The organism is Rhodococcus sp. Q, assembly GCF_005503035.1.
Taxonomy (GTDB): Bacteria; Actinomycetota; Actinomycetes; order Mycobacteriales; family Mycobacteriaceae; genus Rhodococcus_G.
In genome coordinates, this window is the sequence record NZ_SCOY01000010.1 from 1 (window position 1) to 57671 (window position 57671).

The 57671-nt window shown below is 69.9% G+C and carries 50 protein-coding genes; 22 read left to right on the top strand and 28 right to left on the bottom strand.

Annotated features, from left to right (window positions below; translation table 11 throughout):
- A partial coding sequence (locus FFS72_RS12475; RefSeq protein ID WP_137874239.1) for a non-ribosomal peptide synthetase occupies window positions 1-9667 on the top strand: 9667 nt, incomplete at its 5' end.
- A gap of 124 nt (window positions 9668-9791) precedes the next feature.
- Entirely contained in the window at window positions 9792-9965 is a 174-nt protein-coding gene (locus FFS72_RS12480; RefSeq protein ID WP_137874240.1) for a CsbD family protein, read from the top strand.
- A 65-nt stretch (window positions 9966-10030) separates the two neighbouring features.
- Here the strand turns inward: FFS72_RS12480 and FFS72_RS12485 are convergent, their stop codons facing one another.
- Entirely contained in the window at window positions 10031-10492 is a 462-nt protein-coding gene (locus FFS72_RS12485; RefSeq protein WP_137874241.1) for an STAS domain-containing protein, read from the bottom strand.
- A 275-nt stretch (window positions 10493-10767) separates the two neighbouring features.
- On the opposite strand from FFS72_RS12485, the gene FFS72_RS12490 reads away from it, so the two are divergent.
- Window positions 10768-11217: an STAS domain-containing protein gene (locus FFS72_RS12490; protein WP_137874242.1), complete on the top strand. Its 450-nt coding sequence runs from the start codon at window positions 10768-10770 to the stop codon at window positions 11215-11217.
- Here FFS72_RS12490 and FFS72_RS12495 read toward each other — a convergent pair.
- From FFS72_RS12495 to FFS72_RS12515, 5 genes are all read right to left on the bottom strand, one after another.
- Window positions 11187-12173, bottom strand: coding sequence for a diiron oxygenase (locus FFS72_RS12495; RefSeq protein WP_137874334.1), 987 nt, complete (start codon window positions 12171-12173; stop codon window positions 11187-11189). The two genes, FFS72_RS12490 and FFS72_RS12495, sit on opposite strands and share 31 nt — an antisense overlap.
- A gap of 86 nt (window positions 12174-12259) precedes the next feature.
- On the bottom strand, window positions 12260-13051 hold the full coding sequence (locus FFS72_RS12500) for a prephenate dehydrogenase dimerization domain-containing protein (RefSeq protein ID WP_137874335.1): 792 nt from the start codon (window positions 13049-13051) through the stop codon (window positions 12260-12262).
- Between the two features lie 80 nt (window positions 13052-13131).
- Complete coding sequence (gene pabB / locus FFS72_RS12505) at window positions 13132-15204, bottom strand: aminodeoxychorismate synthase component I (protein ID WP_137874243.1); 2073 nt, start codon at window positions 15202-15204, stop codon at window positions 13132-13134.
- Between the two features lie 10 nt (window positions 15205-15214).
- Complete coding sequence (locus tag FFS72_RS12510; RefSeq protein ID WP_137874244.1) at window positions 15215-15544, bottom strand: chorismate mutase family protein; 330 nt, start codon at window positions 15542-15544, stop codon at window positions 15215-15217.
- 199 nt (window positions 15545-15743) lie between these two features.
- Window positions 15744-16499 (bottom strand): MBL fold metallo-hydrolase, encoded by a 756-nt coding sequence (locus FFS72_RS12515; protein WP_137874245.1) that lies wholly within the window; start codon window positions 16497-16499, stop codon window positions 15744-15746.
- A gap of 75 nt (window positions 16500-16574) precedes the next feature.
- Between FFS72_RS12515 and FFS72_RS12520 the strand changes: the two genes are divergently transcribed.
- Window positions 16575-18581 carry a phage holin family protein gene (locus tag FFS72_RS12520; RefSeq protein WP_137874246.1) on the top strand — a complete coding sequence of 669 codons (2007 nt, stop codon included), beginning with the start codon at window positions 16575-16577 and terminating at the stop codon, window positions 18579-18581.
- Window positions 18582-18620: 39 nt separating this feature from the next.
- Here the strand turns inward: FFS72_RS12520 and FFS72_RS12525 are convergent, their stop codons facing one another.
- A complete protein-coding gene (locus FFS72_RS12525) occupies window positions 18621-18821 on the bottom strand; it encodes a hypothetical protein (RefSeq protein ID WP_050064370.1) in 201 nt (66 codons plus the stop codon).
- Window positions 18822-19034: 213 nt separating this feature from the next.
- Here FFS72_RS12525 and FFS72_RS12530 point away from each other — a divergent pair, with 213 nt between their 5' ends.
- The 5 genes from FFS72_RS12530 (at window position 19035) to FFS72_RS12550 (ending at window position 25768) form a co-directional block, all read left to right on the top strand.
- Window positions 19035-19619, top strand: a complete 585-nt coding sequence (locus FFS72_RS12530; protein ID WP_137874247.1) for a DinB family protein — start codon at window positions 19035-19037, stop codon at window positions 19617-19619.
- Window positions 19620-19700: 81 nt separating this feature from the next.
- Window positions 19701-20942 (top strand): hypothetical protein, encoded by a 1242-nt coding sequence (locus tag FFS72_RS12535; RefSeq protein WP_137874248.1) that lies wholly within the window; start codon window positions 19701-19703, stop codon window positions 20940-20942.
- Between the two features lie 36 nt (window positions 20943-20978).
- Complete coding sequence (locus FFS72_RS12540; protein WP_137874249.1) at window positions 20979-21989, top strand: ATP-binding cassette domain-containing protein; 1011 nt, start codon at window positions 20979-20981, stop codon at window positions 21987-21989.
- Complete coding sequence (locus FFS72_RS12545) at window positions 21986-22789, top strand: ABC transporter permease (RefSeq protein WP_050064374.1); 804 nt, start codon at window positions 21986-21988, stop codon at window positions 22787-22789. The genes FFS72_RS12540 and FFS72_RS12545 overlap by 4 nt, the downstream gene beginning before the upstream one ends.
- A 264-nt stretch (window positions 22790-23053) precedes the next feature.
- On the top strand, window positions 23054-25768 hold the full coding sequence (locus tag FFS72_RS12550) for a helix-turn-helix transcriptional regulator (RefSeq protein ID WP_137874250.1): 2715 nt from the start codon (window positions 23054-23056) through the stop codon (window positions 25766-25768).
- 16 nt (window positions 25769-25784) lie between these two features.
- Here the strand turns inward: FFS72_RS12550 and FFS72_RS12555 are convergent, their stop codons facing one another.
- The 6 genes from FFS72_RS12555 to FFS72_RS12580 all read right to left on the bottom strand — a co-directional run bounded on the left by FFS72_RS12555 (window position 25785) and on the right by FFS72_RS12580 (window position 31269).
- The gene (locus FFS72_RS12555; RefSeq protein WP_137874251.1) at window positions 25785-26528 is read right to left on the bottom strand and encodes an anti-sigma factor; all 744 of its coding nucleotides are present in this window, start codon (window positions 26526-26528) and stop codon (window positions 25785-25787) included.
- Entirely contained in the window at window positions 26525-27094 is a 570-nt protein-coding gene (locus FFS72_RS12560) for a sigma-70 family RNA polymerase sigma factor (protein WP_137874252.1), read from the bottom strand. Before FFS72_RS12560 ends, FFS72_RS12555 begins: the two co-directional genes overlap by 4 nt.
- 89 nt (window positions 27095-27183) lie before the next feature.
- Entirely contained in the window at window positions 27184-27978 is a 795-nt protein-coding gene (locus FFS72_RS12565) for a DUF1295 domain-containing protein (RefSeq protein ID WP_137874253.1), read from the bottom strand.
- Complete coding sequence (locus FFS72_RS12570; protein WP_137874254.1) at window positions 27975-29243, bottom strand: class I SAM-dependent methyltransferase; 1269 nt, start codon at window positions 29241-29243, stop codon at window positions 27975-27977. Before FFS72_RS12570 ends, FFS72_RS12565 begins: the two co-directional genes overlap by 4 nt.
- Window positions 29240-29971 carry a DUF1365 domain-containing protein gene (locus tag FFS72_RS12575; protein WP_137874255.1) on the bottom strand — a complete coding sequence of 244 codons (732 nt, stop codon included), beginning with the start codon at window positions 29969-29971 and terminating at the stop codon, window positions 29240-29242. Before FFS72_RS12575 ends, FFS72_RS12570 begins: the two co-directional genes overlap by 4 nt.
- Window positions 29968-31269, bottom strand: coding sequence for an NAD(P)/FAD-dependent oxidoreductase (locus FFS72_RS12580; RefSeq protein ID WP_137874256.1), 1302 nt, complete (start codon window positions 31267-31269; stop codon window positions 29968-29970). The genes FFS72_RS12575 and FFS72_RS12580 overlap by 4 nt, the downstream gene beginning before the upstream one ends.
- Before the next feature lie 149 nt (window positions 31270-31418).
- On the opposite strand from FFS72_RS12580, the gene FFS72_RS12585 reads away from it, so the two are divergent.
- Window positions 31419-32012, top strand: coding sequence for a lipocalin family protein (locus tag FFS72_RS12585; RefSeq protein WP_171018653.1), 594 nt, complete (start codon window positions 31419-31421; stop codon window positions 32010-32012).
- A gap of 94 nt (window positions 32013-32106) precedes the next feature.
- Here FFS72_RS12585 and FFS72_RS12590 read toward each other — a convergent pair whose 3' ends face one another.
- The 8 genes from FFS72_RS12590 to ku all read right to left on the bottom strand — a co-directional run bounded on the left by FFS72_RS12590 (window position 32107) and on the right by ku (window position 42591).
- Window positions 32107-33570 (bottom strand): SDR family oxidoreductase, encoded by a 1464-nt coding sequence (locus FFS72_RS12590; protein WP_137874257.1) that lies wholly within the window; start codon window positions 33568-33570, stop codon window positions 32107-32109.
- Complete coding sequence (locus FFS72_RS12595) at window positions 33567-34931, bottom strand: TIGR01777 family oxidoreductase (protein WP_137874258.1); 1365 nt, start codon at window positions 34929-34931, stop codon at window positions 33567-33569. The genes FFS72_RS12590 and FFS72_RS12595 overlap by 4 nt, the downstream gene beginning before the upstream one ends.
- A 57-nt stretch (window positions 34932-34988) precedes the next feature.
- Window positions 34989-36656, bottom strand: coding sequence for an SLC13 family permease (locus FFS72_RS12600; RefSeq protein WP_137874259.1), 1668 nt, complete (start codon window positions 36654-36656; stop codon window positions 34989-34991).
- 54 nt (window positions 36657-36710) lie between these two features.
- On the bottom strand, window positions 36711-38066 hold the full coding sequence (locus FFS72_RS12605; protein ID WP_137874260.1) for a cryptochrome/photolyase family protein: 1356 nt from the start codon (window positions 38064-38066) through the stop codon (window positions 36711-36713).
- Entirely contained in the window at window positions 38059-39111 is a 1053-nt protein-coding gene (locus FFS72_RS12610; RefSeq protein ID WP_137874261.1) for an iron-containing redox enzyme family protein, read from the bottom strand. Before FFS72_RS12610 ends, FFS72_RS12605 begins: the two co-directional genes overlap by 8 nt.
- Window positions 39112-39145: 34 nt before the next feature.
- Window positions 39146-39415, bottom strand: a complete 270-nt coding sequence (locus FFS72_RS12615; RefSeq protein ID WP_137874262.1) for a DUF7218 family protein — start codon at window positions 39413-39415, stop codon at window positions 39146-39148.
- A 74-nt stretch (window positions 39416-39489) separates the two neighbouring features.
- Window positions 39490-41604 (bottom strand): catalase, encoded by a 2115-nt coding sequence (locus FFS72_RS12620; RefSeq protein WP_137874263.1) that lies wholly within the window; start codon window positions 41602-41604, stop codon window positions 39490-39492.
- Between the two features lie 96 nt (window positions 41605-41700).
- Window positions 41701-42591, bottom strand: a complete 891-nt coding sequence (gene ku / locus FFS72_RS12625) for a non-homologous end joining protein Ku (RefSeq protein ID WP_249353268.1) — start codon at window positions 42589-42591, stop codon at window positions 41701-41703.
- Window positions 42592-42792: 201 nt separating this feature from the next.
- On the opposite strand from ku, the gene FFS72_RS12630 reads away from it, so the two are divergent.
- The 5 genes from FFS72_RS12630 to FFS72_RS12650 all read left to right on the top strand — a co-directional run bounded on the left by FFS72_RS12630 (window position 42793) and on the right by FFS72_RS12650 (window position 46839).
- On the top strand, window positions 42793-43026 hold the full coding sequence (locus tag FFS72_RS12630) for a hypothetical protein (RefSeq protein ID WP_137874264.1): 234 nt from the start codon (window positions 42793-42795) through the stop codon (window positions 43024-43026).
- A 119-nt stretch (window positions 43027-43145) separates the two neighbouring features.
- Window positions 43146-43445: a hypothetical protein gene (locus FFS72_RS12635; protein ID WP_137874265.1), complete on the top strand. Its 300-nt coding sequence runs from the start codon at window positions 43146-43148 to the stop codon at window positions 43443-43445.
- 47 nt (window positions 43446-43492) lie between these two features.
- A complete protein-coding gene (locus tag FFS72_RS12640) occupies window positions 43493-43936 on the top strand; it encodes a helix-turn-helix transcriptional regulator (RefSeq protein WP_137874266.1) in 444 nt (147 codons plus the stop codon).
- 10 nt (window positions 43937-43946) lie between these two features.
- Window positions 43947-44357 (top strand): VOC family protein, encoded by a 411-nt coding sequence (locus tag FFS72_RS12645; protein WP_137874267.1) that lies wholly within the window; start codon window positions 43947-43949, stop codon window positions 44355-44357.
- Between the two features lie 91 nt (window positions 44358-44448).
- Entirely contained in the window at window positions 44449-46839 is a 2391-nt protein-coding gene (locus FFS72_RS12650; RefSeq protein ID WP_137874268.1) for an ATP-binding cassette domain-containing protein, read from the top strand.
- Here the strand turns inward: FFS72_RS12650 and FFS72_RS12655 are convergent.
- Window positions 46802-47062 (bottom strand): CDGSH iron-sulfur domain-containing protein, encoded by a 261-nt coding sequence (locus FFS72_RS12655; protein WP_349303992.1) that lies wholly within the window; start codon window positions 47060-47062, stop codon window positions 46802-46804. The two genes, FFS72_RS12650 and FFS72_RS12655, sit on opposite strands and share 38 nt — an antisense overlap.
- Window positions 47046-47735: a methyltransferase gene (locus FFS72_RS12660; protein WP_137874269.1), complete on the bottom strand. Its 690-nt coding sequence runs from the start codon at window positions 47733-47735 to the stop codon at window positions 47046-47048. The genes FFS72_RS12655 and FFS72_RS12660 overlap by 17 nt, the downstream gene beginning before the upstream one ends.
- Window positions 47736-47854: 119 nt before the next feature.
- On the opposite strand from FFS72_RS12660, the gene FFS72_RS12665 reads away from it, so the two are divergent.
- Together FFS72_RS12665 and FFS72_RS12670 are read left to right on the top strand one after the other, a co-directional pair.
- A complete protein-coding gene (locus tag FFS72_RS12665) occupies window positions 47855-48028 on the top strand; it encodes a hypothetical protein (RefSeq protein WP_249353269.1) in 174 nt (57 codons plus the stop codon).
- Between the two features lie 96 nt (window positions 48029-48124).
- On the top strand, window positions 48125-49093 hold the full coding sequence (locus tag FFS72_RS12670; RefSeq protein ID WP_137874271.1) for a TIGR03557 family F420-dependent LLM class oxidoreductase: 969 nt from the start codon (window positions 48125-48127) through the stop codon (window positions 49091-49093).
- Here the strand turns inward: FFS72_RS12670 and FFS72_RS12675 are convergent.
- Both FFS72_RS12675 and FFS72_RS12680 read right to left on the bottom strand, forming a co-directional pair.
- A complete protein-coding gene (locus tag FFS72_RS12675; RefSeq protein WP_137874272.1) occupies window positions 49083-50207 on the bottom strand; it encodes a carboxylate-amine ligase in 1125 nt (374 codons plus the stop codon). The genes FFS72_RS12670 and FFS72_RS12675 overlap by 11 nt on opposite strands.
- A 37-nt stretch (window positions 50208-50244) precedes the next feature.
- Complete coding sequence (locus FFS72_RS12680) at window positions 50245-50769, bottom strand: DUF6328 family protein (protein WP_249353270.1); 525 nt, start codon at window positions 50767-50769, stop codon at window positions 50245-50247.
- Between the two features lie 186 nt (window positions 50770-50955).
- On the opposite strand from FFS72_RS12680, the gene FFS72_RS12685 reads away from it, so the two are divergent.
- From FFS72_RS12685 to FFS72_RS12705, 5 genes are all read left to right on the top strand, one after another.
- Window positions 50956-51639 (top strand): PAS and ANTAR domain-containing protein, encoded by a 684-nt coding sequence (locus FFS72_RS12685; protein ID WP_137874273.1) that lies wholly within the window; start codon window positions 50956-50958, stop codon window positions 51637-51639.
- A gap of 178 nt (window positions 51640-51817) precedes the next feature.
- The gene (locus tag FFS72_RS12690; protein ID WP_137874274.1) at window positions 51818-52231 is read left to right on the top strand and encodes an ATP-binding protein; all 414 of its coding nucleotides are present in this window, start codon (window positions 51818-51820) and stop codon (window positions 52229-52231) included.
- Complete coding sequence (locus tag FFS72_RS12695) at window positions 52231-53001, top strand: SigB/SigF/SigG family RNA polymerase sigma factor (RefSeq protein ID WP_249353271.1); 771 nt, start codon at window positions 52231-52233, stop codon at window positions 52999-53001. The genes FFS72_RS12690 and FFS72_RS12695 overlap by 1 nt, the downstream gene beginning before the upstream one ends.
- Before the next feature lie 24 nt (window positions 53002-53025).
- A complete protein-coding gene (locus tag FFS72_RS12700; protein ID WP_137874276.1) occupies window positions 53026-53907 on the top strand; it encodes a universal stress protein in 882 nt (293 codons plus the stop codon).
- Window positions 53908-53959: 52 nt separating this feature from the next.
- Complete coding sequence (locus FFS72_RS12705) at window positions 53960-54613, top strand: PaaI family thioesterase (RefSeq protein ID WP_137874277.1); 654 nt, start codon at window positions 53960-53962, stop codon at window positions 54611-54613.
- 829 nt (window positions 54614-55442) lie between these two features.
- Here the strand turns inward: FFS72_RS12705 and FFS72_RS12710 are convergent.
- The 3 genes from FFS72_RS12710 to FFS72_RS12720 all read right to left on the bottom strand — a co-directional run bounded on the left by FFS72_RS12710 (window position 55443) and on the right by FFS72_RS12720 (window position 57469).
- Entirely contained in the window at window positions 55443-56462 is a 1020-nt protein-coding gene (locus tag FFS72_RS12710) for a hypothetical protein (protein WP_137874278.1), read from the bottom strand.
- A gap of 97 nt (window positions 56463-56559) precedes the next feature.
- Window positions 56560-56877 carry a hypothetical protein gene (locus FFS72_RS12715; protein ID WP_137874279.1) on the bottom strand — a complete coding sequence of 106 codons (318 nt, stop codon included), beginning with the start codon at window positions 56875-56877 and terminating at the stop codon, window positions 56560-56562.
- Window positions 56852-57469 (bottom strand): hypothetical protein, encoded by a 618-nt coding sequence (locus FFS72_RS12720; protein WP_137874280.1) that lies wholly within the window; start codon window positions 57467-57469, stop codon window positions 56852-56854. The genes FFS72_RS12715 and FFS72_RS12720 overlap by 26 nt, the downstream gene beginning before the upstream one ends.
- Window positions 57470-57671 lie beyond the last annotated feature (202 nt).

A 57671-nucleotide genomic window follows, 5' to 3' on the forward strand; every position in this document is an offset into this window, starting at 1 on the left:
GGCGAGGGCAGCGGCGGGGGAGGTCACGGGGGCGAGCGCAGAGGCGGGATACTTCACCGGCGCAAGCGCAGCGACGGGGAGTTTCACCGGCGTGTTGCCGGAACTGGTGAACATGTACGGGATCACCGAGACGACGGTGCACGTGACCCGACTGCCACTCACCCCGGACCTCGCGGCCACGTCGTCGGCGAGCGTCGTCGGCCGCGCGGTTCCGGGCCTGCGGGTCAGCGTCCTCGACAAGCGGCTGCGACCCGTACCGCCCGGTGTCGTCGGGGAGATGTACGTCTCCGGCGACCAGGTCACCCGCGGTTACCTCGGCCGACCCGACCTGACCTCGGCCCGGTTCGTCGCCGACCCGTCCGGGCGTCCGGGGCAGCGGATGTACCGCACCGGTGACCTCGCCCGCTGGAATCGGGGCGGTCGCCTCGAATACCTCGGCCGCAGCGACCTGCAGGTCAAGATCCGCGGGTTCCGCATCGAACTCGGCGAGATCGAGTCCGCCGCACTACGTTTCCCGGGAGTCGCGGCGGCTGTTGCCGTCGCCCACGACGACGGTGCGGGCCGCGTCCGGCTCGTCGAGTACGTGGTGCCCGAGCCGGGCGCGGTGATCGACCGGGGCCGGTTGCGGGAGTTCCTCGCCGCGGAGCTCGCCGCGCACATGGTGCCCGCCGCGCTCGTCGAACTCGCCGCGCTGCCGCGGACCGTCAACGGGAAACTGGACCGGAAGGCGTTGCCGGAACCGGACTTCGGGGAGAGTGCGGGCACGGGCCGCGACCCCGCCACCGCCGCCGAAGCCACCCTCACCGGACTGTTCGCGGAGGTCCTCGGCCTCGACCGCGTCGGAGTGGACGACTCCTTCTTCGCGCTCGGCGGCGACAGCATCATGTCCATCCAGTTGGTGGCCCGCGCCAAGGACGCCGGACTGCACCTGACGCCGAGGCAGGTGTTCGAGCACAAGACGGTCGCAGCGCTCGCCGCCGTCGCCGAATCCGGCGACGCGGCCGCGCCTGCACTGGAGGAACTGCCCGGTGGAGGTGTCGGGGAGTTCCCGGCCACCCCGATCGTGCGCTGGCTCCTCGACCGCGCCGACAGCGCAGGCACCGGCGACATCGGCCGGTACACGCAGACCGCGCTGCTGACGCTGCCGGACACCGACGGCGACCACCTCGCCCGCGCGCTCGGCGCGGTCGTCGACCGGCACGACATGCTCCGTGCCCGCCTCGACCGCACCACCCGGACGGTGACCGTCCCCGCACCGGGCACGGTGGACGTCGCGTCGCTGCTGACCCGGGTGCCCGTCGACACCGTCACCGGCGCCGCGTTCGAGCGGATCGCCGACACCGAACTCGCCGCCGCCGCAGGCCGCCTCGACCCCGAAGCCGGGGTACTCCTGCAGGCCGTCCACTTCGAGCCGCCCGCCGGTCCCGGACGGCTGTTGCTCGTCGTGCACCATCTCGCCGTCGACGGCGTGTCCTGGCGCATCCTGGTGCCCGACCTCGCGGTCGCGTGGGCGCGGCTCACCGGGGGAGGGACCGTCGACCTGCCGCCGGTGGGCACGTCGATGCGGCGGTGGGCGCACGCACTCGCCGACACCGACCGCAGCACCGAAACCGACTACTGGCGGGGTGTCCTGGCCGGACCGGATCCGCTGCTCGGCGCCCGGGCCCTCGACCCGTCCCAGGACGTGGCCGGGACCCTCGACCGGATCCGCGTCGACGTCCCACCCGACGTCACCGAGGCCCTGCTCACCGCCGTCCCCGAGGCCTTCCACGGCGGCGTCGGTGACGGCCTGCTCACCGCGCTCGCGATGGCACTGACGCGGTGGCGCGCCGACCGCGGGCAGTCCCACAGCGACGCGCTGGTCACCCTCGAGGGGCACGGCCGCGAAACGGCCGTCACGGACACGGACGGAAGGGGAGGCCCCGACCTGTCCCGGACCGTCGGCTGGTTCACCTCGATGCATCCGGTCCGGCTCGACCTCAGCGGCATCGACGTCGACGAGGCCTTCGACGCCGGGCCGGCCGCGGGCGACGCGATCAAGGCCGTCAAGGAACAGGTGCTCGCCGCACCCGACCACGGCATCGGGTTCGGGTTGCTGCGGTACCCGGTGACGGGCGACTCGCCGCTGGCGGGCACCCGGACACCACAGGTCAGCTTCAACTACCTCGGCCGGCTCGCCGGCGGCACCGACCCCGGCGCGGCGTGGATGCCGGTCGCCGATGTCACCCTCGACGACGCACCGCCGCCGCAGCTGCCCGTCACCGCCGTCCTCGACGTCAACGCCGTCACCCTCGGCGGCCCCGACGGTCCGCGCCTGCGCGCCACCTGGGACTTCCCGACGGGGGTGCTGTCCGCGGAGGAGGTCGCCCTGCTGGCGGAGCTGTGGGTCGAGGCGCTGGGCGCCGTCGCCCGCCACGCCACCGATCCGGCGTCCGGCGGGCTCACCCCGTCCGACCTCGACCTGGTGAACCTCGACCAGGTCGCCATCGACGACCTCGAGCAGCGCTACCCGACGCTGACGGACGTGTGGTCGCTCGGCCCGCTGCAGGCGGGGCTGCTGTTCCAGTCGCGGCTGTCCGAGCACACCACCGACCCGTACGTCGTGCAGCTGACCCTCGACCTGCGCGGAACCGTCGACGCCGACCGGATGCGCCGCGCCGGGCAGGCGCTGCTGGACCGGCACCCGAATCTGCGGGCCGGGTTCGTCGTCGACGACGCGGGCCGCGCCGCGCAGGTGGTGCCCGCGCACGTCGTCCTGCCGTGGTCGGTGACCGACCTGACCGGCGACCCGAACACCGCGGAGGACCGGTTCACCGCGCTGCTCGACGCCGATCGCATCGCCGGCTTCGACATGGCGGCACCGCCGCTGCTGCGGATGCACCTGGTGACGGCGGCGCCGGGGGAGTACCGGCTGGTGCTGACGAACCATCACATCCTTCTCGACGGCTGGTCGACACCGCTGATCCTGCGGGACCTGCTCACCCTGTACGCGACCGACGGCGACCCGGCCGCGCTGCCGCGCGTGCGGCCCTACCGCGACTACCTGCGGTGGCTCGCCGGACACGACCCGGAGGCTTCGACCGGGGTGTGGCGGGACCTGTTCGCCGACGTCGGCGAACCGACCCTGCTCGCGCCGACCGCCCCCGGCGACCCCACCCCGGCCGGGTCCCACGAGTACGCGACGACGCTGCCCACCGACGCAGCCGACCGGGTGCGTGCGCTCGCCCGCGCCCACGGCGTGACCGTGAACACCGTCGTCCAGGCGGCGTGGGGGTTCGTGCTGGGCGCGCTCACCGGGCGAAGCGACGTCGTCTTCGGCGCCACCGTCTCGGGTCGGCCACCGCAGATCCCCGGCATCGAGGCGATGGTCGGGCTGTTCATCACCACGATCCCCGTCCGCGTGACCCTCGACCCCGCCGAGACCCTCGCCGGCCTCCTCGAACGGGTGCAGTCCGAGCAGGCGGCCCTGCTCGACCACCATCTGCTCGGCCTGCCCGGCATCCAACAGGCCGCCGGTCCCGGCGCCGTGTTCGACACCCTGACCGTCTTCGAGTCCTATCCCGTCGACCGGGCCGGCCTCACTGCCGAGACGGACATCGCCGGGATGCGTGTCACCGACGTCCACGGCCGCGACTCCGCCCATTACCCCCTCGCGCTCGTCGTCTCCGACACCGGCGACCTCAACCTCAAGTTCGAGTACTCCGAGGTGTTCGGACGCGGCGAGGTCGCCGTCATCGCGGACCGGGTGCGGCGGATGCTGCTGCGCTTCGCCTACGCCCCCGACACGCGCATCGCGCAGGCACACGCCCTCGACGCCGCCGAAGCCGTCGACCTGCTGCCCGTCGCCGGCCCGGCCGGGCGGTCGATCCGGACGTTGCCGCAGATCCTCGCCGACGGCGCCGCCCTCGACCCGGACGCGGTCGCGGTGACGTCCGCCGGCCACGACGTCACGTACCGCGACCTCGACGAGCGGTCCAACCGGCTCGCGCGGGTCCTGATCGGCCTCGGCGCCCGCCCGGAGTCGTTCGTCGCGGTCGGTGTCGCCCGCTCCGTGGAGTCGGTGCTGTGCATGTGGGCGGTCGCCAAGACCGGGGCCGCCTTCGTCCCAATCGACCCGACGTACCCGGCGGACCGCATCACCCACATGCTCACCGACTCCGGCGCCACCGTCGGCCTCGCCCTGTCCGGCCACCGCGGCGCCCTGCCCGACTCCGTGCCGTGGCTCCACCTCGACGACCCCGAGTTCGCGGCCCGGTGCGCACGCGAGTCCGCGGCCCCGATCACCGACGCCGACCGGTCCGCCCCGATCGCCCTCACCAACGCCGCGTACCTGGTGTACACGTCGGGGTCGACGGGAACCCCGAAGGGTGTCGTCGTCACCCACACCGGCCTCGACAACTTCGCCCGCGACCAGCTCGACCGATTCCACGCCGCCCCCGGATCCCGGACCCTGCACTTCTCCACCCCCAGCTTCGACGGATCCGTCTTCGAGTACCTGCAGGCGTTCGGTGCGGGCGCGACGATGGTGATCGCCCCGACCACCGTGTACGGCGGCACCGAACTCGCGCAGCTCGTCAAGTCCGAACGCGTCACCCACGCGTTCGTCACCACCGCAGCCCTCGCCACCGTCGACCCCGCGGGCCTCGACGAGTTCACCGACGTCGTCTTCGGCGGGGAGGCATGCCCACCCGACCTCGTGACGCGGTGGGCCGCGGCCGATCCGACCGCCCCCGGCGCGCGTCGCCTGCACAACGCGTACGGGCCGACGGAGACGACGGTGATGTCGAACATCAGCGCACCGATGTCCCCGGACCGCCCCATCACCCTCGGCGGACCCGTCCGCGGCGTCCAGGAACTCGTCCTCGGCGACCATCTGCAGCCGGTCCCGGTCGGCGCGCCCGGCGAGCTGTACATCTGCGGTGTCGGCCTGGCCCGCGGCTACCACCAGCGGCCCGGGTTCACCGCGAGCCGGTTCGTCGCCCACCCGTACGCGCCGGGGCAGCGGATGTACCGCACCGGCGACCTGGTCCGCTGGACCCGCAGCGACGACGGGTACACCCTCGAATACCTCGGGCGCACCGACTTCCAGGTCAAGATCCGCGGGTTCCGCATCGAACTCGGCGAGATCGACACCGCCCTGATGGCGCAGCCGGGCGTCGGGTTCGCCGTCACCCTCGCCGTCCCCGGACCGTCCGGGGACACCGCCATCGCCGCGTACGTCCTGCCCGCCACCGGTCACCGCATCGACCCCGCCGACCTCACCGCCGGCCTGTCCCGGCACCTGCCGAGCCACATGGTGCCCGCCGCGATCACCGTCCTCGACGAGATTCCCCTGACCCCCGTCGGCAAACTGGACCGCCGGGCCCTGCCCGCACCCCTGTTCGACCTCGCCGGAGCCGACTACGCGGCGCCGTCGACCCCCCGCGAACGGGCCGTCGCCGACGTGTTCGCGGAGGTCCTCGGACGCGACCGGGTCGGCCTCGACGACGACTTCTTCGACATCGGCGGCAACTCGCTCGTCGCGACCCGCGTCACCGCACGCCTCGGCGCCGTCCTCGGCGTCACCGTCGGCGTCCGCGCCCTGTTCGAGGCACCGACGGTGCGCGCCCTCGCCCGCGCCCTCGACGACGCCGACCACGTCACCGCCGACGGCTCCGCGCCCCGGCCCGCGCTCGTCGCGGGCCCGCGACCCGACCACATCCCGATCTCGCTGGCGCAGCAGCGGATGTGGTTCCTCAACCAGTTCGACACCACGTCCCCGGCCTACAACATCCCGCTCGCCGTCCGGCTCACCGGCGACCTCGACGTCCCCGCGCTGCGGGCTGCCGTCACCGACGTCGTGGACCGGCACGAATCGCTGCGGACACTGTTCCCCGTCGTCGACGGGGCACCGACGCAGCGGATCGTCGACACCGCCGACGCGCTCACCGAGTTCGTCGAGGACACCGTGGCCGCCGAGGACGTGACCGATCGCATCGCGGCGTTCGCCGCCACCGGATTCGACGTCAGCGCCGCCGTCCCCGTCCGCGCCGCCCTGTACACCCTCACCGGCACCGGACACACCGACGCCGAGCACGTCCTGGTGGTGGTCGTGCACCACATCAGCGCCGACGGTTTCTCGCTCGCCACCCTGGCCCGCGACGTGATGACCGCCTACCTCGCCCGCACCGACCGCTCCGAGGGGGCGGGTGCGGCACCGCAGTGGGCGCCGCTGCCCGCGCAGTACGCCGACTACACCCTGTGGCAGCACGCCGTCCTCGGCTCCGACGCCGACGAGCACTCCCTGATCAGCAGGCAGTGGCGGTACTGGCGAGACGCCCTCGCGGGCCTGCCCGACGTGCTGACCCTGCCCACCGACCGGCCTCGTCCGCTGCAGCAGACGATGCGCGGGGACCGCGTCGAATTCGCCGTGCCCGCCGACGTGCACCGCGCCGTCGCCGACCTGGCCCACTCCACCGGTTCGTCGGTGTTCATGGCCGTCCACGCCGCGTACGCGCTGATGCTCGCCCGGCTCGCCGACACCGACGACGTCGCCGTCGGCACCCCCATCGCCGGACGCGGAGATCCGGCGCTCGACGAGATGATCGGCATGTTCGTCGGCACCCTGGTGCTGCGCACCCGCATCGACCCCGGGGTCTCCTTCAGCGACCTGCTCGGCGAGGTCCGCGACCACGACCTCGACGCGTTCGCGCACGCCGACCTGCCGTTCGAACTGCTCGTCGAGAAGCTGAACCCGCCGCGCTCGACGGCGTACTCGCCGCTGTTCCAGGTGTCCCTCGAGTTCCAGAACACGCAGACCCCGCACCTCGAACTGCCCGGCCTGACCGCCTCCGCCGTCGACATCTCCACCCGGGTCGCGAAGGAGGATCTCGAACTGATCCTCGCGGAACGGTTCGACGACGACGGCGCCCCCGCCGGGATGACCGCCGCGTTCGACTACGCCACCGACCTGTTCGACCCCGGCACCGTCCGCGATCTCGCCGACCGGTTCGTGCGGATCCTGCGGGCCGTCACCGCCGACCCGGCGTGCCCCGTCGGGGACGTCGGCATCCTCGGGCCCGTCGAGCTCGCCGAGTACGCACCCGCCCAGGGCCGCACCTCCCGGACCCCGCGGGTGTGGCCGGACCTGCTCGCCGCCGCCGCGGCGGTCCAACCCGACGCCGTCGCCGTCACCTTCCGGGACACGGTCGTCACCTACCGCGACCTCGACGTCCGGTCGACGCGGCTGGCCCGCGCCCTCATCGCCCGCGGCGTCGGCCCGGAGACCTTCGTCGCGCTCGGCCTGACCCGGTCCGTGGAGGAGGTCGTGTCGATCTGGGCGGTCGCCAAGGCCGGTGCATCCTTCGTGCCCGTCGACCCGACATACCCGAGCGAACGCATCGAGTACATGCTGCGGGACTCCGCGGCCGTCATCGGCCTGACCGTCGCCGGGCACCGCGACCGGCTGCCCGACACCGTGCCGTGGCTCGAATTCGACGACGCCCTCGCCGCCGAACTGCGGTCGTACCCTGACGATCCCGTCACCGATGCCGACCGGACGCTGCCGCTGCACCTCGCGCACCCCGCGTACCTGATCTACACGTCCGGATCGACCGGTCTGCCGAAGGGTGTCGTCATTACCCACCGCGGCATCGCGAACCTCACCGCCGAGGAACACGACCGGTTCACCGTGACACCCCAGTCGCGGGTCTCGCACCTGGCGTCCCCCAGCTTCGACGCGTCCGTGTTCGAGCTGATGATGGCGTTCAGCGCGGGCGCGCGGGTGGTGATCGTGCCCCCGACGATCTTCGGCGGCACCGAACTCGCCGACCTGCTGCGTCGCGAACACGTCACCCACGCGTTCATCACCCCGACCGCGCTGTCGTCGATGGACGACGACGGGCTGGGCGACCTCGAGGTCCTCGCCGTCGCCGGTGAGGCCTGCCCACCCGAACTCGTCGCGAAATGGGCACGGAACCGGAGGATGTTCAACGGCTACGGACCCACCGAGACCACCATCCAGGCCAGCGTCAGCGACCCGATGAGCGCCGGGGAGATAGTCGACATCGGCCGCCCCGCAATCGGTTTCGAGGAAATGATCCTCGACACCCGGCTGCATCCGGTCCCGGTCGGTGTGCCCGGTGAGCTGTACATCTCCGGCCCCGGCCTGGCCCGCGGCTACCACCACCGGCCCGGGCTGACGGCGGGACGGTTCGTCGCCAACCCGTTCGGGGCGCCGGGCGCCACCATGTACCGGACCGGCGACGTCGTGCGCTGGCGGGTTCCCGCAGGCGGGCGGGCCCGGGTGGAGTACCTGGGGCGCAGCGACTTCCAGGTCAAGGTCCGCGGGTTCCGCATCGAGCTCGGCGAGATCGACGCCGTCCTCGCCGGACATCCCGCGCTCGGATTCGCCGCCACCATCGGCTACACCGCGCCGACCGGGGGCACCCTGCTCGCCGCCTACGTCGTCGGGGTGGAGGGGATGCATCCCGACCCGGGGGAGATCCGCGCCTACGCCGCGGCCCGGCTGCCCGCGCACATGGTGCCCGCCGCCGTCACCGTCCTCGACCATGCCCCGATGACCCCGGTCGGCAAACTCGACCGCCGAGCCCTGCCCGCACCCGAGTTCGGTTCCCGCGCCGACCTGTACGAGGCGCCGACCACCCCGACGGAACGGTCCGTCGTCGCCGTGTTCGAGCAGATCCTCGGCGTCGATCGGGTCGGGGTCGCGGACAGCTTCTTCGACCTCGGCGGCAACTCCATCGTCGCGACCCGACTGGTCACGGAGATCGCATCCCGGCTCGGCCGGCGGCTGCCCCTGCAGGCCGTGTTCCTCGACCCCACCCCGCGCGGGATGGCACACGCCCTCGACGAACCGGGCGCGGCCGCCGACGGGGAGACGGGCGGCACCGCCACCGTCGACCAGGCACTCAGTGTGCTGATCCCGCTGCGCACCCAGGGCACCAAGGCGCCCCTGTTCTGTGTGCACCCCGGCATCGGACTGTCCTGGGGCTACGCCGGTCTGGTGCGGTACCTGTCGAGCGATCGCCCCGCCTACGGCCTGCAGCTACCCGTCATCAGCGGCGGACCGAGCTTCACCTCCGTCGCCGACCTCGCCCACCGGTACGTGCAGGAGATCGTCACGGTCCGGCCGCACGGCCCGTACCACCTGCTGGGCTGGTCCCTCGGCGGTGTCATCGCGCACGCCATCGCCGTCGAACTCCGTTCCCGTGGCGAGGTCGTCGAAACCCTCGCCGTGATGGACAGTTTCGTCGGGATCGACGAGGACACCCCGGACCGCCTCACCGTCGCCGAACTACTGCACGGCCTCGGTCTCGATCTGCCCGACGCCGGAGACGACCTGACCTACGAGACCGCCGCCGACCTACTGGACCGGTCGTTCGGGCAGGAGACCGGGCTGACCGCCGCGCACCTGCAACGCATCAACGCGGGCTTCACCGACTCCGCCCGGATCATGCGCAGTTTCACCCCCGACCTCTTCGACGGGGACCTGCTGTTCTTCCGCGCGCAGCGCTCCGACGGCGACCGCTCACCGCAGGAGTGGCGCGACGCCGTCACCGGTGGCATCCGCGAGGTCGCCGTCGACTGCGAACACAACCAGATGATCGAACCCGACGTGCTCGCAGTCGTCGGCCCGGTCCTCGACCGCTATCTCATCGCGCACTGACGGAGACGCGCAGCCCGCCGAACCCGAGTGGACGCCCCGCGTTCTCGCGGACCCGTGTTTCGCGGTGCCGCGTCGCGGGAACCCCCCGACTGCACCGCACCCAACACCCACAGAGGAGGTTTACATGAGCGCGATCGACAAGGCCAAGAACAAGGCCGAAGAACTGGCAGGCAAGGCCAAGAAGAAGGTCGGAGAGGCCACCGGCGACGACCGGACCGAAGCCGAAGGCCGCCGGGACGAGGCGAAGGGAAACATCAAGCAGGCGGGCGAGAAGGTCAAGGACACCTTCAAGGATTGAGCTTTCCCCGACAGGAGGGTGGCCGGCGACGTTACGTCGCCGGCCCCCGTATGACCGTCGAGCGATCAGACAGCGACGACGGTCGCGCGCCTTCCCACCCCGCAGATCGCGAGGTGGCGCCGCGTCTGACGCCCGCAGAGCACCACCATCCGCCCACCCCGGGCGGTGAGGACGGCCGCGGCCGTGTCGATCACCGATATCGCGGTGCAGCCCACGAACGGCACGTCCCGCAGGTCCAGCACCGCCGTGCGTCGGTGGATCAACTCTTCACCCAGCCGTGCACGAAGTGCGGGCGCGGAAGCGGCGTCGAGGTCGCCGGACACACGCACGACGACGTACCCCTCGTCGGGTTCGCCCACCTCGATGGTCGGCGTCCGACTGCCGTTGCCGACCGTCGTGAACTCTTCGGGCGTGAACTCTGCTGTCGTGGATTCCGCCGCCGCGGACTGGGCATCCTCCACGGACAGGGCTAAAAGCATGGGCGCGGCAGTGGGGTAGGCGCCGTTCACACCGGGTATTCGATTCATGGCACGCTCCGTCGTCCGATCGCGGAACCGTGGGATCGACGCGTGCAACGGTCGAGCGCCACGGAAACCTGGATGTCGCCTCGGCTGTGCTCTCAACCGCCTTCCAGCCTAGACCCCCTCTCGCTCGGTGGCGTCGGACCCGACCGCAGGCGTGCCAGTGCCCGGCCGTGATCCGCCTGCTCGGCTCGCCGGCACCGTCGGCGCGTGCTCCACGTTTCCGACCGTGACCCCGGGGGTATCCGGGGGGGTAGACGCCAGTCCACCGGGAGGCTCACGTGCGGATTCACAGTCACTGCCTGGACCGTCCCCTGGTCGAGTCCACCGGTGGGCACCTGCCCCGGCACGGCCCCACCGTCCTGGCCGTCACCGGTGACATCGACCGGCTCGACGCCGCCGACTTCGCCACCGACCTCGCCCTGGCGATCACCGACGCCGTGCGCACCCTCGTGGTCGACCTCACCCACATGGGGTCCGTTGAATCAGCGGCGGGACAGACACTCGTGGACGCACTCCTCGACGCGCAGGGCCGCGCCGACCGCAGCGGTGTGGCGCTGCTGTTGGTGCCCGACGAGGCAACGTGGCGGCACGCCATGAACCTTCCCGGGGGCCCGACGAGCCATTTCCGCTGCCACGCCACGGTGCGCGAGGCCGTCGAGGCGCGCGCCGCCGAACTGTCCGCGCACGCCGACCTCGACTACGGCGTCGGGCGTCGTCCCCGCGACTGAGTGCGCGCACCGCCGGATACGGGGTGCCCGAACCGGTCGAGGAGCCGGTCGACCGCACTGCAGTTCTCGACGAGTCGTCGCCGCTCGGGATCGTCGGCGACCTCCCGCAGCATGTCGTCGGCGCCGGGAACCGCCTCGGCGCGCAGAATCGCTCGCCACACCCGAAAATCCGTCGCGGTGAACGCGTCGACGCCGGCCCGCAGCTCCGCGGCGAGGGTACGTCTGTCCTGTTCGTCGAGTGCGTCGTGGACGAGAGTCACCATCTCCACCGCCACCGACGCGTGCGCGGTCTCGTCACGGCGGTGCAGCGCCACCGTCGCCTGATGCACCGGCTGGATGGACCTGTCGTCGGCGATGAGAGCGAGGTAGTCACCGATGGACGTCTCCGCCACCGCCGCCCGGGCCAGCGTCGCCAGGGCCGCCTCCCGGGGCGAGGCAGCGCGCGTCACCGCGGCACGGTACGCCCGCACCGTCCCCGATTCCGGGAGCGCCGCATCCGGCAACGCCCAGCCGCGGGCGCGGCGCGTGAGCGCGGACCCGTTCAGGTGCATCAGCGTGTGGTACTCCTCGTCGACCATCGCCTGCACCACGGCGGCGCGTGCCGCATCGGAGAAGCCGGTGCCGAACGCGTCCCGGAACAGCAACCCGAACGCGGGCGTGACGAGGTCCTGTTCCATGTCGACGACGTTCTTGTTGTAGGCGATCCACCCCCACGCCCGGAGCCGCGCCCGGGCGCCGTCGTCGAGGTTCTCGTACACCGGGTGGCCCGCGAACGGCAGCAACCCATCCGGGTAGTCCGTGCGGGCGGGGTCGTACAGGTCGTCCATCGTGGGCACGTCGAGGTCCGGTTCGGTGCGGCGCACGGTGGCCCGGCGCGGCCAGCTGCGGACCAGACCGCGGATCACCGCCGACTCCACCGCGTTGTCGGCGTCGTACTCGGGCAGTCGGCCCGTCACCGCACCGTGCTCACTCACCGCACCGTGCTCACTCACCGCACCGTGCTCACTCATCGAACCGTGCTCACTCATCGAACCGTGCTCACTCATCGCACCGTGTCCTCGAACAGCCGGGCGCACAGCGCCGCGTAGTCGTCGGCGCGGTCGCCGAGCGGGACCCGGGCACGGGCGAGCAGGGCGGCGAAGTCGTCGATATCGCCGACCGCGGCGTCCGACACCCGGGACACGGCCCGCACCAGCGCATCCCGCGCCGCCGACGCGTACGGGTTCGCGAGCTGCACGTCCCGGTACACCTCGGGGGTGCCGCCGGTGACGCGGGCCAGCAGCGCCGACATCGTCGCGAACGGCGGTGTCGCGAGGGCCGCGGCCTCGTCGGCGTCGACACCGAGATCGGTCAGCGCCCACCCGAACGCCAGCACCGCCGCGTGGGTGAGCGCCTGCAGCGCCGCGCACACGCGGTCGTGCCGGTCCGCGGTCGTCACCTCCACCCGCGCACCCCACCTCGCCAGATCGGCGAGCACCCTGTCCGCGGCGGGTCCGCCGTGGTGCACGACGACCGCGACGGCCCGGCCCCGCATGTCCAGGGACGGCGCGAACATCGGGTTCACCCCGACGACAGGTTCCGCGGCGCCCGCGACGGCGGCGGAGAACCGTGATTTCACCGACAGTGTCTCGACCAGCACCGCCTCCGGTTTCATCGTGGCCCTCACCGCCCCGGCCGCGGTAAGGGCCACGTCCTCCGGTACCGCGAGTACGACGACGTCGGCGCGGCGCAGCAGTTCCGTCACCACGGTGTCGGGGGAGGCGACGTCGTCACCGGACGCGGCGTCGACCACCTCGACGGCCGCGCCGTCCGCGCGCCACAGGTCCACCAGCATCGTCCCCACCGCGCCCGCGCCGCCGACGACGACCACCGTGCGGGCGTCCGGGGCGGCGATCTCCGCCACGTCGTCGTCGGTCACGGCGAACTCTCGTCGGCGACCGACAGGGCGCGCCGGGCCGCCAACGCCTTGACCATCGTCTCCTCGAACTCGTCTTCCGGGTCGGACAGTGCGACGATCGCGCCACCCACCCCGAACGTGACCTCGTCGGCGGTGACGACCATCGTCCGGATCACAATCGACAGGTCGGCGGTCCCCGTCAGCGAGAAGTAGCCGATGGCGCCGGAGTACACGCCCCGCGGTCCCGCCTCGAGCTTGTCGATGATCTCCATCGTCCGTACCTTCGGGGCGCCCGTCATCGAGCCGCCGGGGAACGCCGCCCGAACGCACTCGACGGCGGACACGCCCTCGCGCAGGGTGCCGCGGACCGTCGACACCAGTTGGTGCACGGGTGCATACGTCTCGACGTCGAACAGCACCGGCACGTGCACCGACCCCGGCACGCACACTCGCGACAGGTCGTTGCGCACCAGGTCGACGATCATCAGGTTCTCCGACCGGTCCTTCTCACTGACCAGCAGATCGTTGCGCAACGCCCGGTCCTGCTCGGCGTCCGCCGACCGCGGCCGAGTGCCCTTGATCGGCTTCGACTCCACCGTGCCGTCCGCCCCGACCCGCAGGAACCGTTCGGGTGACGCGCTGAGCACCGACATGCCCGAGAACTGCAGCAGCGCGCTGTACGGCATCGGGCTGACATCCCGCAGGCACGAATACCCGGACACGACATCGAGCCTGCAGTGCACCGTCGCGGCGTTCGTCAGGCACACCTCGTACGACTCTCCGGACCGGATCTCCGCCAGGCACTGTTCGATCAGCCCCAGGTAGGTCGAACGGTCGTGCCGGAACATCACGGGAACGTCGTGCGACCTCGGGGTCAGCGGGGGAGCGGCGCCGGTCGATGCGGCACGGTCGTCGCCGAGCGCCCGTATGGTCGTCGCCGTGTCCTGCAGCCACCGCGCCGTCTCGGGATCTGCGGCGTCGACGGGGTCGAGTGCGAGCAGGTACACGCATCCGGCGTCGTGGTCGATCACCACGGCGCGGTCCGCGAACACCAGTGCGGCGTCGGCCTGTTCGGATGCGTGCGCCAGCTGTCCGACGGTGTCCGCCTTGAGTTCGTAGCCGAGGTACCCGACGTAGCCGAGGCAGAAGCCGAACGGAAGATCCGACCGCGGCGCCACCGACCGTTCCCGCAGCCGCGCATCGAGGTAGTCGAACAGGTTGCTTCGGATCTCCTCCGCCGATCCGTCCGAATGTTCGACTCGGACAGCCGTTTCCGTGACCTTGTAGGTGATGTACTCCGCCCGCGGCCCGGAACAGTCACCCATCACCGAGAACCGGCCATCCGCTTCGTTCGCTCCCGACCCGTCCAGCCAGTAGCTGTTCGGCCCGGCCGCGAACACCCGCTCGTACACCGCCTTCGGGTCCGGGGCCAGTTCCACCCGTACCGCCCGCACCCGGAACGGATGCGTCGTCGTGGCGAGGTCCGGACGCGGCGGCGGGGGCAGCGGTCGCCGCGCCCTGATCGGTGTTGCCGCCGCGAAATTGGCGAGAAGCTCACGCCCGTACTCGGTGCAGATCGACTCCGGGTGGAACTGCACACCCCACAGCGGGCGTTCCCGGTGCCGCACCGCCATCAGCACCCCGTCGTCCGACCACGCCTGCGCCACCAGTTCGTCCGAGATCTCCTCGACGGCCAGCGAGTGGTAGCGGACCGCATCGAACGGCGACGGCAGACCCGCGAACAGTCCCTTCCCGTCGTGGTGCACCGCGCTGATCCGGCCGTGCCTCGGCTGCGGCGCCGTCACGACGGGACTCCCGAACAGATGGCACAACCCCTGATGACCCAGGCACACGCCGAGCACCGGCAATCCGCTGTCCGTCAACGCCTGCGCGCTGATCCCGAAGTCGCGACTGCGGTCCGGCCGCCCCGGGCCAGGGGAGACCACCACGTTGTCGAACTCCGACAGGCTCACCGAGGACCACGGCTCATCGTTGGCAACCACCACCGGCGCGGTGCCGTTGACCTCAGTCAACAACGCGTACAGGTTGTACGTGAACGAGTCGTAGTTGTCGATCAGCAGTGTCCGCACGCGATGTCCCTCAGCTTTCCTCCGCCGGGTCGTCCACGATCAGGTCCTCGAGCCGGCAGGTTTCCGCGATCAGCAGGTCGTAGAGGTCGCGGAGGAATTTCGGGGACACGTCGTGGTCGAGTGCGTACCGGTGGGCGTGCTCGTGCACCGCTCCGACGCGGAGTGGCTGCATCACCGGGATCGCGTACTTGCGTTTGATCACCGCAATCCGGGTGCAGACCTCGATCCGGGCGCGCACGTCCTCGAGGAGACGATCGTCGATCCCGTCCAACTCGGCCCGCAGGTCCGCGAGTTCACGCGCGCTCAACTCGAGTTCGGCGCTCTTCGTCGATTCGTTCACCGTTCGACCACCTTGCACTGTCCGAAAAGGTGGGCGGGCGCGGCGATCAGCCGTTCCGCGCGCTCCCACCGCTCAACCGTGCGCGGTCCACCGAGGCGAACCGCGGTCTCGACCTTTCCATGTTCCCACCTTGTGCGTCGCGGCGACGAGGTTCTCCGTTACTCGCTGGTCACGATTGGCGAACATGTCGGGTGGGCCGTCAGCGGAGGCGGAGCTGCTCACCGGGCGCCAACTCGACCGCCGTTCCGCCCGCCGCGCGGACCCGTCCGACGAAGTCGCCGCCCGGCGCCGCGAACAGCTGCGGCCGCACTGCGTCGAGCCCGATCGGCCACAGCGTCCCGAAGTGCACCGGAATCGACAGACCCGCCGTGGTCGACCTCGCGGCCAGTGCCGCCGATGCCGGGTCCATGTGACCGGGACCGAGCGTCGGCCCCCACCCCCCGACCGGGAGAAGCGCCGCATCGCACCGCGGAACCCACTCGGCCATCGCGGGATCGAACGCGGTATCCCCGGCGAAATAGGTGGTCGCCTCACCCTCGACGACGTACCCGAGCGCGGGAACGGTCCGCGGACCGCGCCGCCATCGCCTGCCGTCGTGATCCGCGGGCACCGCCCGAATCGACACCGAGCCGACCGCCGTCGCCTCACCGGGCGCGAGTTCGACGATCCGGTCACCGAACCGCCTGAGCCCGGCGAACACATCCGCCGCGCCGCGAGGCACCACGATCGGCACGTCCGCGCCCAATAGCGCCAGCGACGGCAGATGCGTGTGATCGGCGTGCAGATGCGAGAGCACCACCACGTCTGGGCGGACCGGACGGGCGAGGGGATCCTCCCCGCGGCGCCGCCGCAGATGCCCCACGCGGCCCGTCAACACGGGATCGGTCAGTACCGTCGTCGGGCCGTCCGCGATCGCGACCGTCGCGTGGCCGAGCCACCGGATGTCCACTGCCATCACACACCCCGTCGCCGCGCTTGCCCCTGCGCGTGCCTGACGACCGTAACACCGCTGCCGCCCTACGATCCGACCGTGCGCACCGTCGGAACCGTCGCCAGAGTGACCACGGAGTTCCTCGTCCTGTGGCTGGTGTCCGCCGCTGCACTGATCCTCACGGACTGGCTGCTGCCCGGCGTCCGCCTCGCCGCGGTACCGGGCGGCGGCCTCCTCGCTACGGTCCCCGCGGCGCTGACCCTGGCCCTCGTGTTCGGCGTCCTGTCGGTGGTCCTGTGGCCGCTGCTGATCCGGGCCATGCTGTGGGTGGGGCCGGCGCTGCTGTTCGTCGGGGCGTTCGCCGGGAACTGGCTGATCATGGTGATCGCGGTGTGGGTGGCGCCGCTCGCGACCGTCGACCGGTCCCGCGACCTCCTCGCCCTGGCGTTGGTGCTCTCCCTGGTCGGTTCCGGCGTCGAGGGCGCCATCGCCGCCCGCCGCAACGACACGTACCGGATGATGCTGGTGCGGCGTAACCGATCCCGTCTCCGCCGGAGTGGAACACCCGGGAGCGACACCGACCGTCCCGGACTGCTGTGCATCCAGATCGACGGCCTTGGCCACGCCGTGCTCCAGCGTGCCATCCGAGACGGCGTCGTCCCGAACCTCGCCGCGCTGGTCCACGATCGATCGCACGTCCTCACCCCGTGGCACACCGACTGGAGCAGCCAGACCGGAGCCAGCCAACTCGGAATCCTGCACGGCGACAACCACAACGTGCCCGCGTTCCGCTGGTACGACAAGACCCGCGGCGCCGTCGCCGTGTTCAGCAATCCCGCCGACAACGCCGCCCGCGAAGTCGAACGTGGGCACCTCCCCGGCCTGCTCTCCGGCGGCGACGGCGCCAGTCGCGGCAACCTGTTCACCGGCGGCGCCGCCGACAACGTCCTCGTCGTCAGCCGCATGCGCGGCGCCCGAATGGGCGGCGGCGCCGCCGGATACGCCCACTACTTCGCCGACCCGGCGGGCGCCGTCCGCACCACCGTCCGGTTCGTCGCCGAGGTGCTGAGGGAGATCCGGCAGGCCTTCCAGCAGCGTCGCCGTGATGTCACCCCACGGGTGCGGCGCGGCGGCCTCTACCCGCTGGTGCGGGCTTTCACCACCGTCGTCGAGACCGACGTCGTCGTCTCCGCCGTCGTCGGTGACCTGGTCGCGGGCAGATCCGCGATCTACGTCGATCTCGTCGGCTACGACGAGGTGTCCCACCACTCCGGGGTCGAACGCCCCGAAACCCGCGCCGTCCTGCGCAAACTCGACGCGGAGATCGGGATGATCATCGCCGTCGCCACGCAGACGGTCCGCGCGTACCGGATCGTGGTGCTCTCCGATCACGGCCAGAGTCAGGGCGCCACGTTCTCCGACCGGTACGGCGAAAGCCTCGAGCAGCTGGTGCTGCGGGCGTGCGGGGAACTTCCCTCCGCTTCCGCCCGGTCACGCGCCGCCGCGACGACAGGAACGAAGGGCCGCGGCGCCGAGGGCCTCGGCTACGTCGAAGCCAGCCTGGGTGCCGGCGCCACGGACACCTCCGCGGCCGGTCCGCCCGGAACGCCCGTGGTGCTCGCATCGGGGAACCTCGGACTGATCAGCTTCCCGGAGCGCCCGGAACGGGCCACCCGTGCCTGGATCGACGCCCGGTATCCGGGCCTGCTGCCCGCGCTCACCGCCCACCCCGGCGTCGGGTTCATCCTCGTCGGCCGCGAGGACGGCGGCTCGGTCGTCCTCGGCGACGCGGGCGCCGTCGACGTCGACACCGGGCAGGTCACCGGCCGTGATCCGCTCGCCGAGTTCGGCCCCGGCGCCCTCGACCGGGTGCGGCGCACCGACGGGTTCGACAACGTCGCCGACATCATGGTCGGCGGACGGTTCTGGCCGGACACCGGGGAGGTCGCGGCGTTCGAGGAGCAGGTCGGGTCGCACGGCGGCCTCGGCGGGCCGCAGACCACCCCGTTCCTGCTGTACCCGGCCGACCTGCCCGCACCACCGGATCCGCTGCAGGGCGCCGAGGCGGTGCACACGGTGCTCGTCGGGTGGCGCGACCGGCCCTGATGCGAGGTCGGAGAACGGTGACGGCACCCACCCAGCCGGTCACTGGCTCGGTTGCGGCAGTTGACAGTCGGTGATCTTCGGATTGACGCCGAAGTAGTTCAGCGGTCCAGCCAGGACGGTAACCGCGATGGTGCCCGCGTCCGCACAGTTTCCGGGCTCGGAACCGAAGTATCCGCGCTGAGCAGCGGCGATCGCACCGATGACCAACCAGACGAGTACCAGAACCATGATGATCCTCATCGCACACCTTCCTTCGCTCCCGACGGGGTTCCCGAGACGGGCGCTTTCAAACGCGGGCCCCGGTCCACGCCTCCGGCTCGCCCCGTACCCGCGGGGACGACCCAACCGGTGTCGAGATGCGGCAGAGAGTGTCGAACCGTCTGTCCGCGGGCGGACCGGGACGCGCAGCGGAGATACGGGCGATTCGGGGAGCGGCGCCGATACGCTGCGGTCGTGACCACCGAAGCCGAGTCCAAGTCCGACCTGATTCAGCGATTGCAGGTGCTGCGGGAGTCGGTCCTGTGGAAGCTGGACGGCCTGTCGGAGTACGACCTTCGACGCCCGTTGACGCCCACCGGCACGAACCTGCTCGGTCTCGTCAAGCACCTGGCCGGATGCGAATTCGGCTACTTCGGCTATGTCTTCGGCCGCCCGGCCCCGGTGGAGTTGCCCTGGGCGACCCCCGGGGCCTCGGCGAACGCGGACATGTGGGCGACGCCGGAGCAGTCGACCGAGTTCATCGTCGACGGTCTCTACCGTCGATCGTGGAAGCATGCCGAGCAAACGTTCGAGACCCTCGATCTCGACTCGCCAGGATCGGTGCCCGGGTGGCCCCAGGAGCACGTCACGCTTCATCAGATCCTGCTGCACATGAACATCGAAACGGCACGCCATGCCGGACACGCCGACATCGTTCGGGAGATGATCGACGGCGCCGCCGGGATGACCCGCGGCAACGACAACCTCGCGATCAGCGACGTCGACAGCACGTCCAGACATTTCGAGCGAGTTCGAGCCGCTGCCGATACGTTCCGGTGAGGGCGGTATCCCGCTGATCGTCACTGCCACTCGGCTACCGTGTCCGTTGTGCGGCCGGACCGGTGCCCGTACGGTGTGGGGATGCGCCTGTCCGCGGTGCTCGCGGCCCTCGCCGTCGTCGGCGGGGCGGTCGCCGCTGCGCCACCGTCCACCGCGGCACCGGAACTCGGGTGCGCGTGGCAGTTCATGTCGAACGCCACCACCTTGAACGTCGCGTTCCCTGACGCCAACGCCACCTACTGGGTGCTGCCGTACACCCTGCTCGCCGGTGACCGCATCACCCTCGCCGGGGAGTACCCGTACGCCCGGTACATGTCGCTCAACACCTACGGCACCGACTTCGACACCGTGGACACGTTGCGCGACAACGAGATCACCCCGGACTCCGGGAGCGGCAACCCGTTCGCCGACCCCACCGCCACCTCGCTGCCGCCGGATCGGCGGCGCTGGCACGCCACCGTCACCACCGGGCCGGCCGACCACGGTCGCAACGAGATCGCCGCGCTGCCGACGGGCGCGGGCGCGCAACGCCTTCCGGCCGGGTTCCTCATCATCCGCGTCTACGTTCCGGACGACGCGGCGTCCCCGGCGGGTGGGGTGCCGCTGCCGCAGGTGAGCCTGACCCGCGCCGGACGCACCGTCGAGGTCACCACCTGCAGCACCCCCTTCGACCCGGCGGCGGTCACCGGCGGCCCGATCGGCGGCGCCGCCGCGTCCGCGTTCGATTCGGTCCTCGCGTCCGCGGCGGCAGGCGCATTCCCCGGCAACACCCCGGAGGCCACGTTCGTCAACCCGGCGAGCACGTCGGGCCTGTTTCCCAACGGCGACAACAAGTACGTCGGCGCCGCGCTGACCCATCAGCCGGGCCGCATCGTCGTCGTCCGGGGCCGCGCACCGACGTTCCCCGACACCAGGGCCGGGACACCGGTCACCGAACCCGGTACGCAGGTGCGGTACTGGTCGATGTGCCAGAACGACCTCGTGTCTCCGTATCCGGTGGTCGCCTGCGCCGCGGACTTCCAGACGGCCGTGGACGATTCGGGCTACTACACGTACGTGATCGCCGCCCCCGAGGACGTCCCTGCCTCGGCCGCCGCCGATCCGGCGGTGACCGTGCTGCCGTGGGGGTCGACGGACGTCGCGAAGAAGGTGCTGTTCCTGCGGCACATGCTGCCGAGCCCGCAGTTCTATCCGCATTCCGTGCAGGCGTCCCAGGACAGCGGCGTGGCCCCGGCCACGTCGATGGGTGAGTACTACCCGCGCGCCGTCTATTGCGACACCGACACCTACGAAACCGGTGGCTACAGCTCCTGTTTCGACTGACGAACAAGTTCGACCGATCAGCGAGGGAGGACACACATGGCCGACGCCATCGTCGTGGAGGGCCTGGTCAAGAGGTACGGCACCGTCACCGCCCTGGACGGCATCGACCTGACCGTCCCCGCGGGAACGGTGACGGCGCTCCTCGGCCCCAACGGGGCAGGCAAGACCACGGCGGTGCGGGTGCTGACCACCCTGCTGGTCCCGGACAGCGGCATCGCCCGCGTCGACGGTCTCGACGTCGTCGCCGACGCCGGGAAACTGCGTTCCCGAATCGGGGCGTCGGGCCAGTACGCGGCCGTCGACGAGTACCTGACCGGGTTCGAGAACCTCGAGATGGTCGGCCGGCTGTATCACCTGGGTACGAAACCTAGTCAGCGGCGGGCCCGGGAACTGCTCGACCAGTTCGACCTCACCGACGCCGCGGACCGGCCCGTGAAGGGCTACTCCGGTGGCATGCGCCGCCGCCTCGACCTCGCGGGCGCGCTCGTCGCGACACCGCCGGTGCTGTTCCTCGACGAGCCGACCACCGGGCTCGATCCCCGCGCCCGGATCGGCCTGTGGAACGTCATCGACGAGCTCGTCGCCCAGGGCACCACGCTGTTGCTGACGACGCAGTACATGGACGAGGCGGAACGGCTCGCCGACCGGATCGCCGTCATCGACCACGGCGCGGTCATCGCGCGGGGCACCGCGGACGAACTGAAGAACCTGGTCGGCGGGGAACGCATCGAACTCGGGTTGGCCGACGCAGCCCGCCTGCCAGACCTGCGGATCGAGCTGGACCCGTTGGCCGTCGGCGAGATTCAGGTGGAATCCGCCACCGGAAAGGTCGTGGTTCCGGTCGACGGGGGCGCGGACTCGCTGGCGGCGGCGTTGGCCCGACTGTCGGCGGCCGGGATCGCCGTCACCGACATCGCCCTGCGCAAACCGACCCTCGACGACGTGTTCCTGTCCCTGACCGGGCACGAGGCGCAGGACGACGAGGACCGCGACAGCAGGGACCGCGACAGCAGGGACCGCGACGGCAGGGAAGGGGCGGCGCAATGAACGCGATGCAGATGGTGGCGTCCGACGGACTGACCATCGCCAAGCGAAACGTCATCAAGATCAAGCGGGTTCCCGACCTCATCGTCTTCACGGTGCTGTCGCCGATCATGTTCGTGTTGCTGTTCGCGTTCGTGTTCGGCAGCGCCATCGAGGTTCCCGGCATGTCGTACCGCGAGTTCCTCATCGCGGGCGTCTTCACCCAGACCGTCATCTTCGGCGCCACCTGGACGGGACTCGGCATGGTCGAGGACCTGCAGAAGGGCATCATCGACCGGTTCCGGTCGCTGCCGATGGCGCCGTCCGCGGTGCTCATCGGCCGCACCTCCACCGATGTCATCATCAACGTCATCAGCCTCGTCGTGATGTCGCTGACCGGCCTGGTCATCGGATGGCGCATCCACTCGTCGGTCCTCGAGGCGGCCGCCGCCTACGCGTTGATGTTGTTGTTCGCGTACGCGCTGTCCTGGGTGATGGCGGTGGTCGGCATGTGGGTCCGCACCCCCGAGGTGTTCAACAACGCCAGCTTCATGGTGATCTTCCCGCTCTCGTTCATCGCGAACACCTTCGTCGATCCGTCGTCGATGCCACCGGTGCTGCAGGTCATCGCGGAGTGGAACCCGGTGTCCGCGTTGACGCAGGCGGTGCGGAACCTGTTCGGAAACACCGCCCCGCAGATGCCGCCGCCGCAGGCGTGGCCCCTGCAGAACCCGATCGTGGCGACGCTGCTGTGGATCGCGCTGATGCTGATCGTGTTCGTGCCGTTCGCGATCCACCGCTACAAGAAGGCCGTGAGTCGCTGAGTTCAGGGTGTCCACCTGTTCGGTTCCCGCTCGGAGCGGAGCGCGACGTCGGGGTCGTTCCGGTCGACCTCAGCCGCTTTCGGGTCGAGGGGGCTGTGTCTGATGGTGGCCACCTCTCGTGCCTGTGGCTGGCCGCCGACGATGGATTCGCGGATGTCTTTATCGATTTCGGCGGTGGTGTCGAGTGCTGCGACGCGCCACCAGGATTGGGCGGAGCCGGTGAATCGGCCTCGAGCGCGACCGCTGCGCTTCTAGGATTTGCACATGGGTGCGGCGTGGCCGCTCATCGGGCGGGAAGAGGAACTGCAGTTCATCGAACGTGGCCTGCGCCGGGCAGATGGATCACGGGGCATTGTGCTCGCGGGTGCGGCGGGCGTGGGAAAGACACGACTCGCACAGGAAGCGTTGTCGTTGGCCGCACGCCGCGGAGCGCTGACCAGGTGGATTCCAGCGACGGCGTCCGCGAGGGCACTACCGCTGGGCGCGTTCTCGGGCGTGCTGAGCGTGACGGGCCAGGCCCCATCCCTGGTGGTGCAGCGTGCCATCGCCGCGTTGGTCGACAGGGCGGGCAGGGCCGGAGTGGTGGTCGCGGTCGACGATGCGCACCTTCTCGATGACCTGTCGTCGTCTCTCGTTCAGCATCTCGCGGTTCGCCGGGCCGCAACCGTGATCCTGACGCTGCGGAGCGGAGAATCGGCGCCCGATGCGATCACCGGGCTGTGGAAGGACGGGTACCTCGACCGGTGCGACGTGCAGCCGTTGTCGGCAACCGAGACGGCGGCGTTGCTCGAGTTGGTCCTCGGTGGGCCGGTGGACAGCGCCACCTCGGCCCGCCTGGGTGCGCTGGCCCGGGGCAGTGCCCTGTATCTGCGGCAACTGGTCGACAGCGGCCTCGAGTCCACTCGCCTGCGGCAGGTCGGCGGTGTATGGCGCTGGGAGGGACCAGCGCTGGTGTCCCAGAGTCTGTCCGAGCTCATCGAGGACCGGATGGGGAGCCTGTCGGAGCCGGTGCGGGAGGTGGTGGACGTCCTTGCCTTCGGTGAGCCGCTTCCGGTATCCGTGCTGGCAGACCTGACCGATCGGGACGCGGTCGAGCAGGCCGAGGCACGCGGTGTGGTGAGTGTGGCCGGCGAAACCGGTCCGCTGCAGGCCCGACTCGCGCATCCGCTGTACGGGGAGGTGCGCCGACTGCGTACAGGGCCGCTGCGCGCTGCCAGGGTGTGCCGCCGTGTGGCGCAGGCGCTCGGGGAAGCCGACGACAACGGCGGAGCGGATGTTCTGCGCCGCGCGGTGCTCACACTCGCCGCCGATGCCGCGTTGGGCGCCGACGGCGAGTCGGATCCGCAGTTGTTCACCGCGGCCGCCCAGCGGGCACTGGAGCTGTGCGACACCGGCCTGGCGGCGCGGCTCGCCGGGGCAACGGTACGCGCCGGCGGTGGGTTCGTTCCGCATTTCCTCCTCGTCTATGCCCTGTGCCTGAATGACCAGGGGGAAGATGCCGAGCGTGAGGCGGCGGCGTTGGCGGCGAGAGCGTGCACCGATGAGCAGCGGGTACAGATAGCCCTGTTGCGGGCGGGAAATCTGTTCTGGACGCTCGGCCGGCCCGATCGGGCCAAGGCCACGCTGGACGCGGTCGAATCGCTCGCACGGACGATCGGCGCCGGCCCCGAGCTGGACGCGTTGCGCGCACCAATTGCGGCTGAACTCGGCCGGCTCGTGGACGCAATCCGTGCCGCAACGAAGGCGCTCGCATCGCCGTCACTGTCCGCTAATTCGGTCGTGATGGCGACCTGGGGGTTGACGCTGGGTCTCGGGGTGGTGGGCCGTGTCGACGAGATCGGCCCGGTCGTCGACCGGGCTGCCACGGCTGCGACCCGGACAGCGCAGGGGCGCCTGCTGCTTCAGCCCGTCAAGCTCTGCCAGATCAACGCGTTGCGCCTCGGGGGATACCTCGACGAAGCCGAGGCTCTCGCGCATGAGCAGCGGGAGGACACCTGGGAAGTGCCCGGGCAGGGACAACTCGTGACGATGTTCCTGGTTGGTCACACCGCGCTTGGGCGCGGAAAGCTGCGCTTCGCGAGGCGTCGGCTGCGGGAAGCGTACGCAGGACTCGGAGCGTGCAACCAACCAACCTGGGCGGTCACGTGTCAGCTGTATCTGACGCAGGCGGTGGCCATGTCCGGTGACGCGGTCGCCGCCGAGCGGGAATCGTCGGCTCTCGACACGGCCATCCACGATCACCGGGTGCCGAACTCGCTCTACGTGGTCCAACCGGAGATCATCCTGACCCGGGCGTGGGTGGCGGCCGCCCAGGGTACGGTCAGCGAGGCGATCGCGCTGGCGCATGAGGCCGCCGACACCGCGGGGGCGTCAGGGCAGCTCGCGCACGAGGTATATGCGCTGCACACCGCGGTGTGCTTCGGGGACCGCACCGTCACCGACCGACTGACCGAACTCGCCACCATGGTGGACGGGCCACGAGCCCCCGCCGCCGCCGCGCAGGCGGCCGCACTCGCCGCCGACGACGCCCACGCCCTGCTCGAGGTGTCCGAGCGGCTGGAGCAGATGGGGGACCTGCTCGCCGCGGCCGATGCCGCCGCGCAGGCGACCATCGCCTACACCCGACGCGGGCTGCGTGGGTCCGCGAGCACCGCCTCCGCGCGTGCGCATCGGCTGGCGAAGGATTGCGAGGGCGCCCGCACCCCGGCGCTGGCGTCGGCCGTCCGACCGCTGCCGCTGACCGCCCGGCAACGTGAGGTCGGTTCTCTCGTCGCCCAGGGGTTGTCCAACCAGCAGATCGCCGACCGCCTGGGGATGTCCGTCCGCACCGTCGAGGGACACATCTACCGCGCCGGCATCAGGCTGGGTCTCACGAACCGTGCGGAGTTCGCCGCCCTGATCCGTGACGAAGATCGGGCGACTGATACCCGCGGACGCGGCACGGGCCCGCAGCAGGAGCAGTTCCAGCGCTCGGGATGACGCGCTGGCCGGGGGATCAGGTGAGGGGGAGCTCCGCGAAGGGCGCGCCCGTCGGCTGCGTCGACCCGCCGGGCGGTTCGACTGTGAACGCGAGCGCCGTGGCCTCGCCGATCCCGTCGAGCACCGCCGTCGTCGACGGGGCGACGGTCGCCGCGTCCATGGTGCCCGCGGGCACCATGTCGGATCCTTGGACCAGCCACATCTGGTAGACCGTGCCCGGTTCGGGCGGGGTGACGTTGTTCATCACCAGCACTCCGGCGTCCGCGTCCTTCGAGTACACGACGGTCGCGGTGCCGCCGCCCTCGATGGCACCGGACGAGGTGCGCACGTCGTCGGCGGCGAACACCTGCTCGGCCGTCGGCGCGGGCTCGTCGGTGAGAATGCGAGTGGCGACGACGCCACCCCCGACCGCCACGACGACGGCGGCGGCCGCGGTGAGCAGTGCGGTGCGCATCCGGCGGGGGCGCCTGGTTGCCAGGTCGACGGGTTCGGCCGCCGGGCGGTCGGCTGCCACCGCCGCGAGAATGGTCGCCCGCAGGTGCGCGGGCGGTTCGGTCGCGGTCGCCTCGGACACCTCGGCCATCGTTTCGCGCGCCTCGCCGACGCGGCGGGCGAACTCGGCGGCCTCCGCCGGCGGCGCAGCGGCGAGCGCGGTGTCGATCTGCGCTCGTTCGTCGTCCGAGATCGCGTCGAGGGCGTACACCTCGGCCAGATCCAGCCTGTCGTTTCCGGCGTCGCCGGGGAGGGTGCGCTCGGTCATCGCTGCTCACCCCCGAGGCACTGACGCAGGCGGAGCAGGCCGTCCCGGATTCTGGATTTGACGGTCGGCAGGGTCGCCGAAAGTTGTTCGGACACTTCACGATATGTGAGACCGCGATAGTAGGCGAGTTCGAGGGACTGCCGTTGCAGGTCGGTGAGGGTGCCGAGGCAGCGCACCACCAGCTGCCGGTCCTCCCGCCTGGTCACCTCCTCGGTGACACTGTCGAACGGCGCGTCGACGGCAGCCGCGTGATAGCGCGACTCCCGATCCGACCCGGACTGCTCCGAGCGCACCCGGTCCACGGCCCGCCGATGCGCGAGGGTGATCACCCACGACAGCGCCGACCCCTGCGCGGAGTCGAACGTTCCCGCGGTCCGCCAGACCTGCAGGAACACTTCCTGCGTCGTCTCCTCGCTGTACCCGGGGTCGCGCAGCACCCGCAGCACCATTCCGTACACCCGAGCCCGAGTCAGGTCGTAGAAGCGGGCGAACGCGTCCTCGTCCTGCCCGGAGACGCGCCGAAGCAGGGTCGCGAGTGTGTCGGTGTCACCGCTCACGCCGGTCATGCGTCCTGTCCGCTCATCGGACGGAAGCCTATCCGGGCGGGTTGGCGGGCTCAAGACAGACCCACCGGGACGCTGCGACGGCACGGCGATCACCCTCTCGGTGGCCGGGGCACGAAGAATGCCGTGCGGTCCTGGTATTCGCGGTAGCCCGGGCGGGCGGCCATCGACTTCTCCAGCAGCCGCGCACCCGTCGCGTACACCAGGAAGTACGTCATGAGGATCGGCGACAGGACGGTCAGTACGCCGGGCCACACCGACGCGCAGATCAGCCACACGCCCCACCAGAGGCAGGCGTCGCCGAAGTAGTTGGGGTGCCGCGTCCATCCCCACAGTCCGCGGTCCATGATGCGACCGCGATTCGCGGGGTCGCGGGTGAAGCGCAGCATCTGCCGGTCGCCGACGGCCTCGAACGTCACCCCGACCACCCACAGCACGAGCCCGGCAGCGACGGCGACCGTCCCGACCCCACTCGTGATGCCGAGCACCGCGGAGACCTGCAGTGGCAGCGACACGAACCACTGCGAGGCACCCTGGATCGCGAACACCCGCAACACGACCGTCGCGGTCGACGCGCCACCCGCCCGCTCCAGGAGGTCGCGATACCGGGGGTCCTCACCCTTGCCGACCGACTTGCGGTGCATGTGGATGCTCAGCCGCACCCCCCACACCGCGACGAGCACGAACAGCAGCCACCGACGCCCGACGTCGCCGTCGCCGAGGACGGCCGCGACGAAGGCGACGAGGACGAATCCGATTCCCCATGCGACATCGACGACGTTGACGCGACCGATGCGGCGCCCGACCGCGAACGCACCTGTCTGGACCAGCACCAGGACCGCCAGGCTCGCCGCCGACACGACCAGGAGGTTCGCCGCGGCGCTCACGACGCACCGCCCTTCGTCAGGGTGATCTGCTGGACGTCGAGGTACCCGGATCGGAAGCCGGCCTCCGAGTAGGCGAGGTAGAACTCCCACATCCGCCGGAACGTGGCGTCGAAACCCAACCCGGCCACGGCATCCGCGTTCGCCGTGAACCGCTCCCGCCACAACCGGAGGGTGTCCGCGTAGTCGGAGCCGAACCCGAGCCGTCCCTCCGTGCGAAGGGCGGTGTGCGCCGCCGCCTGCTCCAGCGCCTCGGTGGACGGCAGCAGACCGCCGGGGAAGATGTACTTGTGGATCCAGGTGTAGGTGCCGCGGGTGGCCCGCATCCGCGCATCGGGCATCGTGATCGCCTGCAGCGCCACCCGTCCGCCGGGGACGAGCACCCGGTCGATCGTCTCGAAGTACGTCGGCCAGTACTCGAATCCGACGGCCTCGATCATCTCCACCGACACGACCGCGTCGTACTCGCCGCGCACGCCGCGGTAGTCGAGCAGGTCGATGTCCACCCGGTCCGCGAACCCGGCGGCAGCGACGCGGCGACGCGCCAGGTCCTGCTGCTCGCTCGACAGCGTCACCGACCGGACGTGTGCGCCTCGTCGCGCCGCACGGACGGCGAGTTCACCCCAGCCGGTTCCGATCTCGAGCAGCCGCGTCCCCGCGCCGACACCGGCCTCGTCGAGCAGTCGGTCGATCTTGCGGTGCTGCGCGGACTCCAACGTGTCCCATCGCGCGGGGACCTCACCGAACAGCGCACTCGAATAGGTCATCGTGTCGTCGAGGAACAGCGCGAACAGCTCGTTGGACAGGTCGTAGTGCCGGGAGATGTTCGAGCGGGTGTTCTCCGCCGAGTTGCGTTCCGCGGCCGGCTGGCCCGGCAACACCAGGGGACGCAACACCTGCAGCGCGCGCGGGACCAGCGAGGCGGCCGACGCCGCGAACGGCGTCAGCACCGCCGCCGGATCGGGGGCGTCCCAGTCGCCCGCCATGTACGCCTCACCGAATCCGATCAAGCCGTCCGCCGCGACCCGGCGCGCGAACGCGGCAGGGCGGTGCACCCGCATGAGCGGTGCGCACGGATCACCCGAACCGAGGTTCGTTCCGTCCGGGAGGGCGACCCGCACGTCGAGGCGGGACACGGCGCGGCGGAACAGGCGGGCGGCGATCGGCGCGCCGAGCCGCGCCGACGCACCGGACGGGACCCGTGCGATGTCCGGCCACCGCACGGGATCCGGTGCTGTGCCGGCACCGTGGGTGTGGGTGACGGTCATCGGCTGGCCTCCAGGTTCGGTGTCGGGGTGGTCGGGCGGGGAACGACGGGCAGACCGCGCAACCACAGCGCGACACCCTGGACACGGATGCGGGCGGCCACCAGCTGCGGCGCCAACGGGGAACGCAGGACCGCCCCGACCACCCGGACCGCTGTGGCAGGGGTCCGCCGTCCCTGCATGGACGCGACGAACGGTGCATGCCCGTCGCGGTGCAGGGTCACCGACACCGCGAGACGCTCACCCGGCTCCGGCACCCGCAGCGTGTAGGTGCCCTCGACCGCATTGAACGGCGAGACGTAGAACTCCTTGGCCGCCTCGGCCCGCCCGTCGCCGTCGGGGAACAGGACGTAGGGATGCCTGCCGCCGTACGTGTTGTGCACCTCCGCGACCACGCACCGCAGCGCACCGTCACGGTCGTGGCACCAGTACACGCTCAGCGGGTTGAACACATAGCCGAGCATCCGCGGCATCAGCAGCGCCGTCACCCGCCAGGTCCCCGGGTCCAGTCCGGCGCCGGTGAGCACGTCGTCGAGACCGGCGCGGAGCGAGCCCGTTCCACCGAAGTGGTCCCGTCCGTCGAAACGCGCGAAGGGCCGCAACCACACCGGCAGCCGCGGCAGGTCGTCGAGATCGACGAACCAGCTGTAGCCGCGATAGGCGAAAGCGTGCCGCAGCGGGGTCCGCCGGACGTGCCGGATCCGGGTGCGGTACAGCGCGGGCGTGGTCACGACGCCACCCCCACCAGTACGCCCGCCGCGGCCCCGATGCGCTGGGCCGCCCGCAGTCCCGCCGCGGCGCCGTCCTCGTGGAATCCCCAGCCGTGGTAGGCGCCCGCGAACGCGACGGTGTCGGTGCCGAGTTCGGGCAGGCGCCGCTGCGCGGCCACCGATTCGGGTGTGTACAGCGGATGCTCGTAGGTCATCTCGGCGATCACCGTCGCGGGGTCGACACGGTCGCCGCCGCCGAGGGTGACCAGGAACCGGCGGTCGGGCACGTTCAGGCGCATCAGCCGGCTCATGTCGTAGGTGACGACGACACCCGCCGCGTCGCCACCGGGTATCAGGTAGTTCCAGGAGGCGCGGGCCGCAGCGGCGCGGGGGAGCAGCGACGAGTCGGTGTGCAGCCGAGCCATGTTCGTCGAGTACGTGATCGCACCCAGCACGTCCGTCTCGGCGGTGGTCGGGTAGTCCAGCAGTCTCAGCGCCTGATGAGGGTGGACGGCGACGACGGCCGCGTCGAAACGGCGCGGCTCACCGTTCGCGGTGATCCGGACCCCGTCGGGGAGGCGCTCGAGCCGCTGCACCGGAGTGCCGGTGCGCACCTCGTGCAGTGTCGAGGCGACCTTCTCCACGTACCGGGCGGACCCGCCCGTGACGGTCCGCCAGGGCGGCGACCCGAACACGGTGAGCATGCCGTGGTGGTCGAGGAACGTCAGCAGGTAGCGCGCCGGATACCGCAGCGCGACGGCCGGATCGCACGACCACACCGCCGCGACCAGCGGGGTCATGAAGTGGTCGGCGAAATACCGGGAGAACCGCAGCCGGTCGAGGAAGGACCCGAGGGTTTCGCCGTCCCGTTCCGTGTCGGCGTCGAGCAGCGCCCGCGCCGCCCGGTGGAACCGCACCACCTCGCCGAGCATCCGGAGGTGCCGACCCCGCGTCAGCGACCGTGCGGTGGGGAACAGGCCGGAAATCCCCTTCGCCCCGGCGTATTCGACGCCGGTGATCTCCGAGCGCACCGACATCGACATGTCCGTCGGCTGCGTCGCCACGCCGAGCTCGTCGAACAGCGCGCACAGCGTCGGGTAGGTGCGGTCGTTGTGCACGATGAACCCGGTGTCCACCGGCACCTGCCGCCCGTCACCGAGGTCGACGTCGTGGGTGTGCGCGTGGCCGCCCAACCGGGAATCGGCCTCGAACAGGATCACCCGGTCGCGCTTGGCCAGGACGTACGCGGCGGTCAGGCCCGCGACGCCGCTGCCGATCACCGCGACGGACCGGCCCGGCGGCGCTGAAGGAATCGTCATGACCGGAGTTCGGAGCCGGACCCCCGCCGGATGGGTTTCGTCAAACGTGATCGGTGGCACCCGTCCGGGACGGGTTGGGCTCCGAATACCGGTGGACACCCACCCGCCGCCGGTGGCCGCGCCACCACCCGACCGTAGGAGCACGTGACGTGAACTGGACCGGACGAATCGCCACGACCATCACCTGCTGCGCCGCCGCCCTGTCATTGGCCGGGACCGCCGCCGCGCAGACCGCGCCCGGGACACCTCTCACCCCGGTCGAGCGGGTCGACCTGCCCCGCTACCTCGGCACCTGGCACCAACTCGCCGCCAACCCGGCACCCTTCAACCTCGACTGCGTGCGCGACACCACCGCCCGGTACAGCCTGGTCGACGACCGCGACGTGCGCGTGGAGAACTCGTGCACCACCGTCACCGGCGGCCGGCGCGGCATCGTCGGCAACGCCCGCGTCAACGGACCCGCCGAACTGCACGTCTCGTTCCCGTCGGTGCCGGGACAGAGCGCGCCGGACGGGCCGAGCAACTACCTCGTCGCCCACATCGCCGACGACTACTCGTGGGCGCTCGTCGGCGACCCCAGCCGACTCTCCGGCTTCGTGCTGTCCCGGACCCCGGCCGTGGACACGGCACGTTGGCAGGAGATCCGGCACGTCGTCGAGGCGCGGGGCTACAACTCGTGCCTGATGCTGACCTCCCCGACCACCGGGGGCCTGCAGGACATCCGCCCCCTCTGCACGGTGTAGGTCACGGACCCGGCGCCGCCGGCTGCCCACCCGCCGACGGCGCCGGCAACACGTCGCGCGCCCGGCGGCGCCGGCATCCGGTCACGGTCGGCCGCTACTGTCTGCCGGCCGCGCCGGCGATGTTCTCGAGCATGCCCGCGAAGATCACCCGATGGAACGGGACCAGCGAGTACCAGTACAGCCGCCCCGCAACACCTTTGGGCAGGAAGACCGCGCGCTGCCGGATCCGTGTGCCACCCGCGGGCAGGGCCGTCAGCTGCCATTCGAGCCACGCGCCGCCGGGCGCACGCATCTCCGCCCGCAATCGCAACAACTCCGGCCGGTCGATCCGTTCGACACGCCAGAAGTCCAGTGCGTCACCGGTGTGCAGGGTGTGGGGGTGGCGGCGACCCCGCACCAGACCGACGCCGCCGACGGCCCGGTCGAGCCAACCCCGCACCGCCCACGCCAGCGGGAACGAGTACCAGCCGTTCTCGCCTCCGATGGCCTCGACCACCGCCCACACCGATGCGGGGTCACTGGCGCAGTCGAGGTGACGTTCGTCGACGAACGCCGTCGCACCCGCCCAGTCCGGATCGGAGGGCAACGGGTCGGCGGGCGCCGACGACGCGTTCGCCCAGGTCGTTTCGACGTCGCCGCGCTCGATGCGCCGCAACGCCAACCGCACGGCCTCCCGGTAGCCGGTCAGCCCGCCCGGCAGGCGCGCGATCAGCTCGTCGACGTCGTGGTCGCGCATCACGGCGTCCGTGCCGACCGACTCGATCAGGGCCCGGCCCAGGCTGGGCGGGATCGGTGTCACCAGCCCGATCCACAGCCCGGCCAGCCGTGGCGTCAGCACAGGCAACACCAGGATCCGTCGCCGTCGCAGCCCCGCCACCTCCGCGTACACCTGCATCATCTCGCCGTAGCGCAGGATGTCGGGGCCGCCGATGTCGACGACCCGGCTGCGCGGCAACGACGCGGTCGCGGCGCCGACGAGATAGTGCAGCACATCTCGCACCGCGATCGGCTGGATCCGGTTGTTCACCCACCGCGGAGTCGTCATCACCGGCAGCCGGTTGCTCAGATGGCGGATCATCTCGAACGACGCCGACCCGGATCCGATCACCACACCGGCCTGCAGTACGAGCGTCGGCACCGCGGAGGCGACGAGGATGCGGCCCACCGCGGCCCGGGACCGCAGATGCGGCGACAACTCACCGGTCTCCGGATGCAGCCCGCCGAGGTACACGATCCGCCCGACCCCGGCGTCGCGGGCCGCGGCGGCGACGTTGCGCGCGCAGCGCTGCTCGACGTCCTCGAATCCGCCCCGGCCGCCCATCGAATGCGCCAGGTAGTAGAGAACGTCGACGTCGCGGGATGCGCGCCGCACCGATTCGGCGTCGTCGAGGTCGCCGCGCACCACCTCGACGTCGCGTGCCCACGGCACGTCTCGCAACTTGTCCGGTGTTCGGGCCAGCACCCGCACCCGGTAGCCCGACTCGACCAGCTTCGGGACGAGCCGACCGCCGACATACCCGGTGCCGCCGGTGACGAGGATGCGCGTCGACCCGGTCACGGTGAGACCGTGATGTGCCCGAGCTGATGGCGCAGCGACTCCTCGAGTCCGGCGCGGCGGAAGCGGTGCCCGGCCTGCTCCAACACACCCGGCGTGACGCGCTGGCTCGCGGTCGCCAACTCCCGGGCACCCTGCTCGCCGAGCAGCAGCCGCGGACCGAACTCGGGGACCGGCAGCAGCGCGGGCCTGTGCAGGACGAACGCGAGCGTCTTCGCGTATTCGCCCGCGGGGACGGGGGTCGGCGCCACCGCGTTCACCGGTCCCGACAACGCCGGATCGGTCAGCGCCCGGTGGTAGACGTCGACGAGGTCGTCGATGTCGATCCAGGACAGCCACTGGGTGCCCGAGCCGAGCCGACCGCCGAGCCCCGCCGCGAACAGGGGCCGCATCAGCCGCAGGGTTCCGCCCCGCGGTGACTGCACGATCCCGGTCCGGACCCGTACCACCCGCAGACCCGCCTCGGATGCGGGCGCGGTCGCGGCCTCCCAGTCGGCGACGACGTCCGCGAGGAACCCGTCACCGCGTTCGGAGTCCTCGGTGAGGGTGTCGTCGCCGCGGTCGTATCCGTAGACACCGATCGCGGACGCGCACACGAACGCACGCGGGCCGCCCGTCGTCGCGGCCGCGACCTCGGCGAGTCGTCGGGTCGGCCCGATCCGGCTGTCGCGCACCGCAGCCCGATGCCTGTCGGTGAACCGGCCCGCGATCGACGCTCCGGCCAGGTGCACCACCGCGTCGACGCCGTCGAGGAGGTCCGCGGCGGGAGCGTCCGGATTCCACTGCCGCTCGTCGGCGTTGCGAGGTCGGCGCCGCACCAGCCGCACCACACGGTGCCCACCGGTGGTCAGGAAGGCCGTCAACGCGGTACCCACCAGGCCGGACGCCCCGGTGATCGCGAAGGTCGACGGGACCGCGCCCCGCTCCCGCGCCTCGCGGTGCGCGGCCAGGTCGTCGGCGCACTGCCGATGCCGAAACAGGAACATCTGCCGGAGCAGCGCCTCCGGAACCGGGGTGTCCACCCGGTCGGTGATCCGCGTGAAGTCGTCGTCGACCTCGGTGAAGGTGTGCTCGTGTCGCCACGACAACGCCGCGCCCACCGGCAGCGACGCCAGGCCGTGGCGGGCGACGCGGTCCACGAACCGGTGCGGCGGATCGTAGGCACCGGGATCGTGCTCGGCGACCCACCGCAACCCGCCCGGCAACGACACCTCGGCGCGACCGTCCGCCAGGGACATCGACTCCGACACCATCGCCACCGGCTGCCACGGCGGCAACAGCCGTTGCAACGCCCCCGGACGGGCGTGCCAGTCGAACACCTCCCGGATCGACTCGGGCACAGTGGACGAGTACTCGATTCCCATCTCCGACTCCTTCCCCGGGGGCGCTTCCTCGACTCTACGGAGCCCGGCCCCCTGCCATCACCCCACGAACGTGAGCAACGACCACCCGACACCGATCGCCGTCGCCGCCGCGGCGAGGGTGAGGGGGACACCGAACCGCAGGAATGTTCGCGACGAGTATCCGCCGGGCCTCATCACCATCAGGTTCGACTGGTGGCTGTACGGGTTGAGGAACGTGAACGAGATGCAGGTGCCGATCAACGTCAACAGCAGCACCGGGTTCAGTCCCACGACCGCCGCAACCTCCAGTGCGATCGGAGTCAGGATCGCCGCCGCCGCGGCATTGGTGACCGCGTTCGTCAGCAGCGTCGTCCCGACCACGAACACCAACACCACCAGGAGGGTGTTGCCGCTCGCCAGCGCGAGGACCGCGTCGGACACGTAGCCGCCGAGACCGCTCTGGACGACGATCGTGCCCAGCCCCACCGAGCCCGCGATGATCGCCAGGATGTTCCAGTTCAACGCCCGAACCGCGGACCGGGGTGTCAGGACACCGGTGATCACCATCAGCACCGCGCCCGCCACCGCACACAGCTCCACCGCGGCCAGCCCGAACGACGCCGACACGATCGTCCCCACGAGAATGGCGACGGCGAGCCACGTCTTCGCGGTCTGCGGCGCCGTGCCCTCCAACTCCCGCCAGAGCGCCACCAACGGATTCTCGGCGAGCGCGTCGGCAGATTCCGCTGTGACCAAGCACAATTCGCCGGGCTCCGCGGGAGCTTCGCGCAGCAGGCCCGTCGTCTGCGCCGCGATCACCACGACGTCCTCGTCCTCCTCGAGGTCCCGCACCGATTTCTGCTCGCTCGTGGCGATCGCCACCAGGAACAGGCGCTGCGGAGCCAAACCGAAAACCGGGTTCCCCCACAGCATCCGCACACCACCCTCCGTCGAGCGGAACACCAGCGTGTCGCCCGCCTGCAGCGGCACGTCCGCGTCGACGTGGTCGCCCCACCGCCTGATCTCCACCAACTCGAACTCGGCCGTCGACGCCACCTCCATCTCGGCCGCGGTCCGGCCGATCGCGAGTGCACGCGCGGAGATCGGAATCTCCGCCTGCCAGGACAGCTCCCGCTCGTGGGAATCGGGTCGCCCACCCAGCATCCGCGGCGCCGTCACCATCAGCACCACCCAGCCGACGACCGCCACCGGAACCGCGATCGGTACGAACGAGAACATCGTCAGATGCACCCCGTCGGGCTCCGCGAGACCCGCGATCAGCAGATTGGAGCTCGTACCGATCAGCGTCGCCGACCCCGCCAGGGTCGTCGCGTGCGCGACCGGCAGCAGGAGTCCTCGCGCAGGAATGCCCGTGCGCTGCTGCAACTCCTTCGCCGCCGGAATCAGCATCGCCACGATCGGAGTGGTGTTGATCAGCGCCGACACCACTCCGACCGACGGGATCAGCCTGCGCAACACCTGCCCGGACGTCCGCACCCCGGACAACAGCAGGTGCGTAAGTCGGGACACCGCACCCGTGTGCAGCACACCTTTCGCGATCACCAGCATCGCGGCGATCGTGATGACACCACCGTTGCTCAGGCCCGCGAACAGCTCCGCCGGTGTCGCGATCCCCACGATGCCCGCCACCACCAGGGCAGTCGTCAACGCCAACACCGCAGGCACCGCGCCGGTCGTCATCACGACCAGGGTCACCACAACGATCAGAGCCGCGATCAACGCCATACGAGAGATCGTGTCAACTCGGGCCGCGATCCGCTCGGCGCGACGGTCCGCGTGTCAACCGATCCTGCGGTAACGATCGAGTGCGACCCGCCGTTCGTGCGCGTGGTCGACGATCGGCTCCGGATACCCCGGTGGTGGACCGTCCGGCAGGCTGTGCACCCGTTTGCCCGCGACACCGCGCAATTCGGGGACCCACCGACGCACGTACTCGCCTGTCGGATCGAACTTCTCGCCCTGCGCGGTCGGATTGAACACCCGGAAATACGGGGCCGCGTCGGTGCCGCAGCCCGCAGTCCACTGCCAGCCGTGCTGATTCGACGCGAGATCGCCGTCGACGAGGCGTTGCATGAAGTGCCGCGCCCCACGCCACCACGGCACATGCAGGTCCTTCGTGAGGAACGACGCGACGATCATCCGTACCCGGTTGTGCATCCACCCTTCCGCGAGCAGTTGCCGCATCCCCGCGTCGACGATCGGGAACCCGGTGCGGCCCTGCGCCCACGCCTCGAACGCGCGGTCGGCGTCCGCGCCGGTGTCGTGTTCGAGGTCGTCGAAGCGGTGGTTGTAATTGCCGCGCGCCGTGTCCGGGCGGTGGTGCAGCACGTCCGCGTAGAAATCCCGCCACGCCAACTCGCTCCGCAGTGTCGCGGCGGCGTCATCGGAGCGGCCCGCGAGATCGCGGAGCACCGTGCGCGGATGGATGCAGCCGAACTTCAGGTACGGGGACAGCCGACTCGTCGCGTCGAGGTCCGGTCGGTCGCGGTCGTCGGCGTACCCGGCGAGGTCGTCGTCGCGGAACTCCTGCCAGCGTCGCAGCGCCGCCGATTCACCGGCCGGGGGGAGAGGCGGCCCGGTCGGATCGTCGGCCGACGGGATCGGCACCCGCAACGCGGACCGGGCCGGGTCGATCCACTCGACGGTGCCCGCACCGGTGTCCGCGGGTGCGCGCCACCCGTGATCGAGCCAGGCCCGACGGAACGGCGTGAACACCCGATACGGCGTCCCGTCCGATTTCACGACCCGCCCCGGGGACACCGCGTACGGCGATCCCGACCGGATCAGCGGCACCGCGCCGAGCGCCCCCGCGACCGCCTCGTCGCGTCGCGCCCCGTACGGGCCGTGATCGGCGCTGACATGCACGGACGCGCCGCCGAACTCGGCGACCACCGCGGGCACCGCCTCGACCGGGTCGCCGTGGACGACCAGCAGCCGGCCACCCAGATCGTCGTCGAGAGCGCGCAGGCATTCGAACAGGAAGCGTTGCCGCGGCCCGCCCGACGGACCCAGCAACGCGTCGTCGAGCACGAACAACGCCACCGCGCTGTCCGCGTCGTCGGCCGCCGACAGGAGCGTGGGCAGATCGAACAGGCGCAGGTCGCGGCGGAACCAGACGATCGCGGATCTACTCATCCGTCCATTGTCGACGCTCGGGCAGCCCCGAGCCCGACACTGACTCACGCACGGCGAGCAGCGAACTCGCATCCGTCGACCAGCTGTGCAGCAGGTGCGCGGCGAGCCTGCCCTCGAGGAGCTCGGTGGCCTGGACACCGAACACGACGTCCGCGGCCAGTTCGGGTTCGGCGGCCAGCAACCCATCGACGACATCGCGGCGCAACACCTGCTCGTGCACGGCATCGGCCTCGATGTGCTCGGTGTAGAACAGCACGCACTCCGCCGGCGCGGCCATCCGCTCGAGCCCCGCGACCAGCGCCTTGGCGCTCGGCGGGGTCGTCGCCTCGGCGGTCGCGAAGTGGCCGACCAGCGCGCCCCGCAGACTGCGGTGCAGGCCGAACGTCGACACCAGGTTCACCGTCGCGAGGGTCTCCGGCGGAACGTCGTCCAAGTACCCGAGATAGCCGGTGTCCAGATCGGCCGCGCGCAGCAGGTCGGAGAACAACCGCGAGTGCATCCGCTCGCCGTCGCCGCCGCCGAACTCGTCGAACTCCACCGCGACGAACGCCGCCTTCGGCGGCCCCTGCAACCGGGGTATCGCCCACGCCAGCGGGTCCGCCTCCTTCAGGTGATAGATCGACCGGTGCGCGAAGTACTCCCGCATCTGGTCCCAGGTGCCCCGATCGCGCAGGTACGCCGCGACCGAACCGTCACCGGCCTCCGCGACCGACACCGCATCGAGTTCGGCATCCGTGTCGGCCCCGCCTGCCACCTCGGACCGCAGGCGCCGCAGAAATCGACGTTCCATCTGGCCCCGCAAGCGGATCAGGTCCGGATCCCATTCCCAGTCCGCGTCGACGCCGACGAACCCGCGGTAGTGGATCTCGTAGCAGACCTGCAGCGCCAGCTGCAGATCGCCGCCCAGCGGGTCGGCATGCTCGAGCCCCGGGTTCGGGCGCATCGATCCCGGCGGGCCGTCCGCGAGCGTGGCGATCACCCAGCACGACACGGGGCCGCGGGGCATCGGCAGGGTCCGGGCCCGCACATCGACATGCACCGCCATCAGAGGGACCTCCGCTCAGTGACATCCACAGGCATCAGTGATTCCGAAGCGCACTGATCAGCTTCGACTTGTTCATCGACGAGTATCCCGTCAAGCCGATCTCCTTCGCTCGCTTCCTCAGCTCGGGCACGGTGCGGTCCTCGTACGATTCGCCGTGCCCGCCCTTGCGCCCGACGCTGCTGCGGCCCCGCGCCGCGGCCGCATTGGAGATCCGTGCGGCCTTCTCCTTCGAGTCACCCTGCTTGCGCAGTTCCTCGTACAACTCCTGATCCTTCAGGTGCGGATCCGAACTGTTCCTCGGCACGGTGTCCTCCTCGCTGTCGGGCGGATCTTCCCGATCTACCCACCGAACGGGATCGGGAAACGTGGATCCCGCCGTCAGGCCGGCACCCACGCGGTGTCGCGGTCCCACGCGCGATGCGCCGCCACGGCCTCCGCGAAGCCTGTGAACAGGGCCGTCGGCAGATCGTCGCCCGCCGCGGCGGAGGTGACCACCCCACGCTCGGCGACCACATCGGTGCCCTCCGCGAGCCGCTCCCGGAATCCCAGTGTCCGAAGCAGGTCGACGCCCGCACCGAAGGCCGCGACGGGCTTGAGGTGCCGGTACGCCTCGGTGACGAAGTGCACCGCGTAGCCGTCCTCGGTGAGCGCTGCGACGCTCGACGGCCCGCACGGGAGGACGACGGCGTCGTAGAGCACCGACCCCATCGTGCTGATCGCCCGATCGACCCGCAACGAGCCACCCGACCCGCCGGTGACCGTGCCCTCGGTCGGTCCCAGCAGCTCGATCACCGCACCCTGTTCCTCGAGGGTTGCCTGCAGCCGCTGCACACCGACGACATCGACCCCGTCGGCGACGAGCACCGCGACCTTGCGGGTGGCGATCCCCGCGGGTTCGCCCCCGAGCTGCGACAGGGCGGGGGAACGGACGCCCGCGTCGAGGAGCAGGTCGTGGTCCGGCGCAGGCAGACCCACCTGCGAGGCCACCCGCTCCGCCAGTGCGTGGTCGACGAGGTTCAGCTGCGCGAGAACCCCGGCCCGGACGTCGACCGTCCGTACCTTCCCCAGTTCGAAGCCGAACGCGGCGACGATGTGGTTCTGCTCGACGTCGGACATGCTCGACCAGAACATCCGGGCCTGGCTGTAGTGGTCCTGGAAGCTGTCGGGCCGGATCCTGGTCCGCGGACCGTCCACCCGCCCGGAATGCGGCCGGAAGCCTTCATCTCCGGCGAGCGCCGGGCACCCGCCTCCGAGTGTGTTCTCCGTGTAGGCGGTACGGCCCTTGGGAATTCGCTGCTGCCCGTATCCGTCCTGCTGATTCGTCACCACGTCGGCGATCGGCCGGTTCACCGGGATCTGCGCGAAGTTCGGGCCACCGAGACGAATCAGCTGGGTGTCGAGGTAGCTGAAGTTGCGGGCCTGCAGCAACGGATCGTCGGTGAAGTCGATGCCCGGCACGAGGTTCGCGGTGTGAAACGCGATCTGCTCCGTCTCGGCGAAGAAGTTGTCCGGATTGCGGTTGAGCACCAGCTTCCCGACCGGTGTCACGGGCACCGTCTCCTCCGGGACCAGCTTCGTCGCGTCCAGCAGGTCGAACGGGAACGCGTCCTCGTCGGATTCCGGGATCAGCTGCACACCCAACTCCCACTCGGGGAACTTGCCGGATTCGATCGCATCCCACAGGTCGCGGCGGTTGAAGTCCGGGTCCTTGCCCGCGATCTGCTGGCACTCCTCCCACAGCAGCGAATGCACCCCGAGCGTCGGTGTCCAGTGGAACTTGACGAAGGTGCCGCGACCCTCGGCGTCGACCAACCGGAACGTGTGGACGCCGAAGCCCTGCATCATCCGATAGCTCCGGGGGAGCGCGCGATCCGACATCAGCCACAGCACCGTGTGCAACGTCTCCGGCTGCAGCGACACGAAGTCCCAGAACGTGTCGTGCGCCGACTGCGCCTGCGGGATCTCGTTGTCGGGTTCCGGTTTCACCGCATGGATCAGGTCGGGGAACTTGATGCCGTCCTGGATGAAGAACACCGGGAAGTTGTTGCCGACGAGGTCGTAGTTGCCCTGGCCGGTGTAGAACTTCGTCGCGAAACCGCGCACGTCGCGAACCGTGTCCGCCGATCCGCGGGATCCGGCGACCGTCGAGAATCGAACGAACACCGGCGTTTCGACCGTGGGGTCCGTCAGGAATTCCGCCGACGTGTAGCGGCCAAGCGCGTCGTCATAGGGGCGGAACACCCCGTAGGCGCCCGCTCCGCGCGCGTGCACCACCCGTTCCGGGATGCGTTCATGGTCGAAATGAGTGATCTTCTCCCGGAAATGGAAATCCTCCATGAGGGTGGGTCCACGCTGACCGGCGGTCACCGAATCGTCGGTGTGCGTGACACCGACGCCCTGTTGCGTCGTCAGGTGACCGGACGACCTGTCCACCCTCGCCTGGTCGAGGCGTAGGTCCTTCTCGTTCCTGCCCGAGTCGTTCCTGTCGACCATCCCTGGCACCTCCCGAATTCGAGTCGCATGGCAGTGGTGGCGTACCCGGAGTGGTGCCGGGCCAAACCCGGCGACGCCTGCCGGGCAATGCGGCGACTACGACCCCTTCCGCTTCGCAGCACGCGCAGGCTTCTTCGCTGCAGGCTTCTTGGGTGGTGCCTTCTTCGATGGCGCCTTCTTCGGCCGGGACTTCTCGGGTGTGGCCCCACGGGACGCCTCGACGCTGCTCGCGAGCGCCTCGAGAAGGCTCGAGACCTCGTCGTCGGACGTGCCCGCCGCCGACGGGGGCGTCGTGGTGTCGCCGCCTTCGATCTTGTTGCGGACCAGTTCCTTCAGCGCCTGCTGGTACTCGTCGCGGTAAGCGTCCGGGTCGAAGACCGGTTCGGCCATGGCATCGATGAGTTGCGCTGCCATCTTCATCTCCTTCGCACCGACCTGGGGTGGGTCGGCACCGAGGAAGTCGAAGTCCGGGGTGCGCACCTGCTCGGGCCACAGCATCGTCTCGACGACGATGTCGTCCTTGTACACGCGCAGCAGGGCAAGTGACTCCCGCTGGCGGATGGCCACCTTCGTGACCGCGACCCGACCCGACTTGCCCATCGCGTCCCGCAGCATCACGAACGGCTTCACCGCCGACTTCTCCGGTTCGAGGAAATAGGTGCGGTCGAAGTGGATCGGATCGACGGATTCGATGGGCACGAACGCGAGAACCTCGATGGTGTGGGCGCTCGGCAGTGGCAGGCCGGCGAGATCCTCGTCGGTCAGGACCACCATCTGGCCGTCCGCCGTTTCGTAGCCCTTCCCGATCTCGTCGTACGGCACCTCCTTGTCCTCCGCCGCACAGAATCGACGATGCTGCACGCGAGACCCGTCCGGGATGTGTACCTGGTGAAACGACAGCTTCTGGTCCTGGGTGGCCGCGTACAACCGGATCGGGATCGCGACGAGCCCGAACGTGACCGTCCCCTTCCACATCGACCGCATCATTCACCTCCTCGCCACGACAGCCGGCCTCGGTATTCCCGTTCCGGCGCGCACCGAAACGGAACGCGTGGCACCGGCATCCGGACGCCCGATCACTGGCCCGGTCCCGGTTCTCGTGGTAGAACCGGAACTGGTTGAGAAAGCAGCCCCACGTCTCACAGCTCCGGTTGTCCGGTAGCCGAATCGACAGAAGGTCGCTCACCCATGACCCACGCTGTACCGGCGAATCACGCCGTCCCCGCGAACTACGGTGCTCCTGCGCCACTCGGTACGCGCCGCAGGCCCGATCGAGGCCGCCGAAACACCGCTCTCATCGCGTTGACATCCGCCTGTCCGGTCGGCATCACCGCCGCCCTCGTCACGGGCTCACCCGGTCTGGCAGGCCTCGTCGCTGCGGGAACCGCCGGCTGTGTCGCGCTGGCCGGCGTGATGATCTGAGAACCACCCCGCACGCCATTCATGTGGACGGCTACAGAACCGCGTGGTAGACCGAGTACAGATCTCGAACACGCGCGCTCAGCAGAACATCCTCGACAACAGCTGCGGAGGCGAACGACATGCGTGGAAAGAATCGCAAGAAGGACCTCCCCATCGACCAGGCCCACACCACCCGGGAACACCCCGGTGAGGCCATCGACGACTCACGGAACTGGCCGGGATACGGTCTGGTCTTCCTCGGCATCGCGACGATGGGAATGACCCTCGTCGCCGCCGGCTACGGATTCGCCGGCTGGGCGATACTCGGCGCCATCCTGTGTGTGCTGTTCTTCGTCGTGGGAGCGGGCATCGTGCTCGCAGAACATGCCCATGTGAAGCACCTGGAAGGACAGCATCTGACTGGTCAGCTCGGCCACTGACCAGTCCGGTGCCGTGCCGTTCTCGGCAGGCGTGACACGATCGAACCGTGACCGCACGAACGGGCAATGAGCAGCGCCTGCGCGACCTGGCGCTACTGCGGCGGGTCCGCGACCGCATCGACCGGGAATACGCGCAACCACTCGACGTGGAGGCCCTCGCCCGTCAGGTCAACATGTCCGCGGGTCACCTGAGTAGGCAGTTCCGGCTCGCGTACGGCGAGGCCCCGTACAGCTATCTGATGACGCGACGGATCGAGCGGGCGATGGCCCTGCTGCGGCGCGGCGACCTCAGCGTCACCGACGTGTGCTTCCAGGTCGGCTGTTCGTCGCTCGGAACGTTCAGTACACGATTCACCGAACTCGTCGGGGTGCCACCGAGCGCCTACCGGCGCGACGCCGCAATGGCGACCGAGGGCATGCCGTCGTGCGTAGCCAAGCAGGTCACCAGACCGATCAGGAATCGAGAAGCGGCGGTGACGAACGGCCCCTAGCGTGGATTCCATGAAACTCACCATCCACTCCAGCTTCCTTCCGCAGAACGACCCGGACGCCGCTCTTTCCTTCTACCGCGACACCCTCGGCTTCGAGGTGCGCAACGATGTCGGCTACAACGGCCTGCGCTGGCTCACCGTCGGACCGGCCGGCCAACCCGAGACGTCGATCGTCCTGTACCCGCCCGAGGCCAGCCCCGGCGTCACAGACGACGAGCGTCGGCTCATCAGCGAGATGATGGCGAAGGGCACGTACGGCAGCCTCCTGCTGGCGACCCCCGACCTGGACGGAACATTCGAGAAACTCGCCGCCGGTGACACCGAGGTGATCCAGGAACCGACCGACCAGCCGTACGGCGTGCGCGACTGCGCGGTCCGCGATCCCGCGGGCAACATGATCCGGATCCAGCAGGCGAGCTGACGGACCGGGCGCGCCCGATCGGACATACTCGTTCGCACAGCGTTCTCGACAACACGCCGGGGGAGCGGGCCCCGCACAGGATGGAGACACGATGACCACGGCCACCAGGTCGACCACGCAGCCCACCGCATCGCATGCGGCCGACAGCCACGACCTGATCCGCGTGCACGGTGCCCGCGAGAACAACCTGCAGAACGTCGACGTCGACCTCCCGAAACGCCGACTGACCGTGTTCACCGGCGTGTCCGGCTCGGGCAAGAGCTCCCTGGTGTTCGCGACGATCGCCGCCGAATCGCAGCGCATGATCAACGAGACGTACAGCGCGTTCGTACAGGGCTTCATGCCCACGCTCGCGCGCCCCGACGTCGACGTCCTCGAAGGACTCACGACGGCCATTCTCGTCGACCAGGAACGCATGGGCGCCAACCCCAGATCCACCGTCGGCACCGCCACCGACGCGAACGCGATGCTGCGAATCCTGTTCAGCCGCCTCGGAACTCCGCACATCGGCTCGCAGCAGGCGTTCTCCTTCAACGTCGCCTCGGTCAGTGGTGCCGGCGCGATCACCATGGAGAAGGGTGGCCGGGAGGTGAAGGAGCGGCGCAGCTTCAGCGTCACCGGCGGCATGTGTCTGCGCTGCGAGGGCCGCGGGAACGTCTCCGACTTCGACCTCACCGCGCTGTACGACGACAGCAAGTCCCTCAACGAGGGCGCACTGACCATCCCCGGTTACAGCATGGAGGGCTGGTACGGCCGGATCTACCGCGGCTGCGGGTTCTTCGACCCCGACAAGCCCATCTCGAAGTTCACGAAGAAGCAGCTGAACGACCTCCTCTACAAGGAACCGACGAAGGTTAAGGTCGAGGGCGTCAACGTCACGTTCGAAGGCCTCATCCCGAAGATCCAGAAATCGTTCCTGTCCAAGGACCGGGAGGCGATGCAGCCGCACATCCGAGCATTCGTGGACCGCGCGATCACCTTCCAGACGTGCCCCGACTGCGAGGGAACCCGCCTCAGTGCCGAGGCCCGTTCCTCGAAGATCAACGGTGTCAGCATCGCCGACGTCTGCGCCATGCAGATCAGCGACCTCGCCGAGTGGGTCCGTGCACTCGACGAGCCGTCGATGGCACCACTGCTGAAGTCCCTCGGTGAAACCTTGGACTCGTTCGTCGACATCGGCCTCGGCTACCTGAGCCTCGAACGCCCGGCAGGCTCCCTGTCCGGCGGCGAGGCACAGCGCACCAAACTCATCCGGCACCTCGGATCGTCGCTGACCGACGTGACGTACGTGTTCGACGAACCCACCATCGGCCTGCACCCCCACGACATCGCGCGGATGAACGACCTGCTGCTGCAGCTGCGAGACAAGGGCAACACCGTCCTCGTCGTCGAGCACAAGCCGGAAGCCATCGCGATCGCCGACCACGTCGTCGACCTCGGCCCGGGTGCGGGCAGCGACGGCGGGCACATCGTCTTCGAAGGCACCGTCGACGAACTGCGCGCCAGCGACACCGTCACCGGGCGTCACCTCGACGACCGCTCCACCGTGAAGGATTCGTTCCGCGCGTCGACGGGCGCACTGGAGGTCCGGGGCGCCGACACCCACAACCTGCAGGGCGTCGACGTCGACATCCCCCTCGGCGTCCTCGTCGTCGTCACCGGCGTCGCCGGCTCCGGCAAGAGTTCACTCATCCACGGATCGGTGTCGAAACGCGACGGTGTGGTCGCCATCGACCAGGGCGCGATCAAGGGTTCCCGGCGCAGCAACCCCGCCACCTACACCGGGCTGCTCGAACCGATCCGCAAGGCGTTCGCCAAGGCCAACGGCGTCAAACCCGCCCTGTTCAGCGCCAACTCCGAAGGCGCGTGCCCGAACTGCAACGGCGCGGGCGTCATCTACTCCGACCTGGCGATGATGGCCGGGGTGTCCACGCCGTGCGAGGTGTGCGAGGGCAAACGATTCCAGATGGAGGTCCTCGACTACACCTTCGGCGGCAAGGACATCAGCGAGGTCCTCGGCATGTCCGTCGCGGAAGCCGAAGCGTTCTTCGGATCACCGGACGCGAAACTGCCTGCAGCCCACAAGATCCTGCAGCGCCTCGCCGACGTCGGGCTCGGATACGTGAAGATCGGGCAGCCCCTCACCACGCTGTCCGGCGGCGAACGCCAACGCCTCAAGCTCGCCACGCACATGGGGGAGAAGGGCGACGTCTACGTCCTCGACGAACCGACCACCGGCCTGCACCTCGCCGACGTCGAGAACCTCCTCGCCCTGCTCGATCGGCTCGTCGACTCCGGCAAGTCCGTCATCGTGATCGAACACCACCAGGCGGTCATGGCCCACGCCGACTGGATCATCGACCTCGGACCGGGCGCCGGACACGACGGCGGACGCATCGTCTTCGAGGGCACCCCCGCGGACCTCGTCGCCAGCGGGCAGACCCTCACCGGCAAGCATCTGGCGGAGTACGTGGGCGCCTGAGCGCCCGGTGGCTGGTGTCGCACAGGGGATGAATCGAACTCAGGCGACACCGGCACACCGCGACGACGAACCGATCACAGACCACCTCCCGCCCGTCGTCGGTAGTGAGACGCACCGGGCCGCGAACCAGGACGGGTCCGCCGGGTACCCGGCGGACCACCTGGGCGTCCTGGCCGTTCCACTCGGGTACCGCGTCGGTGTCCGACTCAGTCCGGGCGGTCACCGCGGATCACCACCAGTTCCTCCCAGTTCTGACCGAGTTCGATGAGACCACTCGCGGCCAGGTCGGCGGACTGCCGGGACATGACCGGCCCGAACGGGATTCGGGTACGCGCGACCGGAGCGGCCTTCAATCCGCTCGCGCGCAGCTCCCCGACGGTATGGGCGATGCCCGCGACCTCGGAGTGCACGATCAGCGCGAACCCACCCGGCCGCAGGAGCGAACGCACCTGCCGGCACAGCGGACCGACGACCCGTCGACCACTCGGGCCGCCGTCCCAGTTGCGGGACTGCCCGGTCCCGTCGCCGGAGATCGGGACGTACGGGGGATTGGCGACCACCACGTCGTAAGGCCCCCTCCGGCGCGCGACGTCGAGTCCGCCGCGCGCGACCCGGATGGGCAGCCGCCGCCACCACGAGTTCAACCACGCGGACGCGACCGCGCGGGTGGACACGTCCACCGCCACGATCTCGGACGCACCGCAGTCGGCCGCGGCCAGCGCCACCGCCCCACTGCCGGTGCAGTAGTCGAGGATCTTGGCGCCGTCCGGGACACCGGCCGTACGCAGGGTGTCGGCGAGCAGCCACGTATCGGCTTGTGGGGCGTAGACGCCAGGCAACCGCAGGACACCGGGACGGGTGGCGCGCTCAGCACGAACAGTCTCGGAAGGGGACATGGTCACGGCATACCCCGATGCGTCGGAACCGAAACGACGGTGTGTGCGCGCCGACCCGTTCGGGTATCCCGATGCAACGCCATGTCGACGCGCGAGGCGACCCGACGGAAGGAGCCACCGTGTCCACACCTCCCGATCCGGACCCGGACCGCACCCCCGACCTCGACTCCGGACTCTCGGAACCCGAACCGCGCACAAGTTTCCGATTCCCACCCGCCGGCGGGGCGACATTGATCGCCGGTGCGGCGATCGTCGTCCTCTTCCTGGTGGTGATAGTGGCGATCGTCATGTGATCGATCGCGGCTCGGCGACCAAGTGCGGCGCGGTCCCAACTTCCGAATCGCTTTCCGGTCGACGTGCCGAGCACCAACGAGAGTGCAGGAGGCGGAATGAAGATCGGGTACAAGCTGTTCGCGGAGGGCTATTCCCCGCCGGAACTGTTACGGCAGGCGCACCGCGCCGAGAACGTCGGTTTCGACTTCGTCGAGGTCAGCGACCACTACCACCCTTGGCTCGACACGCACGGGCATTCCGGATTCGCCTGGTCGGTACTCGCCGCAATCGCCGCGACCACCGAACGGCTCGGCCTGGCAACCGGAGTCACATGCCCATTCCTGCGGTACCACCCGGCGATCATCGCCCAGGCTGCCGCGACCACCGCACTGCTGTCCGACGGTCGGTTCGTCCTCGGACTCGGCACGGGGGAGAGGCTCAACGAACACGTCGTCGCCCGCGGGTGGCCTCCCGTCGACGTCAGACGCGAGATGCTCCGCGAATCCATCGACATCATCCGCCTGCTGTGGTCCGGCGGCTTCCACTCCTACCGCGGAACCCACCTTCACCTCGAGGACGCGCAAGTATTCGACCTGCCGCCGACACCGCCGCCGATCGTCGTCGCGGCCGGCGGAGGTGCGGCCGCCGCACTGGCGGCCGAACACGGCGACGGACTGTTCGCCACCGAACCCAGCGGCGACCTGATCGCCGACTACACCGGAGCAGGCGGCACCGGCCCCCGCTACGCCGAGGTGTCGCTTTCGTGGGCTCCGACGGAGGACGCGGCGGCGCAGTCGGCGTGGCGATTGTTCCGATTCGGTGCGCTCGGCTGGCCGGTACAGGCGGAGCTGCCCAACATTTCGGGCTTCGAATCCGCGTCCCGCCTGGTTCCGGTCGACGAGATGCGGTCCTCGTTCGGGTGTGGCCCCGGAGTGGACGCGCACCTACGAGCGGTCCAGCAGTACGTCAAGGCAGGCTTCGACCACCTCGTCCTCACGAACGCCGGACCGGACCCCGACGGCTTCCTCGACTTCTACCGCGACGAACTCGGCCCCGCGCTGCGCGCCAGCCGGATCAGTCGGTGACCCGCTCCTGCTCGCACAGGGTCCGAGCCGCCGCAAGCTCCACCACGCGAGCGGGATCTCCGAGCTCCACCAGCATGCGCCGCTGCCAGTCCGCACCCGTTCCCGACCGCCACACCCACTCCAGCGACCGGGTCACACGGTCGTGCTCACCGAGCTCGTCGAGCGAGTCCCGCACATGTGCCACCAACGCGGCGAGCAGGTCACCAGCGGCGGCGGGCCTCGCCGTCCACGGATCGAGCGCACGCCCCACCAGTCCGTCCCGCGCCGCCAGCCAGTTCGCGGCGCGCAGCACCTCCAGAGGCACGCGCGGCGGCGGTTCGCCCGCCTCCACCGCACGAATCGACGTCATCACCAGCGCCCGCACCAAAGTCGCGATCAACACTGCCTGATCGACCGTCGGCTGGACGTCCGCGACGCGCACCTCCACCGTCGGCAGGTGGCACGACGGCCGAATGTCCCAGTACACCATCCGCTCGTCCATCAGGACGCCCGCGTCGACGAAGGCCGCGACCGTCCGTCCGTAGTGTTCTGCCGAATCGAACAGCGGCGGCGGTCCCGAACCCGGCCACCGCGACCACAGCACCGACCGCCAACTCTCGAAACCACTGTCGACGCCGCGGTTGACGGAGCTGTTCGCACCAAGCGCCAGAATCGTCGGAAGCCACGGCCGAACGTGATTGCACACCTGAACGGCCAACTCCCGGTCCGGAACGTCGACATGCACATGACACCCGCAGACCGCCTGCTCGGTGGACACGATGCCGAAACGGCTCTCCATCTCCCGGTACCGATCGGAATTGCTGATGGGCATCCGAGGAGGCCCGACCATCGGGGTTCCGGTGGCAACGAGGCGGCACCCCTCCCGCATCGCGGCCGCCGCCGCGACCTTCCTCATCTCCAGGAGCCGATCACGCAAGCTGTCACTGTCGTGGCACACCGGCGAATTGGTCTCCACCTGGCACTGCGACAGTTCCAGCTGCAACGCGAGGCCAGCGGCGCGAGCGCAGGAAGCCACCCTTTCGTTGCGCAGACTCGGAACGCCGCTCACCGGGTCCACCAGGAGGAACTCCTCCTCGACACCGACCGACGGGCCGCCGAACTCTGACTCGTTCACTCTGGAGAAGTGCCCGCCTACCCGCCCCGATAAACGTTCAACGGGTACGAAGCCACCACGGCCACACCAGCCAAGCACCGAGGAACAGGACGACCGCACACCCGCCCGCCGCCGCGCCCGCGGCTTCGCTGCCGGTGGCCACACTCACCGTCAACACCACCACACCCGACATCGTCACGCCGAGGCACATGACACCGGCCAGCGCGCAATGATGTGCCGCCGTCACCAGGGTTCGCAGCCGATGCTGCCGGAACAGCACGCGGTGCAGCCCGACCGGCGCGACCAGCAGCACCGTCGCCAGCAGCGCGAACAGCACCGCGAGGAGGAACACCGCCACCTCCGCGTCGGACAGCTCCCCGAACCGCTCCTGGAACGGCAGGATCAGCATGAAGCCGGTCAGCAACTGCACGCCCGTCTGCGCGACCCGCAACTCCTGCAGCAGACTCGCCCAGTTCCGATCGAGCCTCTCTGTCGACGTCTCGTTCCTGGCCTCGCCGTTCCAGTCCTCGTCACGCTCCGGATGGGCGACGGGCACTCGCCGACCCCACCGCACCTCTCGCATGGCCAACGGGATACCCGCAGAGCCAAAGAGACAAACACCTCCAACAGGGTCGCGGCACCCGCGCGCCGAACGCCCCTCCGCAGCTCGCGAACGCACCTTGTCCTTCCCCCTGCGATGCTAGGTTCGACTCACGGGAACACCGTGGCGGCCCGCTGCCACGATGCACCCCTGACGAGGAGGTTCGCCGTGGACGCGTCGGACATGGACCGAGTGCTCGGCGCCGGCTCCTGCCACCGAGTCGGGAGCTTCCGATTCACCCTCCGCGGGCAGCAGTGGGAATGGTCCGACGAAGTCGCCGCGATGCATGGCTACCCACCCGCCACCGTGACGCCGACAACCGAGCTGCTGCTCTCGCACAAGCATCCCGACGACCGCGCGGAGGTCGCCGCCACCCTCGCCGAAACGGTCGAGAAGGGCGCCCCCTTCTGCAGCCGCCATCGGATCGTCGACACGACAGGCCACACCCGGCACGTCCTCGTCGTAGCCGACCAGGAAGTCGACAAGGACGGGGAACTCGTCGGAACCGCCGGCTTCTACGTCGAACTCGACAGCGAAACCGAACTCGACAACGACACCCAACAGGCCGAAAGCCAAGGCACGCTCGCCGACATCGTTCGGTCACGGGCAGCGATCGAACAGGCCAAAGGCGCGCTCATGCTCGTCTACGGGATCAGCGCGGACCGCGCGTTCGACGTCCTGACGTGGCGATCCCAGGCGAGCAACGTCAAGATCCGATTACTCGCCCAGCAGCTGGTCGCAGAGTTCACCGAGGCAGTCAACGCACCCAGCGGGCTGCGCTCGGTGTTCGATCACCTACTGCTCACAGTCCACGAGCGGATACCCCACGACCTCGAGCGACCGACCGCCTGACTGCCCCCTGGCTCGCGCCCGGACCATGAAGCTCGCGACGCGGCAGAGCAGCATCAACGCGCCGAATTCGTCGGCTACGGATGACCGTTTCGAGCAACGCGGAGGCGGGTACCCTGACGTCGAGGCGCGAGTGAACGGACCTGCACCATCACCTGAAGCGCACAGTCCGGAGGACGACATGGCACTGTCCGAAGTGGCGACGTCCCGCACTCCCGTCGAACTGAGAGTGCGAGCGGAAGACGGACAACTCCCCGTACTCAGGGCCGTGGCCGAGGTGATCGCCGTCCTGACCGATTTCAACCTCGATCACGTCTCCGACATCAAGCTGGCCGTCGACGAGATCTGCACCGTCCTCGTCAAGGACTCCGCAGCCGACGCAGACCTGGTGTGCTGCTTCGAATTCCTGGGCGATGAACTCGCTGTCCGCATCGACATCGACACCCACACCGACACAGTGCCCGACCCGCACAGCTTCGGCTGGCACGTGCTCCGCACAGTGACCGACAGCATCGCAACGACTCACGCATCACGCCCGGAAGGCGGGTTCCACACGACCGTGGAGTTCACCAAGTCCTCCAGGAGCGGTACATAGTGCCGGTCGGCGACGACGACACCAACACGGGCGGGGAGTACGACGACCTCACCGCGCTCTTCCAACGCCTCGCAGACGATCCCGCCGACGCCGAGCATCTCCGCGACGACATCGTCACGCGCGCATTGCCACTGGCGGAGCACATCGCCCGCCGCTTCCGCGGGCGCGGCGAACCCTACGACGACCTCCTCCAGGTGGCACGGGTCGGGCTTCTCAACGCGGTGGACCGCTTCGACGTCACTCGTGGCACCGACTTCGTGTCCTTCGCAGTTCCCACCATCATGGGCGAAGTGCGCCACCACTTTCGCGACGCGGGATGGGCGATGCGGGTGCCGCGGCGACTCAAGGATCTCCACCTCGAGATCGGGAAGGTCGTCGAGGTCCTCTTTCAACGGCTCGGGCGCGCGCCGTCAGCACGGGAGATCGCTGCGGAACTCGACACCGACCCTGGTGTGATCGCCGAAGCACTGATCGCGGGCAGCGCCTACCAAACCATCTCGATGGACACCCCTGTCCGCGACGACGGCGACGACGTTCCGCTCGTCGACACGCTCGGCACCGACGACGCATCGCTGGAAACCGTCGACGGATATGCGACGGTGGAACCAGCGCTGTCACGACTGCCGGAACGGGAACGCACCCTCGTCCTCCTCCGGTTCTTCGGCGGTCTCACGCAGTCGCAGATCGCCGAACGGATGGGCATCTCCCAGATGCACGTGTCCCGCCTACTCACGCGGACACTCGACAGGCTGCGCGACGAGCTGACCTGAACAGGGGAGTGGAAGGAGCAGTAGATGGCAGAGAGCGTCCCAATCCTGGTGGGAGTGGACGGGTCCCCCTCGTCCGACGAGGCGGTGCGCTGGGCAGCTGCGACGGCCGAACGCAGACACGCTCCACTGCACATCGTCGCCGCCGCCTTCGTCCAGGGCAGGGCCGGTGTCCCCATCGGGCTGCCACCCGCATACCTCGAGGAACAGGAACCCGAACGTCGCCGGCTCCTATCCGAGGCCGCCGCTCTCGCGGAGAACGCCGCGTCCGCAGGCGCACTCACGATCAGCACCGAACTCGTGCCCGGGAATCCGAGTCGTGTGCTCGTCGAACTGTCGTCGGCGGCGCAGATGGTGGTCGTCGGCTCGCGAGGCCGCGGCGAGATCACCGGAGGTCTCGTCGGGTCCGTGAGCACCGCGGTCGCAGCGCATGCCGACTGTCCGGTCGCCGTGATCCGCGAGCAGTCCGCCGATCGGGCGACAGTCGGCGACACCGTCGTCGTGGGGGTCGACGGAACACCGAACAGTGAGCCTGCCATCGAGGAGGCCTTCATCGAGGCGTCGTTGCGCGGCGTCGACCTGACGGCCGTCCACGCCTGGTCCGACGTCAGCTTGTCGGCGCTGAGACCTCACGAACCGACGTTCCACTGGCCGACGATCCGGGAACGCGAAGAAGCGGTGCTGTCGGAGAGCCTGGGAGGCTTCGCCGACGACTACCCGGAAGTGACCGTGCGGAATGTCGTCGTCAAGGATCGCCCCGTCGACTCGCTCGTCGAGTTGGCCGCGAAGGCACAACTGGTGGTGGTCGGCAGTCGCGGACGTGGTGGATTCGCGCGAATACTGCTCGGGTCCACGAGTCGCGCGCTCCTGCACAGGACGACCTGCCCGACACTGATCGTGCGCAACTGACACAGGCTGGGGGAGCGTCACTACGGTTCCGGCCTCCCGATACGGTCGACCCATGACTGACGGTTCAATTAGCCCCGCGACGACCACCGAGGTCGAGGATCCGCACGAGGGTGGCTTCCGCGCTCGTGCGGCGATCACCACCGAGCGCGGCGGGCCACGGTACGGCGAGTTCAGCGAGCAGGTGCGGACGCTGATGGATCGCGTTCGGTACGCGTGCCCGACTCCGGAGCTCACCGACGAGCTGATCGACAAGCTCGCCGAGATCAACGCCAAGCTCGCCGAGGTCCGCATCGACGAGTGGCATTCGCCCGCAGGCACCCGCGTCGACCTTCCGTCCCGCGGCAACATCACGCTTCCGCCGTACGAGATCACCGACGTCGGCGCCGACGGCGTCTTCGCCACGGTCACTTTCCGCGACTTCCACCTCGGAGGCAACAATGCCGCCCACGGTGGTCACGTCGCGGTGGCGTTCGACGATCTCGGTGGCTACGCCTCGGCGGTCGCCATCCGCGGTGTCAGCCGAACCGCGTACCTGACCGTGCAGTACCGGTCGATCACGCCGCTCAACACACCGCTGAAGGCCCGAACCTGGGCCGACCGGATCGACGGCCGGAAGGTGTACATCAAGGGCACCCTGCACGACGGGGACCGACTGTGCGCCGAAATGGACGCGCTGTTCATCAAACTCAACCCCGGGCAGCACTGAACGACCCGTCGTCGCTGATTCTGCGTCGACCCCGAGAGTCGTTCCACCACCTCAATATGTCACTGTGACGTATTGAGGTGGTGGAAGTTCACGAGAGGGGATCAGCACCAAGTCGCGACGCGGGTGCATCGCGTCGGCGGACCTGGAAAGTTGCCCGACGAGCGCCAGGGTGCGGCCGTCGAACCCCGCGGACCGTCGATCCACCAGATGACGACAGCTTCGGCGCAGCGCACCGGGCTCACCGCGCACCCGCGGGAAACATCATCGGGAGATCCATCGACCAATGCTGTAATGCCCGAATCAGGCTGCGCAGCCGCACGATGCGATTATCGCCGCAGGTAAACGCCGCACCCGATAAGGAACATTATGTCACTTTCTCTGGCGAGGGCCGTCCCCTGGAAGGGTTGACCCTGGGATCGAGACCGCCCCGAGGGCCGACGGCCAAGCGCACGGACGGACCACGTGCACCCCAGCCAGTCGAGGCTGGGACGACCCCCTGGCTGGACCGCCTCCGCGCCGGCGACATTGTCCGGACCTCAGGCCGCAGCGCTCAGCGTGCGGCGTGCGCTGCGGCCATCCCGCCGTCACGTGTTCACGACGTGCATCCCGTCCGAGTCGCCGTCGACCAGCTCGACGCCGAACCTTTCGATGCGCCACCCACCGGCGGCGCTCCTCCCCATCGAGCCCGGCCGCACCCACTTCCGACTTTCATGGATAATTGCGATTATCCATGAAACATGCAGTGCTGCACCATCTCTCGTATCCACGATTCGTATCGCATTGTCGACCGGTCGCGCGAACGGTCACTCGTCATGGACTGATCAAACCCTCACGGCCCGTCCGAACCACCGAAGACGAGTTCGGGAGCACCAACCACACGTTCCCCCGGATGCAACTGCCGCTGCAGTGAGGCGACTCCCCTGTCGTCGAGGGTGCCACCGTGGATCTGGCAGGCCCAGTCGAATTGTTCCGTGGACCAGGCAATCTGGTAGCCACGAGTCTTGGCCGCCCACGGCTCCGCCGAACGCGGCCGTCGAATCAGCCAGCCTGCATCCCGCCCGAGCGGCGCCGCGAACGCGCCTTCCGGTCTGTCGGTCCGATCCACGAGCCGCGGGGTGAGGTCCGTCAACACCGGCACCTGGATGGGTTCCGCGGTCACCTCCTCGCGAAACCACTGCATGGACGCCTTCCAGTGAGACGGACCACCGCGTCCGGCCCGGACGCGGGACTCGTCGTCCGTGACCACCGGGCCGTTCCAGACGAACAGGTCCGGATCGTCGCACTTCCCCACTTCGAGATCGGTGTACTCGGCGCCAGCGACACCGTCGCCGGAATGCTGCGCCAGCACTGCTCCGGTGTCGGCATCGACGACCAGCCGCAACGACGGCTTCGGCATGTTGCGGCTCTCGCCCGGCGCCAGATCCACCGCCCAGCAGCGCCTACCGAGAAAGTCGACATCGGTCACCGGCCCCGTCGGCCGCGCGTGACGGTCACCGACCCAGTGCCCGACATTGGGGGTGATCACCAGGGATCGCCCCGCACCGGGACAGTGCACCTGCCGTAGAGCGGTGGAGCGCGGAGCGTACGCGTCGTAGGTGAAATCCCAGGCTGCGACTCCGTCGCTTACGAAGAGCACCTGCCCGTCGAGCGATTCGATCCGAGATCGTCGTCCCCACCGAAAGAGCCGCACACCCTCGCGCCGCACCGGCAGGAAGACAGGCTCCTCCCCGTGGTTCGCCATGTAGTAGTGGAACGGTTCGTCGGAGTTGCGGTACGGAACGATCACACCACTGACGGGCTGCCGAGGTCCGTCCGCCATGACCACCAGCACCTGCACCCATTCAGTCATCACTACCTCCATTGCGGTCGGATCGAAAAGTCGGTCGAATCGAAAGGCCAAGGAGCACGCGGCTGGTGCCACCTTCTGGGCGGTCGCGGCCGGACACTCAGACGTACAGCACGCCGTCAACGGCCTCCGAGACCGGCGGGTAGGCGCGCGTGCCGGCCTGCTCCATCAACTCGGGTCGGACGTACCCCAGGAAGCGTTCGAGCCGGATGCCCTGTTCGTCGTAGAGTTTCAACCGCGCCTCCAGCACCACGTTCGGGTAGTCGCAGTGCCGGAAGCGCACGTGGATCCGCCCGTGGGGCCACCGCCCGACGTAGACGGCAGTCACCTCGTCGACCTCGTCCGAGAAGCGAACTCCATCGAGGCCCCGCACGCAGTACCGCACGTACGCGTCATGATCGAGCGGCTCCAGACCCACCGGCCAGCATCGATCGGTGATGTCCACCCCGCTGGTCGGCAAGGATCGGACCTCGCCGCTCACGTCCGCGGCGAGCACCGTTCTCCCCGATTCCGCGAAAGGTTCCGGAGTGGCGAATCGTCCTGCCCCCCGCCCCGTGCGCCACCCTCACCCCAGGCAGCTCGAACGCCGTCACCGGCTCCGACGGCCCCCCGTCGTCGTAGACCCTGACGACCGTGCGCCCACCGAGGTGACGATCCACGTGCCAGTACCAACGCAACTCTCCGTCAAAGGCCCGCTTGCGCCGGTGCGCCTCGTTGTACGACTGGTCGGCGTATTCGCCGGCGTATTCGACCGACCGACGCATCGGGCAGGGGTGGGTCGCGGGTCCGATCCTCTGAGGAATCGTGGCGTCGAGCGGGATCTGCAGCACCGACGACTGGTAGCGCAGCTCGAAAGCGGTGCTCGCTCCCGGCGATTCGGCACGGACCGGCTCCCGCGTCCAGGGTTCGTGTTCCACACCGACGAACAGTGACGCTTCGTCGAACTCGACCGACACGATCGCCGCAGCATCGACCTCGACGCGGCTCATGCCGCCGGCCGGGGTCGCCACCAGAAATGTCAGCCGTGACAGCACTGGCCGCGGAGGACAGTCGACTGTGGAAGCGACGTCGGACCTGCGGCAGACACCACGCCCCGGCCGGACCGGCGCAGAGCAGGCGACCGCCTTCGGCGAATTCCACACGGTCGATTCCTTCGGCGCCGACATGCACCAAGGGCCCGTCCCGATGGTTCTGCACCCACAATCCGGTGGC

Excerpts from the sequence above, each read along its gene's own strand:
- FFS72_RS12560 (WP_137874252.1), bottom strand. The coding sequence starts at position 27,094 with ATGACCGGCGTGAGCGGTGACACCGACACACTCGCGACCCTGCTTCGG.
- ku (WP_249353268.1), bottom strand. The coding sequence starts at position 42,591 with ATGATGCGGTCGATGTGGAAGGGGACGGTCACGTTCGGGCTCGTCGCG.
- FFS72_RS12600 (WP_137874259.1), bottom strand. The coding sequence starts at position 36,656 with ATGGCGTTGATCGCGGCTCTGATCGTTGTGGTGACCCTGGTCGTGATG.
- FFS72_RS12660 (WP_137874269.1), bottom strand. The coding sequence starts at position 47,735 with ATGTCCCCTTCCGAGACTGTTCGTGCTGAGCGCGCCACCCGTCCCGGT.
- FFS72_RS12635 (WP_137874265.1), top strand. The coding sequence starts at position 43,146 with ATGCGTGGAAAGAATCGCAAGAAGGACCTCCCCATCGACCAGGCCCAC.
- FFS72_RS12630 (WP_137874264.1), top strand. The coding sequence starts at position 42,793 with ATGACCCACGCTGTACCGGCGAATCACGCCGTCCCCGCGAACTACGGT.
- FFS72_RS12620 (WP_137874263.1), bottom strand. The coding sequence starts at position 41,604 with ATGGTCGACAGGAACGACTCGGGCAGGAACGAGAAGGACCTACGCCTC.
- FFS72_RS12710 (WP_137874278.1), bottom strand. The coding sequence starts at position 56,462 with ATGACTGAATGGGTGCAGGTGCTGGTGGTCATGGCGGACGGACCTCGG.
- FFS72_RS12555 (WP_137874251.1), bottom strand. The coding sequence starts at position 26,528 with ATGACCGAGCGCACCCTCCCCGGCGACGCCGGAAACGACAGGCTGGAT.
- FFS72_RS12700 (WP_137874276.1), top strand. The coding sequence starts at position 53,026 with ATGGCAGAGAGCGTCCCAATCCTGGTGGGAGTGGACGGGTCCCCCTCG.
- FFS72_RS12680 (WP_249353270.1), bottom strand. The coding sequence starts at position 50,769 with ATGCGAGAGGTGCGGTGGGGTCGGCGAGTGCCCGTCGCCCATCCGGAG.
- FFS72_RS12670 (WP_137874271.1), top strand. The coding sequence starts at position 48,125 with ATGAAGATCGGGTACAAGCTGTTCGCGGAGGGCTATTCCCCGCCGGAA.
- FFS72_RS12540 (WP_137874249.1), top strand. The coding sequence starts at position 20,979 with ATGGCCGACGCCATCGTCGTGGAGGGCCTGGTCAAGAGGTACGGCACC.
- FFS72_RS12570 (WP_137874254.1), bottom strand. The coding sequence starts at position 29,243 with ATGACCGTCACCCACACCCACGGTGCCGGCACAGCACCGGATCCCGTG.
- FFS72_RS12650 (WP_137874268.1), top strand. The coding sequence starts at position 44,449 with ATGACCACGGCCACCAGGTCGACCACGCAGCCCACCGCATCGCATGCG.
- FFS72_RS12525 (WP_050064370.1), bottom strand. The coding sequence starts at position 18,821 with ATGAGGATCATCATGGTTCTGGTACTCGTCTGGTTGGTCATCGGTGCG.
- FFS72_RS12690 (WP_137874274.1), top strand. The coding sequence starts at position 51,818 with ATGGCACTGTCCGAAGTGGCGACGTCCCGCACTCCCGTCGAACTGAGA.
- FFS72_RS12610 (WP_137874261.1), bottom strand. The coding sequence starts at position 39,111 with ATGGCGGTGCATGTCGATGTGCGGGCCCGGACCCTGCCGATGCCCCGC.
- FFS72_RS12580 (WP_137874256.1), bottom strand. The coding sequence starts at position 31,269 with ATGACGATTCCTTCAGCGCCGCCGGGCCGGTCCGTCGCGGTGATCGGC.
- FFS72_RS12500 (WP_137874335.1), bottom strand. The coding sequence starts at position 13,051 with ATGCTGGTGGACCTGTGGCGCGCGGACGGCGCGGCCGTCGAGGTGGTC.
- FFS72_RS12605 (WP_137874260.1), bottom strand. The coding sequence starts at position 38,066 with ATGAGTAGATCCGCGATCGTCTGGTTCCGCCGCGACCTGCGCCTGTTC.
- FFS72_RS12545 (WP_050064374.1), top strand. The coding sequence starts at position 21,986 with ATGAACGCGATGCAGATGGTGGCGTCCGACGGACTGACCATCGCCAAG.
- FFS72_RS12595 (WP_137874258.1), bottom strand. The coding sequence starts at position 34,931 with ATGGGAATCGAGTACTCGTCCACTGTGCCCGAGTCGATCCGGGAGGTG.
- FFS72_RS12645 (WP_137874267.1), top strand. The coding sequence starts at position 43,947 with ATGAAACTCACCATCCACTCCAGCTTCCTTCCGCAGAACGACCCGGAC.
- FFS72_RS12480 (WP_137874240.1), top strand. The coding sequence starts at position 9,792 with ATGAGCGCGATCGACAAGGCCAAGAACAAGGCCGAAGAACTGGCAGGC.
- FFS72_RS12535 (WP_137874248.1), top strand. The coding sequence starts at position 19,701 with ATGCGCCTGTCCGCGGTGCTCGCGGCCCTCGCCGTCGTCGGCGGGGCG.
- FFS72_RS12485 (WP_137874241.1), bottom strand. The coding sequence starts at position 10,492 with ATGAATCGAATACCCGGTGTGAACGGCGCCTACCCCACTGCCGCGCCC.
- FFS72_RS12550 (WP_137874250.1), top strand. The coding sequence starts at position 23,054 with ATGGGTGCGGCGTGGCCGCTCATCGGGCGGGAAGAGGAACTGCAGTTC.
- FFS72_RS12515 (WP_137874245.1), bottom strand. The coding sequence starts at position 16,499 with ATGGCAGTGGACATCCGGTGGCTCGGCCACGCGACGGTCGCGATCGCG.
- FFS72_RS12705 (WP_137874277.1), top strand. The coding sequence starts at position 53,960 with ATGACTGACGGTTCAATTAGCCCCGCGACGACCACCGAGGTCGAGGAT.